This is a genomic window from Actinacidiphila yanglinensis (assembly GCF_900107965.1).
Classification (GTDB): Bacteria; Actinomycetota; Actinomycetes; order Streptomycetales; family Streptomycetaceae; genus Actinacidiphila; species Actinacidiphila yanglinensis.
In genome coordinates this window covers 742497-800167 of record NZ_FNVU01000001.1, presented here as the reverse complement: position 1 = coordinate 800167, position 57671 = coordinate 742497, and the positions used below count along the sequence as shown (strand labels likewise).

The window sequence follows — 57671 nt, the reverse complement described above, 5'->3', positions numbered from 1 at the left end:
TCGTCGGGCGCGGCGGCGTCGATGAGCTCGCGGTACCGCTCGGCCTGGGCTGCGACCCGGGCCCGGGCGAACGCGGTGACGGCGGCCTCGCCCTGCTCGCCGCCGCCCGCAGACCGGGCGATCCAGCCCAGCGCGTCCGCGGCGAGCTGGTCGTATGCCTGGTCGAAGGCGTCCCGGCCGCAGTCGGTGAGCGCGAAGACCTTGGCGGGGCGGCCGCGGCCGCGGCTGCCGTAGACCCGCTGCTGGCGGGGTTCCACGATGTTCTCCGCGACGAGGGCGTCCAGGTGACGGCGCACCGCCGCCTGGGTGAGTCCCAGCCGCTCGGCGAGGTCCGCGGCGGTGGAGGGCCCGTGGCCCAGGATGGAGCTGGCGACCCGGTTACGGGTGCGCCGCTCCCCGGTCGTCTGCTCCTCCGCCGCCTCGCGGGCAGCACCGCCTACGTATTTCACAACGCCATTGTTGCTTAATTCGCCGAGCAGGGGCAAGCTCCACCCTTCACCTGCGCGGTGTGCTACATCACTTAGGGTCACCTCACTCGACGCCGGTGGTCCGCCCGGCCCGGGGGCCGGATGCCGCCGGGGGTCCCGCCCTGCCGCCGGAGCCGCGCGCGCGGCTCCTTAGACTCGTCGCCATGCGAAACGAGCCCGCGGTCGAGGTGACCGGTCTGGTCAAGCGGTACGGCACCAGAACCGCGGTCGACGGCCTCGACCTGACCGTGCCGCGCGGCTCCGTCACCGCCGTCCTCGGCCCCAACGGTGCGGGCAAGACCACCACGGTCGAGGTCTGCGAGGGCTTCCGGCGGCCCGACGCCGGCACCGTCCGCGTCCTCGGCCTCGACCCGGTCACCCAGGGCGGCCTGCTGCGCCCCCGGATCGGCGTGATGCTCCAGTCCGGCGGCATCTACCCGGGCGCCCACGCCGAGGAGATGCTCCGGCACGCCGCGACGCTGTACGCCCACCCCGTGGATCCCGCGCTGCTGATCGAGCGGCTGGGCCTGGAGGCGTGCGGCCGCACCACCTACCGGCGGCTGTCCGGCGGCCAGCAGCAGCGCCTCTCGCTGGCCATGGCCGTGGTCGGCCGCCCCGAACTGGTCTTCCTCGACGAGCCCACCGCCGGCCTGGACCCGCAGGCCCGGCACGCCACCTGGGACCTGGTCCGCGAGCTGCGCTCCGCCGGCGTCGGCGTGGTGCTCACCACCCACTTCATGGACGAGGCCGAGCAACTGGCCGACCAGGTGGTGGTCGTGGACGCCGGCCGCGCAATCGCGCACGGCAGCCCCGAGGAGTTGTGCCGCGGCGGCGCCGAGAACACGCTGCGCTTCAGCGGCCGGCCCGCCCTCGACCTCACCTCGCTGCTCAACGCCCTGCCCGCCGGCTCCCTCGCCGCCGAGCTGTCCCCCGGCTCGTACCGCATCGAGGGCAAGGTCGACCCGCAGCTGCTGGCCACCGTCGCCTCCTGGTGCGCCCAGCACGGCGTCATGCCCGACCATCTCGCGGTGGAGCGGCGCACGTTGGAGGACGTCTTCTTGGAACTGACCGGCAGGGAGCTGCGCGCATGAGCGTCACCACCGACACCGCGCACGCCACGGGCGCCGGCGCCTTCACCCCCGCGCCGGGCCCGGCGCCGCTGCCCCGGATGATCCGGGCGCAGGCGCTGCTGGAGACGAAGATGCTGCTGCGCAACGGCGAGCAGCTGCTGCTCACCGTGGTGATCCCGGCGCTGCTGCTGGTGCTGTTCAGCGCGGTCGACATCGTGGACACCGGCAAGGGCAGGTCCGTGGACTTCCTCGCGCCCGGCATCCTGGCGCTCGCCGTGCTGTCCACCGCCTTCACCGGCCAGGCCATCGCGACCGGCTTCGAGCGGCGCTACGGGGTGCTCAAGCGGCTGGGCGCCTCCCCGCTGCCGCGCTGGGCGCTGATGGCCGCGAAGACCTGCTCGGTGCTGGTCACCGAAGCGCTCCAGGTGGTGCTGCTGGTGGTGATCGCCTACGCGCTCGGCTGGTCGCCGCACGGTGACCCGGCCGCGGTGCTGCTGCTCCTGCTGCTGGGCACGGCGGCCTTCTCCGGGCTCGGGCTGCTGATGGCCGGCACCCTCAAGGCGGAGGCGACCCTCGCGGCGGCGAACCTGGTATTCCTGCTGCTCCTGGTCGGCGGGGGCGTGATCGTGCCGATGGACAAGTTCTCCGGCGGCACGCAGGACGTCCTGAAGCTGCTGCCGATCTCCGCGCTGTCCGACGGGCTGCGCGACGTGCTGCAGAACGGCGCCGGGATGCCGTGGGGCGACCTGGGCATCCTCGCGGTCTGGGCGGTCCTGGGACTGGCGGCGGCGGGCCGCTGGTTCCGCTGGGAGTGACGCCGGGCGACCGCGGTTTCCCCGCCCCCGGGGTACCGGACGCTCAGGTGGACGGGATGCAGTCCACGAAGGTGGCGACGTCGCTGCCCTGACCGGGATCCAGGGCCAGGAAGTCCGCCCGGGGGTGGGAGGCGAGGCGGCACATGTCGTAGCGGACGCACGTCGGGGGCTCGGCGCCGGAGGCGGTGCGGTACTGGTGGGTGCCGACCAGCTGGCAGGAGTCGTAGCGGACGAGCGGGCCGTTGTCCGTGAGGGTGTAGCGGTGGGCCCGCAACGCGTCGGAGAAGGATTTGAACGCGTGCGCGGTGTCGTCGCAGTCGTTGAAGTGCACGGTGCCGCGGTTCCAGGCGCAGTCGATCACCACCACCGCGTTGTCGCGCAGCTCGAAGCGGATGTCCTCGGCGTGGAAGCGCTGCACGCCGTCGAAGTGCGAGGGGCGCGGGAAGCGGAAGAAGGCACTCTCGAAGCCGTAGTCGGGGTGCGGGGTGGGACGGCGGCCGGTGACGATGTAGCTGCCGGAGCGGCAGGTCACGGAGCCGCCGTAGGGGAACTCCAGGAAGTTGCCCCACTCGTAGGTGACGTTCATGTCGGTGAACCAGTAGTTGAGGAACTGGTCCTGCTGCTCGGTGTCGGTGGAGTGCAGCGAGAGCCCCGCGTACAGGAACGCCTTGCGGTAGGCGCCGCCGACCCGGCACGCCTCCCAGCGCATCTCGGAGTTGGTGTTGCTGCCGTCCAGTGCGATGCCGTACTCCCACTCCCCCATCCACTCGCACTCCGAGAAGCGGTAGTTGGCCGCGCCGCCGGTGGAGTAGGAGTAGAAGAACGAGGCGCCCGGGGTGCCGGCGGTGAAGCGCAGCCCCTCGAACGAGATGTTCTGCCAGGTGTCGTTGTTGCGGCAGAGGTAACTGCCCCCGTCGGGGCCGTCGACGGCGGCGGGCGCGAACACGATGTCGCTGATCCGCAGCCCCGCGCCCACGAACCGCAGCCCGTTGACCTGGTGGGACGGCGAGTCGGCGGCGAGCAGCGCACCGGGCCTGGTCACCCGGTACTGGCCCGGCGGCACCATGATCACGGTACGTCCGGTGCCGGCGGCGGCCCGCTTCTCGGCGTAGGCGTAGGCGGCCTCGAACGCGGCGCTGTCGTCGGTGGTCCCGTCGCCCTTGGCCCCGAAGTCGGCCACCACGTCGGCGTACCCCGGGTGGTCCGGGGAGGCGGCGCCGGCCGCGGGGGCCTCCCAGGCGCCGCTCGCCCAGGCCGCCGCGCCGGCTCCGGCCAGCGCCGCGGCGCCCCCGTACAGCATCCGCCGGCGGTTGACGTTCTCGCGGTGCTCTCCGGTCATCCGGGACCCCTCCCCCTGTGGGTGCACCGAGCATGCTAGGGGCGGCCGGTCCGGCTTGCGGGCGTTTTCCCGACATGTACGTCCGGGTGCGTACACCGCGGGCGCCCGCCTGCGCACTATGGGCGCGGCGCCCGCCCGGCACCCCTCGTGAATCCGTGCACAAGGGGTGCGCCTACCATGGCTCCGTGCCGAAGCTGCCCGATATCGCGCGGAACCCGCTCGCCTTCATCGCCGCCCGGTGGACCCCCAGCCCTGTGGCGGTGCGCCGTGCGGCGCTCGCGGCGCTGGTGATGTCCGTGGTGATCGTGATCACCGGCGGCGCGGTCCGGGTGACGGCCTCGGGGCTGGGCTGCCCGACCTGGCCCACCTGCAACGGCGACAGCCTGCTCGGCACCCGCGAGATGGGCATCCACCACACCATCGAGATCAGCAACCGCATGCTGACGTACGTGCTGTGCGCCACCGTCGGCTGGGCGATCATCGCGGTGCGGGCCCAGCAGGAGCCGCCCCGGCGCAGCCTGTACCGGCTGGCCTGGGCCCAGTTCTGGGTGGTCGTCCTCAACGCGGTCTGGGGCGGCCTGACGGTCCTCACCAAGCTCAACCCGTACGTCGTCTCCTTCCACTTCCTGCTGTCCGCGGCCCTGATCACGGTGGCCGTCCTCACCTGGCAGCGCACCCGGGAGGGCGACGCCTCGCCCCGACCGCTCGTCGGCAAGCCCGTACGGCAGCTCGGCCAGCTGCTCACCGCCGCCGCGGCACTCCTCATCGTCATCGGCACCCTCGTCAGCGGCGCCGGGCCGCACCCGGGCGAGTCCAGCGGGTCCTACACGGTGCGGCGCATCCCCGTGGACTGGAGGACGATCGCCCAGCTCCACGCGGACTTCGCCTGGATCGTGGTCGGCCTCACCGTCGCGCTGTGGTTCGTACTGCGCGCCGTGGACGCGCCGGTCGGGCCGCAGCACCGCGTCCGCGAGCTCTTCCTCGTCCTCATGGGCCAGGGGGTGATCGGCTACGTCCAGTACTTCACCCACCTGCCCGCGGCCCTGGTCGACCTGCACATGTTCGGCGCCTGCCTGGTCTGGATCGGGACGCTGCGGGTCCTGCTCTCCTTCCGCGAGCGCCCTCCGGCGGAGCCGGGCGCCACGGTGCCGGCGGCCGCGACCGCTCCCGCGGCCTCCCGCGTCAGCGCCTGACCCAGGACGGCCCGACCTCGGCCGGCCCGACCTCGGGCCGGCCGGCCGACGGGAACAGCCGTCGGGCGTTCTCCGCGGTGACCAGGGACGTCACCCGGTGGCCGTCCCCGGTGGACCACTCCCCGGCGCGCACCCGCCCGTCGACGAGGCGCCCGAGGTCCGCGAGGAACTCCCGGGCCGATGTCACGGCGAGCTCGGGAAGCCCGTCCGCGCCGCTCGCGTAGAGCACCTTCCCGAAGGGCGTGCGGGCGAGCACGCGGGACGGATCGCCGCCCACCCCGACGTACACGTGCGGCAGTTCGGCGGCGAGGTGTGCGGCGGCACGCTCGTGGCAACGGCCGGGCAGCAGGATCACGTCCGTACCGAGCCCGGTGGTGGCGCGCAGGAAGCTCTCGGCGGCACGCGGCCCGTCGCCGCCCGACGGGTGGCGCAGGAGGAGCGGCAGGCCGGTGGCGACCGCGTGCCAGCGCAGGTGGCGGAGCAGCACCGGGTCCTCCGGCCGCGAGCCCACCGCGCGGTCGCCCAGCCAGGTCGCGGCGGCCCGCCGTACCTCGACCGGGCCCGGCGGTCTGGCGTCCCCGACGTCCTCCTCCCTCCCGGCGCACCCGTCGGCACGGAAGGCGCGCCCGCCCGCACAGGAGAACCCGGCCACGCCGAGCGCCGCGCCGTGCACGGCCTCCGCGAGGTTGGCGAGGAAGCCGTCCACGGTCCCGGAGGTGTCGGCGACCTGCTGGGCGAGCGGTTCGAGCCGGACCGTCTCCAGCACCGGCGCCCCCGTGGTGGCCGCGAGCTCCTTCGGCGGGGTGAGATCGCCGGGCTCCCCGGTGTCCATCACGTACGCCGCCACGTCCATGCCGCGCAGCAGCAGCCGGGTGGCCTCGTACGCGCCCAACTCGCGGCGCCTGGCGAGGTAGCGGGCCGGCGGGCAGTGGGGTTCCAGGCCGAGCAGCGGCGGGCACCAGCGGCGCAGCGCGAAGCCGGTGGGGCTGTCGAAGAGGGTGGTGCCGGGGGCGGCGGCGCCCGGCAGCCACGCCTCGAAGGAGCCGAGGCCCAGGTCTCCCGGGTACACCCCGTGGCAGTGCACGTCGATCAGGTCGGCCCCGGCCATCGGTCCATCCCGTCCCGTCCGTCGGTCAGGACCCGGCCAGGCCCTCGTCCCTGCGCGGACGGCCGTCGGGGGCGGCCCGCACAGGGCCTAACGCGGCAGGGCGCCGTCAGGTGTTGGGACGTCCGCCGATCTGCACGCCTGCCATCCGGGACCACTCGTACGGCCCTGTCCGCACCTTCGCGGCCAGCTCGCCGTCGAACGCCTCGTGCACGGTCACGCCCGACTCCGCCACGGCGCGCCGCGCCAGCTCGTACCGCGGCGCGACCAGGTCGCCCCAGGCGCCGTCCTCGCCCACGAGCACGATCCGGGCGCCCCGCTCCCCGAGGTAGGAGATCTGGGCATCCGTGCCGCCGTGCGCCCGCCCGAACGCGTGGATCTGCCGCGCCAGACGCTTGACGCGCCGCTCGGCCCTGGGGTCGTCGTCCACCTTGCTCTCAGCCATACGCCCACCCTACCCACCGGTAACGTGCAGGCAACCAGTGCACCGCGGTTCTCGCGGTACCAGGGGCCCGTGGGGGCACTCCCCCTGGCTTCGCCGGAGGCACCCCCACCCAGCCGCCGGGCCGGGGGAGAACCGCGCGGCAGCCATCCGGCGGCAGGCGGTCCCGGAACCGGCAGGGCAAGGCACCCCGGAGGGTCCGCCCGGGCCGCCCGCAGGGACTAGTGGAGGAAGGGGTCGATCGCGACGGCGACGAAGAGCAGCGTCGCGTAGGTGATCGACCAGTGGAACAGCCGCATCTCCTTGAGCTTCGCGCCCATGACACCGGCCTTGGCGCGGGCGTGCAGCCCGTGCGCCTCCTTCAGCCAGAACGCGCCGAGCAGGGCCGCGACGACCGGGTAGAACCAGGAAGTGTCCCCCAGCGGCCACCACAGCGTGAGCGACGTCAGCACCATGACCCAGCTGTAGAGCACGATCTGCCGGGCCACCACCTGGTTGCCGGCGACCACCGGCAGCATGGGCACGCCGACCCGGGCGTAGTCGTCCTTGACCTTCATGGACAGCGGCCAGTAGTGCGGCGGCGTCCAGAAGAAGAGGACGAGGAAGAGCACGAAGGGCGCCCAGCCGAGCTCGTCGCGTACGGCCGACCATCCGATGAACACCTGGAGGCAGCCCGCGACTCCGCCCCACACGATGTTCTGCGCCGTACGCCGCTTCAGCCACAGCGTGTAGACGAACACGTAGTAGAGGATCGCGGTCAGCGACAGCGCCGCGGACAGCGGGTTGACCAGCACCGCGAACCAGACGGTGGAGATCACCGACAGGGTCACGCCGAAGACCAGGCATTCGCGCGGCGAGACCATCCCGGTGACCAGTGGCCGCTGCTCGGTGCGGTGCATCAACGCGTCGATGTCGCGGTCGATGTACATGTTCAGCGCGTTGGCGCCGCCTGCGGACAGGTAGCCGCCGACCACGGTCGCGACCACCAGCCACAGGCTGGGAACGCCGCCGGCCGCCAGGAACATCACCGGGACGGTCGTGATGAGCAGCAGTTCGATGATGCGCGGCTTGGTCAGCGCGACGAACGCCATGACACGGGCACGCGGCGGCCGGTGCCCGGAGTTCGCCTGTCCCGAGCCCGCCCCGATGACCCCGGCGGGTCGGGATTCGACGGCTGTCACGAACACCCCACGAGAGATGAGTCCAGCAGGTCCCGGCTGCCTGCCGGCCGGCTGAGCGGCGGCGGACCACGGTCCCTGCGCGTACCACGCCACTCTAGACGTAGGGAATACCCCGGCTTTCTGCGGGGGGTCCCCGCGGGCAGGGCGTGTCCCGTTCGGAGTTATCCACACGAGCAGCGACGTGGGCAAAGGCGCGCGCGCCTGCGGCGGTAGGCTCGGCAACGTCGGGTAGGCACCTGTCACCGGCGCTTTTTTCAACATATGTGGAGAGGAGCCCTGACCCAGGGTGAGCAAGCAGCCGACCACCACAGACCTTGAGTGGACCGATCTGGACGAGCGGGCCGTGGACACCGCCCGCGTCCTTGCCATGGATTCCGTGCAGAAGGTCGGCAACGGCCATCCCGGCACGGCAATGAGCCTGGCCCCGGCGGCCTACCTGCTGTTCCAGAAGATCATGCGGCACGACCCGGCCGACTCCGACTGGACCGGCCGCGACCGCTTCGTGCTGTCCGCCGGGCACTCCAGCCTGACCCTCTACACGCAGCTCTACTACGCCGGTTACGGCCTCGAACTGGCCGACCTCGAAGCCCTGCGCACCTGGGGCTCCCAGACCCCCGGCCACCCGGAGTACGGCCACACCAACGGCGTCGAGACCACCACCGGCCCGCTCGGCCAGGGCGTGGCCAACGCGGTGGGCATGGCCATGGCCTCGCGTTACGAGCGCGGCCTGTTCGACCCGGACGCGGCCACCGGCGCCTCGCCGTTCGACCACACCATCTGGGCGATCGCGGGCGACGGCTGCCTCGAGGAGGGCATCTCCGCCGAGGCGTCCTCGCTGGCCGGCCACCAGAAGCTCGGCAACCTGGTGCTGCTGTGGGACGACAACCACATCTCCATCGAGGGCGACACCGAGACGGCCGTCTCCGAGGACACCGTCAAGCGCTACGAGGCGTACGGCTGGCACGTCCAGCGCGTCACGCCGAAGGAGAACGGCGACCTCGACGTGCACGCGCTGCACGCCGCGATGCTCGCCGCCAAGGCCGAGACCGGCCGGCCGTCGTTCATCGCGGTCCGCTCGATCATCGCCTGGCCGGCCCCGCACGCGCAGAACACCGGTGCCGCGCACGGCTCGGCCCTCGGTGAGGACGAGGTGCGGGCCACCAAGGAGCTGCTCGGCTTCGACCCCGACAAGCACTTCGACGTCGCCCCCGAGGTCATCGCGCACACCCGCGCGGTCGGCGACCGGGGCCGCGAGGTGCGGGCGGAGTGGGAGAAGTCCTACGCCGCCTGGCGGACCGCGAACCCGCAGCGCGCCGAGCTGTTCGACCGGATCGACGCCGCCGAGCTGCCGGCCGGCTGGCAGGACAGCCTGCCCGCCTTCGAGGTGGGCAAGTCGCTTGCCACCCGCGCCGCTTCGGGCAAGGTCCTGGAGGCGCTGGGCGCGGTCGTCCCCGAGCTGTGGGGCGGCTCCGCGGACCTCGCCGGCTCCAACAACACGACGATCGACAAGAACTCCTCGTTCCTGCCGGTCGGCAACCCGCTGCCCGGCGCGGACCCGTACGGCCGCACCGTGCACTTCGGCATCCGCGAGCACTCCATGGCCGCGGAGATGAACGGCATCACCCTGCACGGCAACACCCGTGTCTACGGTGGCACGTTCCTCGTCTTCTCCGACTACATGCGCAACGCGGTCCGGCTGTCCGCCCTGATGCACCTGCCGGTGACCTACGTGTGGACGCACGACTCGATCGGCGTCGGCGAGGACGGCCCGACCCACCAGCCGGTGGAGCACCTGGCCTCGCTGCGCGCCATCCCGGGGCTGAACGTGGTGCGCCCCGCCGACGCCCACGAGACGGTGATCGCCTGGCGCGAGATCTTCAAGCGCTGGACGAAGGAGATCGGCAAGGGTGCCCCGCACGGCCTGGCGTTGACCCGTCAGGGCGTGCCCACCTACCCGGCCAACGAGGACGCGGCCCGCGGTGGCTACGTCATGGCGGAGGCCGAGGGCGGCCCGGCGCAGGTCATCCTGATCGGCACCGGCTCCGAGGTGCAGCTCGCGGTGGGCGCGCGCGAGGAGTTGCAGGCCGCGGGCATTCCGACCAGGGTCGTGTCGATGCCGTGTGTCGAGTGGTTCGAGGAGCAGGACGAGGAGTACCGCCAGAGCGTGCTGCCGTCCTCGGTGAAGGCGCGCGTCGCGGTCGAGGCCGGCGTCGGCCTCACCTGGTACCGCTACGTGGGCGACGCCGGGCGGATCGTCAGCCTGGAGCACTACGGTGCCTCGGCCGACGGCAAGGTGGTCTTCCGCGAGTTCGGGTTCACCGCGGAGGCGGTGGCCGCCGCGGCCCGGGAATCTCTCGCCGCCGCAGATCGCTGACGCAGTTACACGACAAATCAGGAGATGCAAATCCCATGACAGACGCACTCAAGCGCCTCTCCGACGAAGGCGTCGCGATCTGGCTGGACGACCTGTCGCGCAAGCGCATCACGTCCGGCAACCTGGCCGAACTCATCGACCAGCAGCACGTGGTCGGGGTCACCACCAACCCGTCGATCTTCCAGAAGGCCATCTCCCAGGGCGACGGGTACGACGGCCAGCTCGAAGACCTCGCGGCGCGCCGGCTGACCGTCGAGGAGGCCCTGCGGATGATCACCACCGCGGACGTCCGCGACGCCGCCGACATCCTGCGTCCGGTCTACGACGCGAGCGGCCACCAGGACGGCCGGGTCTCCATCGAGGTCGACCCGCGGCTGGCGCACAACACGAAGGCGACCATCGCCGAGGCCAAGCAGCTCGCCTGGCTGGTGGACCGCCCGAACACGCTGATCAAGATCCCCGCGACGAAGGCCGGGCTCACCGCGATCACCGAGGTGACCGCCAAGGGCATCAGCGTCAACGTCACCCTGATCTTCTCGCTGGAGCGCTACCGCGAGGTGATGGACGCCTACCTGTCCGGCCTGGAGAAGGCCAAGGCGGCGGGCCTGGACCTCGCCGAGATCCACTCCGTGGCGTCCTTCTTCGTCTCCCGGGTCGACAGCGAGATCGACAAGCGGCTGGAGAAGATCGGCTCCGACCAGGCCAAGGCGCTCAAGGGCAAGGCCGCCGTGGCCAACGCCCGGCTGGCCTACCAGGCGTACGAAGAGGTCTTCGGCACCGACCGCTGGACCGCCCTGGAGCGGTCCGGCGCGAACAAGCAGCGCCCGCTGTGGGCCTCCACCGGTGTAAAGGACCCGGCCTACCCCGACACGCTGTACGTGACGGAGCTGGTCGCGCCGAACATCGTCAACACCATGCCCGAGGCCACCCTGGACGCCGTCGCCGACCACGGCCAGATCACCGGCGACACCGTCCGGCCCGGTTACGCGCAGGCCCAGGCCGACATCGACGCGCTCGCCCCCCTCGGCGTGTCGTACGACGACGTGGTGCAGGTGCTGGAGGACGAGGGCGTCGCGAAGTTCAAGGCGGCCTGGGTCGAGCTCCTGGACTCCACCAAGGCGGAACTCGAGCGCCTCGCCCCCTCGGAGGCGTGAGGTGGCAACCGACGACGAGAACCAGACGGTGCACGACAATCCGCTGCGCGACCCGCTCGACCGGCGGCTGCCGCGCATCGCGGGGCCGTCCGGGCTGGTGATCTTCGGGGTCACCGGTGACCTGTCGCGCAAGAAGCTGATGCCGGCGGTCTACGACCTCGCCAACCGCGGCCTGCTGCCCCCGGGCTTCGCGCTGGTCGGCTTCGCCCGCCGCCAGTGGGAGAACGAGGACTTCGCCCAGGAAGTGCACGACGCGGTCAAGGAGCACGCCCGCACCCCCTTCCGCGAGGAGGTCTGGCAGCAGCTCGCCGAGGGCTGCCGCTTCGTGCAGGGCAACTTCGACGACGACAAGGCGTTCGAGCAGCTCAAGTCCACCATCGAGGACCTCGACAAGGCGCGCGGTACCGGCGGCAACTTCGCCTTCTACCTGTCCGTGCCGCCGAAGTTCTTCCCCGACGTGGTGCAGCAGCTCAAGAAGCACGGCCTGTCGCAGGGCACCGGCGAGTCGTGGCGGCGCGCGGTGATCGAGAAGCCGTTCGGCCACGACCTGGCCAGCGCGCAGGACCTCAACTCGATCGTGCACGACGTCTTCCCGCCCAACGAGGTCTTCCGGATCGACCACTACCTGGGCAAGGAGACCGTCCAGAACATCCTGGCGCTCCGCTTCGCCAACACGATGTACGAGCCGATCTGGAACCGGTCGTACGTCGACCACGTGCAGATCACCATGGCCGAGGACATCGGCATCGGCGGCCGCGCCGGGTACTACGACGGCATCGGCGCCGCGCGCGACGTCATCCAGAACCACCTGCTCCAGCTGCTGGCGCTCACCGCGATGGAGGAGCCCGGCTCCTTCCACCCGAAGGCGCTGACCGCGGAGAAGCTCAAGGTGCTCGGTGCCGTCGTGCTCCCGGACGACCTGGGCAAGTACACGGTGCGCGGCCAGTACGCGCACGCCTGGCAGGGCGGGGAGGAGGTGCTCGGGTACCTGGAGGAGGACGGCATCGACCCCAAGTCCAAGACCGACACCTTCGCCGCGGTGAAGCTGGAGATCAACAACCGGCGCTGGGCGGGCGTGCCGTTCTACCTGCGCACCGGCAAGCGGCTCGGCCGCCGCGTCACCGAGATCGCGGTGGTCTTCAAGCGGGCCCCGTACCTGCCGTTCGAGTCCGGCGCCACCGAGGAGCTCGGCGAGAACGCGCTGGTCATCCGGGTGCAGCCGGACGAGGGCGTGACCGTGCGGTTCGGTTCGAAGGTGCCCGGCACCTCCACCGAGGTACGCGACGTCACGATGGACTTCGCGTACGGCGAGTCGTTCACCGAGTCCAGCCCCGAGGCGTACGAACGGCTCATCCTGGACGTGCTGCTCGGTGACGCGAACCTCTTCCCGCGGCACCAGGAGGTGGAGCTGTCCTGGACCATCCTCGACCCGGTCGAGCAGTACTGGGACAAGCACGGCAAGCCGGCACAGTACGCGTCCGGCACCTGGGGCCCGACCGAGGCGGACGAGATGCTCGCACAAGACGGCAGGAGCTGGCGCAGGCCATGAGGATCGATCTGACGGACACCACGTCCTCGAAGATCAACGCCGGGCTGATCGAGGCCCGGCGTGCGATCGGCACCCCGGCGGTCGGCATGGTGCTGACCCTGGTGATCGTCACCGACGAGGGCAGTGCGTACGACGCGCTGAAGGCCGCCCACGAGGCGTCGAAGGAACACCCGTCGCGGATACTGGTCGTCATCAAGCGGCCCGGGCGCTCGCCGCGGGACCGGGCGATGGCCCGGCTCGACGCCGAGGTCGTGGTGGGCGACGAGGCCGGCACCGGCGAGACCGTGGTGCTGCGCATGCACGGCGAGCTGGCCAACCACGCCGAGTCGGTGGTCCTGCCGCTGCTGCTGCCGGACGCCCCCGCGGTGTGCTGGTGGCCGGACAAGGCCCCGGAGCACGCAGCGGAGGACCCGCTGGGCCGGCTGGCGGCGCGCCGGATCACCGACTCCGCGGCCGCCGAGGACCCGGTGGGGTCGATCGTGCTGCGTGCGAAGACGTACGCGCCCGGTGACACCGACCTGGCCTGGACCCGGATCACCCCGTGGCGTTCCATGCTGGCCGCCGCGCTCGACCAGAAGCACCACAAGATCGAGCGTGCCGCGGTGGAGGGCGAGGCGTACAACCCGAGCGCCGAACTGCTGGCGCTGTGGCTGTCGGACCGGCTCGGCGTTCCGGTGGAGCGCAAGGTCTCCAGCGGTCCCGGGCTGACCGCGGTGCGGCTGTTCACCTCCGAGGGAGACATCTGCCTGGACCGGCCCGAGGGCGGGCTGGCCGAGCTGGCGGTGCCGGGGCAGCCCGACCGCCATGTGGCGCTCAAGCGGCGGGAGACCTCGGAGCTGATCGCCGAGGAGCTGCGCCGGCTCGACCCGGACGACATATACCGCGCCACCGTGAAGTTCGGCCTGAAGCACCTGCTGAACTCCGACGGTTCCAGCGGCTCGGTCGCGAAGAGCGGCAAGGCGGGCGAGCCCGCCGAGGGCGCGTCGAAGGCGGCTCCGGCCAAGAAGGCGGCGTCGAACTCCGGTTCCGGCAAGGCGGCGGCGGAGAAGTGAGTACGCCACAGGTGGTCGTCCACCGGGACAAGGAGCTGATGGCGCGGGCCGCCGCGGCCCGGCTGATCACGAAGGTCGTGGACGCCCAGGCCGCCCGCGGATCGGCCTCCCTGGTGCTCACCGGCGGGCGGAACGGCAACGGGCTGCTGGCCGCGCTCGCCGAGTCCCCGGCGCGTGACGCCGTGGACTGGGCGCGGCTGGACCTGTGGTGGGGCGACGAGCGGTTCCTCCCCGAGGGGGACCCGGAGCGCAACTACACCCAAGCCCGGGAGGCACTGCTGGACTCGGTGCCGGTCGACCCGGCCCGGGTGCACCCGATGGCGCCGTCCGATGGCGCGTACGAGACCGACGTGGAGGCCGCCGCGGCGGCCTACGCGGCGGACCTGGCCGCCGCGGCCGGGCCGGAGGACCACACCCGGGTGCCGTCCTTCGACGTCCTCATGCTGGGCGTCGGCCCGGACACGCATGTGGCCTCGCTCTTCCCGGAGCACCCCGGCACCCGGGAGACCGTCCGCACCGTCATCGGTGTGCACGGCTCGCCCAAGCCGCCGCCGACCCGGATCTCGCTGACCTTCCCGGCGATCCGCTCGGCCCGGGAGGTGTGGCTGCTCGCCGCGGGCGAGGACAAGGCGGGCGCGGTCGCGCTGGCTCTGTCCGCGCCGGGCGAGGTCCAGGCTCCCGCGTCGGGTGCCTACGGCCGGGCCCGCACCCTGTGGCTGCTCGACCGCCCCGCGGCGTCCAAGCTCCCCCCGGAGCTGTATCCGGCGGCCTCGTCGTGACGCCGTAGGCCGAACCGGTGCGGGCCGCGCAGGCGGCGCGGCCGGTCCGGTCGGTTCGACGCGGAGGAGCCCGGGATCATCCGATCCCGGGCTCCTCCGCGTGTGCGGGCTCAGCGGCCGCGCAGCTCGCGGTACTTCGCGACGAGTGCCTTCGTGGACGGGTCCAGGCCCGGCACGTCGGCGCCCTCGGTGAGCGCGGGCTCGACGCGCTTCGCGAGCACCTTGCCGAGCTCGACGCCCCACTGGTCGAAGGAGTCGATGTTCCACACCGCGCCCTGCACGAACACCTTGTGCTCGTAGAGCGCGATGAGCTGGCCGAGGACCGACGGGGTCAGCTCGTTGGCCAGGATGGTGGTGGTGGGGTGGTTGCCGCGGAACGTCTTGTGCGGCACCAGCTCCTCGGGCACCCCCTCGGCGCGGACCTCGTCCGGGGTCTTGCCGAAGGCCAGCGCCTGCGTCTGGGCGAAGAAGTTCGCCATCAGCAGGTCGTGCTGCCCGGCGAGCGGGCCGAGTTCGGCCAGCGGCCGCGCGAAGCCGATGAAGTCGGCGGGCACCAGCTTGGTGCCCTGGTGCAGCAACTGGTAGTAGGCGTGCTGCCCGTTGGTGCCGGGGGTGCCCCAGACCACCGGGCCCGTCTGCCAGCTCACCGGGTTGCCGTCGCGGTCCACGGACTTGCCGTTGGACTCCATGTCGAGTTGCTGGAGGTAGGCGGTGAACCTGCTCAGGTAGTGGCTGTAGGGCAGCACCGCGTGCGCCTGGGCGTCGTGGAAGCCGCCGTACCAGACGCCGAGCAGGCCGAGCAGCAGCGGCACGTTCCGCTCCGGGGGCGCGGTCCTGAAGTGCTCGTCGACCAGGTGGAAGCCGGCCAGCATGCTCCGGAACGACTCGGCTCCGATCGCGATCATCAGCGACAGGCCGATCGCGGAGTCGAAGGAGTAGCGGCCGCCGACCCAGTCCCAGAACTCGAACATGTTCGTGGTGTCGATGCCGAACTCGGCGACCTTCTCCGCGTTCGTGGACAGCGCGACGAAGTGCTTGGCCACGGCCTCGTCACCGGCGCCGAGTTCACCCAGCAGCCACTGCCGGGCGGAGGTGGCGTTGGTGATCGTCTCGATGGTGGTGAAGGTCTTGGAGGCGATGATGAACAGCGTCTCCGCGGCGTCCAGGTCGCGCACCGACTCGTGCAGGTCGGCGCCGTCCACGTTGGACACGAAGCGGAGGGTCAGGTCGCGGTCGGCGTAGGAGCGCAGCACCTCGTAGGCCATCGCGGGGCCCAGGTCGGAGCCGCCGATACCGATGTTGACGATGTTCCTGATCCGCTTGCCGGTGTGGCCGGTCCACTCGCCCGAGCGGATCCGGTCGGCGAAGACCGTCATCTTGTAGAGCACGGCGTGCACGCCGGGTACGACGTTCTGCCCGTCGACGGAGATCGTCGCGGACTGCGGGGCGCGCAGGGCGGTGTGCAGCACCGCGCGGTTCTCGGTGACGTTGATCCGCTCGCCGCCGAACATCGCGTCCCGCAGCTCGAACACCTTGGTGGCTGTTGCGAGTTCGCGCAGCAGGTCCAGGGTCTCGTCGGTGACGAGCTGCTTGGAGTAGTCCAGGTGGAGGTCTCCGACCTGGAGGGTGTAGCGGCTGCCCCGGTCGGGGTCGCGGTCGAAAAGGTCCCGCAGATGGGTGCCGGACAGCTCCTCGCGGTGCTTGGCGAGCGCGTGCCACTCGGGGCGCTGGTCGAGCCGGGGGGTGCCCTGCGCGTTTCGTTCGGACATCAGTCCACTTCTCCTCGTCCTCGCTGCGACACCCAAAATAATTGATGGCGCGGCAGAACGAGATCCGGCACCCGGGCGCGCCGCGTACCAGCCGTCGCACCGTCACCGGAGCGGCGCCGAAACGCCGTCCGCCGCTGGTGGGGACGGCGCCCCGGCAACTGCCCGGACCGGCCGGACCGGACGGGGCCCGGCCGGATCCCATGGGGCCGGATCAGAAGCCGCCGCGGTGGATACGGCCCGCGTAGCGCTCCTCCAGCACAGTGTTGCGCTCGTGCCCGCCGGGAAGGTTCGCCGAGATGTAGACCGGCGCGTCGTGGCCCTCGGCGTTCAGCAGGCCGACGGCCTCGGCGACGGTCATCTGCACCAGCAGCGCGGAGGTGATGGTGGACACGCCGCACAGGGCGCCGCCGTTCGGCAGCGGCAGCAACGCGTCGCCCGCCGGCGCGCAGTTGTCGAGCACGGCGTCGGCGACGTCGGCCAGCCGCTTGCCGCTGGGGTGCAGGGCCGGCACGGCGCGGGTGTGGGTCAGCGAGGTCAGCGCGATGAGGTGGTGGCCGGCCTCCTTGACGTGCAGCGCCATGTCGACGATGGAGTTGTTGACGCCGGAGTTGGAGACGATCACGAACACGTCCTGCGGGCGCGGCTCGGCCAGGTCGTACAGCCGGCGGGCCAGGCCCGGGGAGCGCTCCAGCAGCGGGTCGGCGAGCACCGAGCGGTCCTCGCCGCCGCGCAGCACCAGGTCGGTGAGGCCGATCCGGTTGGTGGGGATCAGGCCGCCGGCCCGGCCGACGATCTCCAGGACGGTGGCCTGCGAGTGCCCGGTGCCGAAGCCGTGGATGACGCCGTCGGCGGCCACGCAGTCGGCCAGGAGCCGGCCGGCGGCCGCCACGGACTCCTTGTTCGCGCCGATCGCCCGCTCCACCGCGGCGCGGCCCTCGTCGGCGAACGTCGCGGCGCTGATCTGTCCCTCGGCCATGCCCGGGTCCCCTTTGCGGAAGTCCAGAAGTGCGAAAAGTGCGGAACGGCGCTGCTGATCCTCGCCGCATTGCGTTCGGTTGAATCAACCAACCGCCCAGCGTAATGATGAAACATTGAGCCACCATGGCCCGTCAAGACGCCCGGGCGACGGACCCGGTGGATGCCGGCCGTTCCGGCGTTCACGGCAGGGCGGGCGGGTCGACCGGGTCGCCGGGAGGCAGCGGGCCGCGCCGGTCGAGCAGCCCGCAGGCGAGCGCGGCGGCGCCCGTGGACCCGTCGGCGACCGGGAAGACCCGCAGTCCGAAGCGCTTGATCCGCGCCGTCACCCGGTCCAGCAGCGGCCCGCCCGGTCCGAGCAGCCCGCCGGTCGCCACCAAGGGCTCGCCCGGGCGCGGGGCCAGCGAGCGCACCGCGTCGGCGAGCAGCCCGGCCGCCTCGTCCAGCAGGCCCAGCGCCACCGCGTCGCCCTCCCGCGCCGCCTCCACCACCAGCGGGCTGAGCGCGGCCAGCCGGGACGGCGCCTGCTCGTACGCCCGCGTCACGAGGGTCTCCGCGAGCCGGAACCGGACCACCGCGTCCGTCGCGGGCCCGAAAACCGGTCCGGCCTGCGGCCCCTCCGCGACCTCCGCCTCCCCGCCGCTCCCCTCATCGGCGCCCGCCCCGGTCGGCCCCAGATAGTGCGCCATCACCCGCGGCACCAGCGCCGTCCAGGGGCCGCGGCTGTCCAGCGCCTCCAGGACCGCCCGCGCCGCCCGGTTGCCGAGCCAGAACCCGCTGCCCTCGTCGCCGAGCAGCCAGCCGTGCCCGTCCGAGACGGCGGCGCGGCGGCCCTCGACCAGGCGGGCGGCGATGGCGCCGGTGCCGGCGATGAGCACGAGGCCGTCGGAGGGGGCGCCCGGCGCCGCTGGAAGGGCCACGTCGGTGTCGCCGCCTACGCCGACCGGCACCCCGGTGATGCCGTGCACGGCGAGCGCGTCGCGGAGGCAGGACAGCGCCAGTTCGAGCCCGCGCTCGGGGCCGATGCCGGGAGCCGCGCCCGCGAAGCCCCCGTACGCCGCGCCGACCCGGTCGCGTACGTCCGGGTCGGCGGCGACCGCCTGCGCGACGGCCCCGCCGATCGCCGCCGCAAGGTGGTCGGTCAGGTCCGCCCGGCCGACGTTCAGCGCGTTGCCGGGGCCGCCGCTGCCCCGCCCGAGCACGCGGCCCCCGGGCCGGCCCGCCGTCAGGCACGCCCGGCTCCGGGTCCCGCCCGCGTCGATGCCCAGGACCAGCGGCGGCCGGTCCCGGCCGCCGCCCTCGTCGCCGGTGCCGCCCGTGCCGCCCGTGCCGCCCGTGCCGCTGCCGAACCCGGCCCGTTGGCTGTAGATTTCACTCATCGACACGCATCGTGGTTGATGGATTCACCACCGCACAACCCCCGACGGGACGAGTCGTCATGATCACCGCTCTGATCCGCACCGAACTCCCCCGGATGTCCGGGTCGCTGCGCAAGGTGGGCGAGCTGGTGCTCGCCGACCCGGTCACGGCCACCCACGGATCCGCCGCAGAGCTGGGGCGCCGTACCGGGACCTCGCAGGCGACGGTGACGCGGTTCTGCCGGGCGCTGGGGCTGGAGTCCTACCAGCAGCTGCTGATCGAGCTGGCACAGGAGCAGGGCCGCGCCGAGGCCGCACCGCGCAGCGCGGCGCTCGGCCCCAGGATCGGGCCGGACGACGACCTGGAGCAGGTGATCGGCGTGGTCGCGGAGGCCGATCTGCGGGCGCTGCGGCACACCGCCGAACTCCTGGACCGCGAGGCGCTGGAGCACGCCGCGCAGGCCCTCGCGCGGGCCCGCAGGATCGACGTCTACGGCGTCGGCGGCTCGGGGATCGTCGCCCACGAGACGCAGGCCCGGCTCTTCGGCATCGGCTGCGCCGCCCACGCCTGGACCGAGGTGCACGCCGCGGAGACCTCAGCGGCCCTGCTGACGCCTTCCGACGCGGTGGTGGCAGTCTCCCACTCGGGTGCGACGCGCGAGGTCCTGGAGCCCCTGCGCCGGGCCGCGGAGCGCGGCGCGACGACCGTGGCGGTCACCGGTGACCCGCGCTCGCCCATCGCGCAGGCCGCGGACGTCCGGCTGACGTCGTTCTCGGGCGAGACCAGCTTCCGGCGCGGCAACTTCGGTACCCGCCACTCGGTACTGCTGATCGTGGACTGCCTCTACGCCCGCGTCGCGCAGCTCACCTACGAGCGGGCGACGGCCTCGATCGCGCTCACCGCGCACATCGCGGCCTCGCACACGACGAAAAAGGCCCCCAGCCGCCGGGCGGGCTCAGCTTCCTGAGCCTGCCCGGCGGTTGGGGGCCCGGGCGGTGCGGCCGGGACCTAGTGCCGGGACCGGAAAGGTTCTCCGATTCGCGGCGCCCGGCACGGCACTAGATCTCGCCCCGGAGCTTGGCCAGCGCCTCGGCGAGGATCGCCTCGCCGTCGGCGGCCGACCGGCGCTCGCGTACGTACGCCAGGTGGGTCTTGTACGGCTCGGTGCGCGGCGGTGCCGGCGGGTTCTCCTCGTCCTGCCCGGCCGGGAAGCCGCAGCGGGGGCAGTCCCAGGTCTCCGGGATCTGCGCGTCGCTGGCGAAACTCGGCTGGGTCTCGTGCCCGTTGGAGCACCAGAAGGAGATGCGCAGGCGCGGAGCGGACTCGCCGCGCTCGGCCTCTCCCATCGGCCCCGCTCCGACCCGACTACCACGGATCGCGTTGCCACTTGCCACGGTCGTAACTCCCTGCGTGATGGTGCTGCGAGGTCGCCCATTTGACGGAGACCGGTTCGCCCCCGCGCCTGGCGGGAAAGGGCACGGTATCCCAAGACGCGGTTCCATCATAAGTCGTGGATAAGTCGTCTTCGCGACACGGCGTCAATTCGCCCGCAATCGGCGGTAGTCGGACGCGGCGCGCGCAGCGCCGCCGCGAGTGGTCCGCCGGGACCGGTGCCGCGCCCGCTAGTTGTTCACCTTCATCACGATGCCGAGGGTGACGATGCACGCGAACCACAGCAGCCCGATCACGACCGTGATCCGGTCGAGGTTGCGCTCGGCCACCGACGAACCGCCGACGGTGGACTGCATGCCGCCGCCGAACATGTCGGAGAGACCGCCGCCCTTCCCCTTGTGCATGAGCACGAGCAGCAGGAGCAGCAGGCTGAAGATGATGAGGGCGATGGAGAACCCGATGACCACGGCTGGACCAACTCTCTCGACTACATGACGGCACTACATGGTTACGGCGCGGAGCCGGGGTCGGTGCTTCCACACCACCCCGGCCCCGACAGGGTACTTCACCGGCCCCCCGAGTTCACCGGTGCTGTCACTGGTCCCGTCACTGGTCCCGGAACCGGACGATCTTGACGAACTCCTCCGGATCCAGGGCGGCGCCGCCCACCAGGGCGCCGTCGACGTCCGGCTGGGCCATGATCGCGGCCACGTTGCCGGACTTGACCGAGCCGCCGTACTGGATGCGGACGGCGTCGGCGAGCCCCTGGTCGTACAGCTCCGCGAGGCGGGCGCGGATCGCCCCGCAGACCTCCTGCGCGTCCTCGGGGGTGGCGACCTCGCCGGTGCCGATCGCCCACACCGGCTCGTAGGCGATCACGATGCGCGCGGCCTGGTCCGCCGCGACGCCCTTGAGGGCCCCGTCGAGCTGGGCGAGGGTGTGCGCGACCTGGTTGCCGGCCTTGCGGACGTCCAGGCCCTCGCCGACGCACAGGATCGGAGTGAGGCCGTGCTTGAAGGCGGCCTTCACCTTGCCGTTGACGATCTCCTCGTCCTCGCCGTGGTACTGGCGGCGCTCGGAGTGCCCGATCACCACGTAGTCGCACTTCAGCTTGGACAGCATCGGCCCGGAGATCTCGCCGGTGTACGCACCGTGGTCGTAGGCCGACACGTCCTGGGCGCCGTACTTGATCCGCAGCCGGTCACCGTCCACCAGGGTCTGCACGGAGCGCAGGTCGGTGAAGGGCACCAGAACGGCGACCTCGACCGCGTCGTGGTCCTTGTCGGTGAGGCCGAAGGCGAGCTTCTGGACGTGCGCGATGGCCTCGAGGTGGTTGAGGTTCATCTTCCAGTTGCCCGCCATCAGCGGGGTGCGGGTGCTCTGCTCACTCATCGGTTCAGTTCTCCAAAGCAGAAAGGCCGGGCAGCGTCTTGCCCTCCAGGTACTCCAGGCTGGCGCCGCCGCCGGTGGAGATATGGCCGAAAGCATCCTCGTCGAATCCCAGGATGCGGACGGCCGCCGCCGAGTCGCCGCCGCCGACCACGCTGAAGGCGGACCCGTCGGACAGGGCCTGCGCGACGGCGCGGGTGCCGTCGGCGAAGTCGGGGTGCTCGAAGACGCCCATCGGGCCGTTCCAGAAGATGGTGGCGGCGTCTGCGAGCTTCGCGGCGAACAGCTTGCGCGACTCCGGGCCGATGTCCAGGCCGATCAGGTCGGCGGGGATGGCGTCCACGGGCGCGGTGACCGGCTGCGCGGGCGCCTTCGTCCTCAGGTCGGGGAACTCCGTCGCGCCGACCACGTCGACCGGCAGTACGAACTCCACGCCCTTGGCGGCGGCGCGCTCCAGGTACTCGGTGACGATCGGGAGCTGGTCCTCCTGCAGCAGGCTCTTGCCGACCTCGTGGCCCTGGGCCTTGAGGAAGGTGAAGACCATGCCGCCGCCGACGAGGATGCGGTCGGCCTTCTCCAGCAGGTGGTCGATGACGCCGAGCTTGTCGGAGACCTTCGAGCCGCCGAGCACCACCGCGTAGGGGCGCGAGACGTCCTCGGTGAGCTTCTTCAGCACGCCGACCTCGGTGGCGATCAGCCCGCCGGCCGCGTGCGGCAGCCGCGCCGGCAGGTCGTACACCGAGGCATGCTTGCGGTGCACCGCGCCGAAGCCGTCGCCGACGTAGGCGTCGGCGAGGGCGGCGAGCCGGTCGGCGAACGCGCCGCGCTCGGCGTCGTCCTTGCTCGTCTCGCCGGGGAAGAAGCGCAGGTTCTCCAGCAGGACCACGTCGCCGCCGCGCGCGGCGGCCAGCGCCTTCTCGGTCTGCTCGCCGACCGTGTCGGTGCCGAACAGCACCCGACGGTCGAGGAGTTCGGTCAGCCGGGTCATCACCGGCGCGAGGGAGAACGTGGGGTCCGGCTCGCCCTTGGGGCGGCCGAGGTGCGAGGCGACGATCACCGTGGCGCCGGCGTCGGCGAGCTTGGCGATGGTCGGGACGGCGGCGCGGATCCGGCCGTCGTCGGTGATGGTCGTACCGTCCAGCGGCACGTTGAGGTCGGCGCGGACGAACACCCGCTTGCCCTCGACCTGCCCCTCGGCGATCAGGTCGTCGATCGTCTTCATGTGTCGGGTCTCCTGTGACTAGGGTCCGGCACCCCGCGCAAGCCGACAGGGCCCGGGCGAGCGCGTCGTCGCGCTCGTCCGGGCCCTGTCGCTCACATCGCGGTGCGGTGGCTGACGGAAACGGCTACGCGGCCGCGGTTCCGGCCGTCCTCAGAGCCGGCCGCCGACGAAGACCGCGAGGTCCACCAGGCGGTTGGAGTAGCCCCACTCGTTGTCGTACCAGCCGATGACCTTGACGGTCTTGCCCTGCACCATGGTCAGCTTCGAGTCGAAGGTGCACGACGCCGGGGTGTTGACGATGTCCGAGGACACGATCGGGTCCTCGGTGTACTCCAGCAGACCCTTGAGCTGGCCCTCGGACGCCTTCTGGAAGGCGGCGTTGACCTCGTCCTTGGTGACCTCGCGCTCCAGGTCGACGACCAGGTCGGTGACCGAGCCGGTCGGGACCGGGACGCGCATGGCCATGCCGTCCAGCTTGCCGGCCAGCTCCGGGATGACCAGCGCGGTGGCCTTCGCGGCACCCGTGGTGGTCGGGATGATGTTCTCCGCGGCGGCGCGGGCGCGACGCAGGTCCTTGTGCGGGAAGTCCAGGATGCGCTGGTCGTTGGTGTACGCGTGCACCGTCGTCATCAGGCCCTTGACGATGCCGAAGTTCTCCAGCAGCACCTTCGCCAGCGGCGCCACGCAGTTCGTGGTGCAGGAGGCGTTGGAGATGATGTTGTGCTGCGCCGGGTCGTACGCGTCCTGGTTGACGCCCATGACGATGGTGATGTCCTCGTCGGTGGCGGGCGCCGAGATGATGACCTTCTTGGCGCCGCCGGCCAGGTGTTTGCCCGCGTCGGCGGCCTTGGTGAAGATGCCGGTCGACTCGATCACGATGTCGACGCCCAGCTCGCCCCACTTGATGGCGGCGGGGTCGCGCTCGGCCAGCACCTTGATGCTGTGGCCGTCCACGGTGATCGTGTCGGCGGTGTGGGTGACCTCGGCCTTGAGGCGCCCCAGGATGGTGTCGTACTTCAGCAGGTGTGCCGTGGTCGCGGTGTCACCCAGGTCGTTGACGGCCACGATCTCGATGTCCGCACCCTGTTCCAGGATGGCGCGGAAGAAGTTACGCCCGATGCGGCCGAAGCCGTTGATGCCTACCCGGATCGTCACGAACCGATCTCCTCGCTCAGTCGCCGGAGTCCCTCTCCGGCTGCGAAATATGGGATGTCCCCGACCAACACCGACCCTACCGTGTCCCCCACCCCCCCCGTGCCCGGGCACCCTTCCCGGCGGAGCGGTGCCCTCACGGCTGGGGGTGCCCTTCCCGTGCCGGGTGCCTTGCGGCTGGGGGGTGCCCCACTTCCCGTGTCGGGTTGCCCTGGCGGGCAGAGGGGTGCCCTTCCTGTGCCGGGTGCCCTTGCGGCTGGGGGTGCCCCTCAGGGGTGCGGGGAGGGGGCACCTCCGCGGGAAGCGGCAACCACCAGGGGCGCGGGGAACTGCGCGCTCAGCCGGCGCGGCGCAGCCGGGGACCCGCAGGCCCAGCCCCCGCGGCGACGTCCCCGGACCACCGGCCGGTGGCCGGTTGCTCGCGCAGTTCCCCGCGCCCCTGCAAAGCACCGTCCGTCCGCAGGGCAACCCGGCCCCGGGGAAGGGGCACCCTCTGCCCGTCAGGGCAACCCGACACGGGGAGTGGGCACCCTCAGCGGCAAGGCACCCCGCACGGGGGCACCGTGGGAGCCGTCAGCCGACCATTTCCTCGGTGAGGTTGGCCTCGGTCCCGGGCATCCCCAGATCCGACGCCCGCTTGTCCGCCATCGCCAGCAACCTCCGGATCCGCCCGGCCACCGCATCCTTCGTCAACGGCGGCTCCGCGAGGGACCCGAGCTCCTCCAGGGACGCCTGCTTGTGGTCCATCCGCAACCGCCCCGCGGCAGCGAGATGCTCGGGCACGTCATCCCCGAGGATCTCCAGCGCCCGCTGCACCCGGGCCCCCGCCGCGACCGCCGCGCGAGCGGACCTCCGCAGGTTGGCGTCGTCGAAGTTGGCCAGCCGGTTCGCGGTCGCGCGGACCTCGCGCCGCATCCGCCGCTCCTCCCACGCGAGCACGGAGTCGTGCGCCCCGAGCCGGGTGAGCAGCGCGCCGATCGCGTCGCCGTCACGCACCACCACGCGGTCCACGTTCCGCACCTCCCGCGCCTTCGCCGGGATCTGGAGCCGGCGGGCGGCGCCGACCAGCGCGAGGGCGGCCTCGGGCCCGGGGCAGGTCACCTCCAGCGAGGAGGAGCGCCCGGGCTCGGTCAGCGAACCGTGCGCGAGGAACGCGCCGCGCCACGCCGCCTCCGCGTCGCAGGTCGCACCGGAGACCACCTGCGGCGGCAGCCCCCGGATCGGGCGGCCGCGGCCGTCGACCAGGCCGGTCTGCCGGGCCAGCTGGTCACCGCCGGCCACCACCCGCACCACGTACCGGCTGCCGCGGCGCAGCCCGCCCGGGGCCATCACCACCAGGTCCGACGCGTGCCCGAAGATCTCCAGGATGTCCTTGCGCAGCCTGCGCGCCGCGATCCCGGTGTCGAGTTCCGCCTCGATCACGATCCGCCCGCTCACCAGGTGCAGGCCGCCCGCGAACCGCAGGATCGACGAGACCTCCGCCTTGCGGCAGCAGGTCCGGGTGACGGGGAGCCGGGAGATCTCGTCCTTCACCGCTGCCGTCATCGCCATGGGCCGATCCTTCCACGCATACGAAAAATCCGGTCATACGCGGCCGCCAACGACTCGGGGTCGTGCCGCGGCCCATCAGGGGCGGCGACCCGGGCCAGTTCGACCGTTGCGCCCAACCGCTGGGCGGCCTGTTCCAGGCTGTCCCGGTCGGGTACGGCGGCTTCGTCGGCGAGAACCACGTCGATGGTGAGTTTAGGGGCGTGTCGGCCCAAAACCTCCAAGTGACGCTGCGGAGAAAAACCTTCGGTCTCTCCGGGCTGCGGCGCGAGGTTGAGTGTGAGCACCCGCCGGGCCCTGGTCTGGGCCACCGCCTCGGCCAACTCCGGTACCAGCAGGTGCGGGATGACCGAGGAGAACCAGGAACCGGGGCCGAGCACCACCCAGTCCGCGTCCATGACCGCCTGAACGGCCTCGGGCACCGCCGGCGGGTCGGCCGGCACCAGGTGCACCTCCTGCACCTCACCGGGCGTCAACGCGACGGTGGCCTGCCCGCGTACGGTCGAGACCTCGCCGGGCAGCTTCGGGTCGTGGCCGCGCACGATGGCCTCCAACTCCAGCGGCACCGCCGACATCGGCAGCACCCGGCCGTGCGCGCCCAGCAGCCGCCCGACCCACTCCAGGGCGGCGACCTCGTCCTTCAACTGCTCCCACAGCGCGACGATCAGCAGGTTGCCGACCGCGTGCCCGTGCAGGTCGCCGCCGCTGACGAAGCGGTGCTGCAGCACCCGCGACCAGGTCTGCCCCCACTCGTCGTCCCCGCACAGCGCGGCCAGCGCCTTGCGCAGGTCGCCCGGCGGCAGCACGCCCATCTCGGCACGCAGCCGCCCGCTGGAGCCGCCGTCGTCGGCGACCGTGACCACCGCGGTCAGATCGCCGGTGATCCGGCGCAGCGCGGCCAGGGAGGCGGACAGGCCGTGGCCGCCGCCCAGGGCGACCACCTTCGGCGGTACCCCGGACCGGCGGCCCAGGGCGGCGTCCTTGCCGCCGCGGCGCCGCCGCCTACCCGTCATGATCACTCGCGCCCCATGTCCCTGTGTACCGTCACCGTTTCCACTCCGTCCGCCGCCAGCCGCGCCGCGAGCCGTTCCGACATCGCCACGCTGCGGTGCTTGCCGCCGGTGCACCCGACGGCGATGGTCACATAGCGCTTGCCCTCGCGGCGGTAGCCCGCCGCGATGATGTGCAGCAGCTCGGCGTACCGGTCGAGGAACTCCTTCGCGCCGGGCTGGTTGAACACGTACGTGGCCACCTCGTCGTTGAGCCCGGTGAAGGGGCGCAGCTCCGGTACCCAGTGCGGATTGGGCAGGAAGCGGCAGTCCACCACCAGGTCGGCGTCGACGGGCAGCCCGTACTTGTAGCCGAACGACATGACGGTGGCCCGAAGTTCCGGCTCCTCGTCACCGGCGAACTGCGCGTCCAGTTTGGCCCGCAGTTCGTGCACGTTCAGGCTGGAGGTGTCGATCACCAGATCGGAGTCGCCGCGCAGCTCGCGCAGCAGGTCGCGCTCGGCGGCGATGCCGTCCACGATCCGGCCGGCGCCCTGCAGCGGGTGCGGGCGGCGCACGGACTCGAAGCGGCGCACCAGCGCGTCGTCGGACGCCTCCAGGAAGATCACCCGGCGCTTGACGCTCTTGGTGGCGAGGTCGGCGAGCGACTCGCGCAGGTTGTCGAAGAACTGCCGGCCGCGGACGTCGACGACCACCGCGATCCGCGCCACGTTCCCCTGCGAGCGGGCGCCGAGGTCGACCATGGTGGGGATGAGGGCGGGCGGCAGGTTGTCCACCACGAACCAGCCCAGGTCCTCCAGGCACTTCGCCGCGGTGCTGCGGCCTGCTCCCGACATGCCGGAGATGATCACGAGCTCGGGGATCGCCGAGGTCGCCTCGCCCGCCGTGCCGCCGCTCACGTCGGCGCCGTCCTTCTCGTCCTTGCCGTTCGTGTCGCCGTTGCCATCGTTGCCGTCGTTCTTGTGCTCGTCGGTGCGCGCGCTGTTCGTGTCGGCCCCGTCGTCCGGTGTCCCGGTCATGGGCTCGTCCCGGTCGCTCATCTGCTGTTCCCCCGATGGTCGGACGGGGCCGCCGTAGGGCCGGCGGGCTTCCCGTCACTGTCTTCGATGATCTCTCCGGTCGCCGTGTTCACCGCGGGTCCGCCCGGTGCCGCGGCGGCCAGGGTCGCGACGACGGTCTCCGCGGTGCGGCGGCCGATCCCCGGCACCTCGCAGATCTCCGCCACGGTCGCCGCGCGCAGCCGCTTCAGCGAGCCGAAGTGCTTGAGCAGCGCCTGCCGGCGGGTGGCGCCCAGCCCGGGGACGGTGTCCAGGGCGCCGGCCTTCATGGACTTGGAGCGCTTGGTGCGCTGGTAGGCGATGGCGAAGCGGTGCGCCTCGTCACGCACCCGCTGGAGCAGGTACAGACCCTCGCTGGTCCGGGGCAGGATGACCGGGTCGTCGTCGCCCGGCAGCCACACCTCTTCCAGCCGCTTGGCGAGGCCGCAGACGGCCACGTCGTCTATGCCGAGCTCGGCCAGCGCCCGGCTCGCCGCGGCGACCTGCGGCTGCCCGCCGTCGACCACGACGAGCTGCGGGGGGTAGGCGAACTTGCGGGGACGGCCGGTCTCCGGGTCGATCGGCCCGCCGGCGGCCTCGTCGTGCTCCCCGGAGCCGTTCTGCCGCCCGAACTCCTCGGAGCCGTGCTCCGCATGCTCCCCTTGCTCCTCCTGCTCCCCGGGGCCGTGCTGGTCCTGCTCCTCCCACTCGCTGGTGCGCTGCTTCTCCTGGAGATAGCGGCGGAACCGGCGGGTGATCACCTCGTGCATGGACCGCACGTCGTCCTGCCCGGTGAACGACTTGATCTGGAAGCGGCGGTACTCGCTCTTGCGGGCCAGCCCGTCCTCGAAGACCACCATCGACGCCACCACGTCGTCACCCTGGAGGTGGCTGATGTCGTAGCACTCGATCCGCAGCGGCGCCGTGTCGAGGTCGAGGGCGGTGGCGATCTCCTCCAGGGCGCGGGAGCGGGTGGTCAGGTCCGAGGCGCGCTTGGTCTTGTGCAGAGCCAGGGCCTGCTGCGCGTTGCGCTGCACCGTGGCCATCAGGTCCTTCTTGTCGCCGCGCTGCGGCACCCGCAGGCTGACGTGCGAGCCGCGCCGCTCGGCGAGCCACTGCGCCACCGGCTCCACCGGCTCCGGCAGCGCCGGGACCAGCACTTCCTTGGGCACCCCGCCGCTGCCGCCGGACTGCTCGGCGTCACCGCTCTCGTCGCCGTACAACTGCTGGAGGGCGTGCTCGACCAGGCCGGCGGTGTCGACCGCCTCGACCTTGTCGGTGACCCAGCCGCGCTGCCCGCGCACCCGGCCGCCGCGGACGTGGAAGATCTGCACGGCCGCCTCGAGTTCGTCCTCCGCGACCGCGATCAGGTCGGCGTCGGTGGCGTCGGCGAGCACCACCGCGTTCTTCTCCATGGCGCGGCGCAGCGCCTCGATGTCGTCGCGCAGCCGGGCCGCCTGCTCGTACTCCATGGCGTCGGCCGCGTCCTTCATCCGCTGCTCCAGCCGGCGCAGGTAGGTGCCGGTGTGGCCGGCCATGAAGTCGCTGAACTCCTCGGCGAGTTCGCGGTGGTCCTCGGGGCTGATCCGGCCGACGCAGGGCGCGGAGCACTTGCCGATGTAGCCGAGCAGGCACGGCCGGCCGATCTGCGCGGAGCGCTTGAACACCCCCGCGGAGCAGGTGCGGACCGGGAAGACCCGCAGCAGCAGGTCGACGGTCTCGCGGATCGCCCACGCGTGGGCGTACGGCCCGAAGTAGCGCACACCCCTGCGCTTGGGACCGCGCATCACCTGGACCCGCGGGAAGTCCTCGTTCATCGTCACTGCGAGCGAGGGATAGCTCTTGTCGTCGCGGTACTTGACGTTGAACCGCGGGTCGAACTCCTTGATCCAGGAGTACTCCAGCTGGAGCGCCTCGACCTCGGTGGAGACCACCGTCCACTCCACGGACGCGGCGGTGGTCACCATCGTCGCGGTGCGGTGGTGCAGGTTGGTGATGTCCTGGAAGTACGACGAGAGCCGCTGCCGCAGGCTCTTCGCCTTGCCGACGTAGATCACCCGGCGGTGATCGTCCCGGAACTTGTAGACCCCTGGGGAGTCGGGGATCTGGCCCGGCTTCGGTCGGTAGCTGCTGGGGTCTGCCATGCCTTCCACCCTACTGGCGGGCCGCGACATTCCAGGGCAGATGACGGTCAGGTCGCGGGGCCCGCCGTCAGCTTGCCACCGGCCGCCTTGATGTCCACCGCGGGCAGCGCCTTGCTGGCCGGACCCTGGACGACGGCCCCGGTCTCGGCGTTGAACTGGCTGCCGTGGCAGGGGCAGGACGCGGTGGTGCCGTCCACGGTGTCCAGCACGCAGCCCTGGTGGGTGCACACCGCGCTGAACGCCTTGAAGGAGCCCTGCGTCGGCTGCGAGACGAGCACCTTGTCGTCCCGGTAGAGCTTGGCGCCACCGACCGGGACCGCCGAGGCGGCGCCGAGGTCCACCGGCTTGGTCGGGCCGTCCGCGGAGCCGTTCTTCTTGGCGCCGCACGCGCTGAGGCCGGCGTCGGCGGCGACGACGGCGCCGGCCAGTGCCGCACCGCGCAGGACGGTCCGGCGGGCGGCGGGCAGTTCGGGGGACATGGGCGCTCCAGGTGCGGGACGTACGGTACGTGGCCGGTCTTGCGGTCGTCCGTACCTTACGTCCCGCACCTGGACGCCCCTGCGGCGGAGTGCCCCGGCGGCGCCTGTCCCCGCCCCGGGCGCCGCCGGAGTGCCCTCGGGGGGCGCCCCGGACCGCTCGCCGCTGCTACGCCTTGGCCGCTCGCTTGCGCGGGGCCGGGGTGCGCTTCTTCGCCGGTGCACGCTTCCTGGGCGCGGGCACGGCCGCGTCGCTGACCGCGTCCGGGCTGAGGATGTCCCGCAGGAACTTGCCGGTGTGGCTGGCCGGCACGCCCGCGATCTGCTCGGGGGTGCCCTCGGCGACGACCAGTCCCCCGCCGTTGCCCCCCTCCGGGCCCATGTCCACGACCCAGTCGGCGGTCTTGATCACATCGAGGTTGTGCTCGATGACGATCACGGTGTTCCCCTTGTCGACCAGCCCGGACAGCACCTTGATCAGCTTGCTGATGTCCTCGAAGTGCAGGCCGGTGGTGGGCTCGTCCAGCACGTAGACGGTGCTGCCGGTGGCCCGCCGCTGCAGCTCGGAGGCGAGCTTCACCCGCTGGGCCTCACCGCCGGAGAGCGTCGGCGCGGGCTGGCCGAGCCGGACGTACCCCAGGCCCACTTCGTTGAGCGTGCGCAGGTGGCGGGCGATGGCGGGGACGGCCTCGAAGAAGTCCAGCGCCTCCTCGATCGGCATGTCCAGCACCTCGGCGATGGACTTGCCCTTGTAGTGCACCTCCAGGGTCTCCCGGTTGTACCGCGCACCGTGGCAGACCTCGCAGGGGACGTACACGTCCGGCAGGAAGTTCATCTCGATCTTGATGGTGCCGTCGCCCGAGCAGTTCTCGCAGCGGCCGCCCTTGACGTTGAAGGAGAAGCGGCCGGGCAGGTAGCCGCGGACCTTCGCCTCCATCGTCTCGGCGAACAGCTTGCGGACGTTGTCGAAGACGCCGGTGTACGTGGCCGGGTTGGACCGCGGGGTGCGGCCGATCGGCGACTGGTCGACGTGCACCACCTTGTCCACCAGGTCGTCGCCGTCCACCCGGGTGTGGCGGCCGGGGACGCTGCGGGCGCCGTTCAGCTCGCGGGCGAGGTGGGTGTACAGGATGTCGTTGACCAGGGTGGACTTGCCGGATCCGGAGACACCGGTGACCGCGGTGAGCACGCCCAGCGGGAAGGACACGTCGATGTCCTGGAGGTTGTGCTCGCGGGCGCCGTGCACGGTCAGCCGGCGCGCCCTGTCGATCGGGCGGCGCTCGGTCGGGGTGGGGATGGCCCGCTTGCCGGAGAGGTACTGACCGGTCAGCGACTCGTCGTTGACCAGCAGGTCCTTCAGCGAGCCGGAGTGCACGACCTTGCCGCCGTGCTCGCCGGCGCCGGGGCCGATGTCCACCACCCAGTCGGCGGTCTTGATGGTGTCCTCGTCGTGCTCCACGACGATCAGGGTGTTGCCCAGGTCGCGCAGCCGCACCAGGGTCTCGATCAGCCGGTGGTTGTCGCGCTGGTGCAGGCCGATGGAGGGCTCGTCCAGCACGTAGAGCACGCCGACCAGGCCGGAGCCGATCTGGGTGGCCAGCCGGATCCGCTGCGCCTCGCCGCCGGACAGGGTGCCCGCGGCGCGGTTGAGCGAGAGGTAGTCCAGGCCGACGTCGACCAGGAACCGCAGCCGCTCGTTGACCTCCTTCAGGACACGCTCGGCGATCTTCTTGTCGCGGTCGGCGAGCTTCATGCCGGCCAGGAACTCCGCGCAGTCGCTGATCGACATCGCGGCGATGTCGGCGATCGAGCGGTCCTGCACGGTGACGGCGAGCACGATCGGCTTGAGCCGCTTGCCCTGGCAGGTGGGGCAGGGCACCGCCCGCATGTAGCCCTCGAAGCGCTCGCGGCTGGAGTCGCTCTCCGACTCGTTGTGCCGACGGCGGACGTAGGGGATCACGCCTTCGAAGTGCGTGGTGTACGCGCGCTCGCGGCCGAACCGGGTCTTGTAGGCGACCCGGACCTCGGACTTGTGCCCGTGCAGCAGCGCCTTCTTGGCGCGGGCGGGCAGGCCCGCGTACGGGATGTCGGTACGGAAACCGACCTCCTTGGCGACGCTCTGCACCAGCTTGTCGAAGTAGCCCTTGGACATGCCGCCGGACCAGGGGGCGAGTGCGCCCTCGTCGAGGGACTTCTGCTCGTCCGGGACGATCAGCTCGGGGTCGATCTCCATCCGGGAGCCGATGCCGGTGCAGTCCGGGCAGGCGCCGAAGGGCGAGTTGAAGGAGAAGGAGCGCGGCTCCAGCTCCTCGAAGGACAGGTCGTCGTACGGGCAGTACAGGTGCTCGGAGAACATCCGCTCGCGCTGCGGGTCGTCCTCCGGGAGGTCGACGAAGTCGAGGATGACCATGCCGCCGGACAGGCCGAGCGCGGTCTCCACCGAGTCCGTGAGGCGGCGCTTGGCGCTGCTCTTCACGGTGAGGCGGTCCACCACCACCTCGACGGTGTGCTTCTCCTGCTTCTTCAGCTTGGGCGGGTCGGTGAGCTGGATGGTCGCGCCGTCCACCCTGGCCCGGCTGTAGCCCTTGGTCTGGAGGTCGGAGAACAGCTCGACGAACTCGCCCTTGCGCTCGCGCACCAGCGGGGAGAGCACCTGGAAGCGGACCCCCTCCTCCAGCTCCAGCACCCGGTCCACGATGGCCTGCGGGGACTGGCGGGCGATCGGCCGGCCGCATTCCGGGCAGTGCGGCTTGCCGATCCGGGCGAAGAGCAGCCGCAGGTAGTCGTAGACCTCGGTGATGGTGCCCACGGTGGAGCGCGGGTTGCGCGAGGTGGACTTCTGGTCGATGGAGACCGCCGGCGACAGACCCTCGATGAAGTCCACGTCGGGCTTGTCCATCTGCCCGAGGAACTGCCTGGCGTAGGACGAGAGCGACTCGACGTACCTGCGCTGGCCCTCCGCGAAGATCGTGTCGAAGGCGAGCGAGGACTTCCCGGAACCGGACAGGCCGGTGAACACGATGAGCGAGTCCCGGGGCAGGTCCAGCGAGACGTTCCGGAGATTGTGCTCGCGAGCGCCACGGACGGTGAGTCGGTCGGCCACGCCAGTGCGCCTTTCCGTAGATGGGGGGACGGTGAACGGTCAGCACCCCCAGTCAGCCTAAACGGGGTGCGGTCGACATTTCTTCCTGATGGACCTCTTGCCGCCGCCTGCCTCAGCCGCCGCGACACTCACGACCCTATAGCACGCACATTCGATTTACGGCGCGCGCCGGCCTCTTTCACCCGATCGTGTGGCCGGCTCGCCGCTAGGCTTACGCCATGGCGTACACGGGAGAAGTCACGGTCGGCGGCACGCCCGACGTGCACGAGCTGACGGACCTGATCATCACGAAGGTCGCGGTCGGCTCCATGAACAACAATGCGTACCTGCTGCGCAGCCGGGCCACCGGCGAGCAGCTGCTCATCGACGCGGCGAGCGAGCCGGGAACCCTGCTGGAGGTCGTCGGTGGCGATGGTCTCACCTCCGTGGTCACCACCCACCAGCACGGCGACCACTGGCAGGCGCTCCAGGACGTCGTGACGGCCACCGGCGCGGCCACGTACGCCGGGCGCGAGGACGCCCCGGGCATCCCCGTGCCGACCGGCACTCTGCTCGACGACGGCGACTCCATCCCGCTCGGGCCCCTGCGGCTCACCGTCCGCCACCTCGTCGGCCACACCCCCGGCAGCATCGCCGTCCTCTACGACGACCCGCACGGCCACCCGCACGTGTTCACCGGCGACTGCCTCTTCCCCGGCGGTGTCGGCAACACCCACGACGACCCGGCCGCCTTCACCAGCCTCCTCGACGGCGTGACGGCCAAGCTCTTCGACGCCCTCCCCGACGAGACCTGGGTCTACCCCGGCCACGGCGGCGACACGACCATCGGCGCCGAACGCCCCCACCTCGCCGAATGGCGCGCCCGCGGCTGGTAGCCACTCCCCCGAACCGTCAACGGCCCCGATCGCCCTCCCGGCGCCGGGGCCGTTTCGCGCCAGGATCACCGTGCCGCTCGCGCAGGCACCCGCCGGAGCGACACGAAGATCGCCCAGCGGTGCAGGAACGTGTGCATCGGAACGGTGCCGTCGGAGAGCAGGGCTTCCTCCCACGCGGTGTGGAACTCCCGCTCGAAGCGGACAGCCTCGGCCGGGTCCAGGCGCCGCACGGCCGCGCGGAGAGGTGCCTCGGACATGGGCGGCATCGGGAACAGGGGCTCGTCGCCGCGTGCGTGCCCGATCGGCTCTGTGCTCATCGCTGTGCCTCCGTGGGTGCGGGGCCGCTTCAGAGGCTGGCGAACCGGCCGAGGTCGCGAGACCCCGACCACGACCCAGGAGGGAGTTGTCGTTCTCGCGCTCCTGCCGTGCACACCCGCGCCGCCTCCCCGGAGGGGGTCAGCGCTGGTTGCGCATGCGCATGCCGACTTCGCCCTCGTCCGTCTCCCACCAGGGGCGGGTCATCGTGGGCGGCTCGGCCGCGACCGGCGGGGGTGCCGAGGAGGCGGTTCCCGGGGCGGGGACGGTGGGAGCGGCGGTGCGGGGCGTGGCGGGGGCGGACAGGGCGGCCTCGCGGTCGAGAGCGGCGTCCAGGGCGGCGGTCTTCTCGCGTTCGGCGCGCCACCACTCCATGAAGACGAGCAGCAGGAAGGGCAGGCCGACGACCTCGGCCAGGGTGAGCATGAGGCCGCCGCCGAGCATCTGGTCGCCCTTGACGGACGGGCCCCAGGTGCGGGGGTGGGCGCGGTACCAGTCGCCCGCGACGAGGGTGCCGCTGGTCATCACCACGATGCCGGGCACGGAGTCGAAGAGGCCGTCGAGGAACACCAGGATCGCCCGCACCGGGTGGCTGCACCAGCGCGGCAGGAGTTCCTGCCGGCTGAGCATGGGCAGCACGAACAGGCAGCCGGTGAGCAGCAGTTGCAGGTGCATCAGCTGCCGGACGGAGCCGTCGGCGAGCGCGTGCGGGAAGTACGGCGTGAAGTAGATGGTCAGTTCGGAGACGAGCACCAGCACCGAGCTGATCAGCGGGTAGGTGAGCACGCGCACCGGCCGGGAGGAGAACGCGCGGCGCAGCCGGCTGCCGGGCGCGGCGAGGCCGATCGGGTCGCCGAGCGCCAGGCCGAGCGGGGCGAACAGGTCCAGCAGGATGTTCTGCACGGCCGCGGGCCAGAAGAGCACCCGGTCGTAGACGGCCAGCGCGGACATGGTGGCGAACACCAGGGTGCCGAGGCCGAAGACGTAGAACGCGGCGACGCGCCACAGCGGCCAGCGCTCGCCGGATGCCAGCTTGCGCCGTACGCCGTACCCGTAGGCCGCGCCGAGCAGGAGGACGGCGGCCAGGGCGACGCCGTCGAGCTGCCAGGTGCCGAGGAAGCGGCTCCCGGTCAGTTCGGGCAGTGCCTGGAAGCCGGGGGCGGCTGCCGTGGTCGCCACATCTGTGCCTTTCGCGCGGGTCCTGGGCCGTCGGAGCCACGCTAGACCCCGGCCCGGGCCGCCCACGCGCAGGGGGGCGGCACGAGCCGGGGCGTCTTCGGTCGCCCGGGGGCGAGGGGAGGCGCGTCAGACGTCTATCCGGCGGCGCCGCGCGGCGGCTTCGGCGTCGGATTCCGCCTGGTCGGGGGCGTCCTGCGCGCTTCCGTCCGCGGCGGCCGCGGCGCCGCCGCGGGAGGCGATCAGGCTCGTCGCGGTCGTCACCGCGAGCACCACCACGATCACCCCGAGGGAGACGGGGATGGAGATCTCGGGGACGTGCACCCCGGCTTCGTGCAGCGCGTGCAGCACCAGCTTGACGCCGATGAACCCGAGGATCACCGACAGCCCGTAGGACAGGTGCACCAGCCGCTTCAGCAGGCCGCCGATCAGGAAGTAGAGCTGCCGCAGTCCCATCAGCGCGAAGGCGTTGGCGGTGAAGACGATGTACGGGTCCTGGGTGAGGCCGAAGATCGCGGGGATCGAGTCGAGCGCGAAGAGCACGTCGGTGGTGCCGATGGCGAGCATCACCACGAGCATCGGGGTCATCAGCCGCTTGCCGTTCTCCACCACGAACAGCCGGGTGCCGTGGTAGCGGTCGGTGGACGGCACCCGCTTCTCGACCGCCTTGAGCAGCCGGTTCTCCCGGAACTCCTCGTCGGTGTGCGGTCCGGCCATCGCCTCTCTGACCAGCTTCCACGCGGTCCAGATCAGGAAGGCGCCGAAGATGAAGAACACCCAGGAGAAGCTGGCGATGATGGTGGCGCCGGCCGCGATGAACACCGTGCGCAGGACGAGCGCGATGATCACGCCGATCAGCAGCACGCGCTGCTGGTACTGCGAGGGGACCGCGAACTTCGCCATGATCAGCACGAAGACGAAGAGGTTGTCGACGCTGAGCGACTTCTCGGTGATGTAACCGGCGAAGAACTCCCCGGCGGGCTGGCCGCCCGAGAACAGCAGCAGGCCGAGGCCGAACAGCCCGGCGAGGGCGACCCAGACAGCGGTCCAGATCCCCGCCTCGCGCAGCGAGACGTCGTGCGGGTTGCGGCCGATCAGGAAGTCGGCACCGATGAGGGCGCACAGTCCGGCGATCGTGAGCGCCCAGAGGGCGAGGGACACGTCCACGGGTCCTCCGGCGAAATCAGTCGGTCAAGCAACCGTACATGAATCACCAAGAGACGGTAAAGCATTGCCCAAAGCTGCTGCTCAGCGCCGTACCAGGTGCTCCGCGCCATCGTCACACGGGCGAGCGCTCACATCCCGTAGGCCGGGCGGGCCGCCGCCAGCCGCCGCAGCACCTGTGCCACGATCTGGCTGCCCGGCGGCACCAGCGCGGGCTCGTAGGTCCACGCGTGACCCACCCACGGGTCGGCGAGGTGGTCGCTGGGCAGCGGGGTGAGCCGCAGCAGCGACCGCCACAGCGGGTCGAGCACGGGACCGTACGCCGAGGCGTCGTCGCGGTCGGCGACCAGCAGCAGATGGACCCCCGCGGCGGGCCCCTCGTCGGCGAGGTACCGGATCTGGTTGACGGCGCGGTCGTCGAAGCCGAACGGGAACTCGTTGACGATCAGCAGCTGTTCCGCCCGGTCGAAGCCGGGCGGCAGGGAGTCGGCGGCGCCGCCCCGGATGGCCATGTGCACCAGGTCGACCCGCTCGGTGAGGCGGGCCAGCACCTCGTTGACCCCGGCCGCGCCGGCCGCGGGCGGCGGCAGTGCCAGCGCGCCCCCGGAGTACAGCGGCGCGAGCACGGTGGCCGCCGAACCCGCCGGGTCCAGCGCGTGCATCACCAGGCCGCCCACCGGGTGGCAGGCGAGCAGCCGCACGGCGATCGCGACGGCGACGTCCATCGCCGCGCCCCGGTCCTCCTCGCTGTCGACCCACAGGCCGCGGGCCAGCGGCAGCCGGACGAGCAGCGGGATGCGCAGTTCCGGCGCCTCGGGCAGTGTGAGGCCGCCGAGCCGGACCGCCAGCGGCGGCTGCTCGGGCACCTCGTACGCGTGCCAGGTCGGGTTCTCCCAGCCGGCGAACGCGGGCGGCAGCGCGGGCTCGACGACCTCGGACTCGGCGGTGAGCTGGGCGAGATCGCGGTCGAGCACGGCCCGGGCCTGGTCGACCAGCGCGACCTGCTTGAGCATCGCCTCGTCGCGGGCGACCTCGGCCGCCGGACCGCCGCGGGTACGCGGATCGGCGAGCAGCGCGTCCATCTCCTGGTCGTAGCGGGACTGGGCGAAGTCCTCGGCGCTGCGGTACGCGGCGACGGTGCGGGCCAGGTCCTCGAACATGCCCCAGATCTGGTTGTGCAGCCGCTCCTCCATGGTCCAGCCGCCGGCGTCCCCGGCGACCGGGACAGGCGGCGCCGCGGCGGACTGCGGGGATGGCGGGGCGGATGGTGTCGGCGGGGTCGCAGGCGCCGCTCCCGTCGCGGCGCGGCGGCGCGGGTGGCGGTAGTCGACCCGGCCGGGCGGGGCCGAGGGGGCGTCCGGCGCGGCATCCGTGCCGCTTGCGCTGCCGGCCGGCGGCGTGGCCACGGCGGGCGGGGCGAGCCCGGCGGACGGCGAGGTCGCGGCGGGAGCGGTGGACGCGAGGGGCGCGTCCACCGAACGGGACTGCTCGCGCACCACCGCCTCGTGGATCTCGCCGGCGACCTCGCGGGCCTCGGGCACGCCCTGGTCGAGCAGCAGCGCGGGCAGCCCTCCGTCGTACCCCTGGCCGACCGCGCGGACCTTCCACGCGCCGTGCCGCCGGTACAGCTCGATGGCGAGCAGCGCGGTCTCCGCGCCGAGGCCGGTGACGGTGTACCCGGCTATGGCGGCGCCGTCGGGCGTGGTCACGGCCAGGTGCGGGGCGGGCGCGGCTCCGAAGTTCGCGGGGGCGCCGGTACGGCCGGCCGGCAGCGCGAGCAGGACGTGCACCCGGTGCACCGGCTCCGGCATGGCACCCAGGTCCACGGCGAGGCGGTGCTCGGCGGCGGCCTGCTTCGGCACCTCGACGCCGGGCAGCTGCGGGGCCCCGGGGTGGGCCAGCCACTCCCGGCCCGGCGCCGGCCCGGACTGCCGGTCGGCGCCGGCCTGCCCGGCCACCCGGCCCTGCTCGTCGCCCAAGGTGACCGCGGCCACCACCGGGGTACCCGCCGACACCCGGATCTCCAGCCGGTTGCCGGGCAGCGGATGGTTCTGCCCCCGGACCAGTTCGGCCGTCATGCCAGCCGCCCCCTGCTTTTCCGTTGCTCCGCTTGTCCGTCTGTGCGCCGCGGCCCGGTCCGCCCGGGCCGCGGCCCCACCCCTACAGGGCGGGCAGTATGGCCGGGATCAGGTCCTGGAACGTCCGGCCGTTGGCCGGGGTGCCGATCGCGGTCATCGACCAGCCGCCGGTACCGCGCTGCACCTTCGCCATGATCTGCGCGGTGTACGGGCCGCCACCGGTGAGGGTGTAGCGGGCGAGCTCCTGGCCGTTGGTCTCGTCCACCAGCCGGCAGAACGCGTTCTGCACCTCGGCGAAGGTCTGGCCGGTGAAGGAGTTGACGGTGAAGACGATCTGGTCGACGTGCACCGGGACGCGCTGGAGGTCGACGATGATCGACTCGTCGTCGCCGCCCTGCCCCGCACCGCCGACGAGGTTGTCGCCGGTGTGCCGGACCGAGCCGTCGTCGCTGGTCAGGTGGCGGAAGAACACCACGTCGACGGGCTGGTTGTCGGCGAAGAGCACCGCGGAGGCGTCGAGGTCGATCTCACGGGTGCGGCTGCCGAACAGGCCCCGGCGCGGTGCGGCCTGCCAGCCCAGCCCCATCCTGACCGCGGTCAGCGTTCCCCCGTCAGCCTTGCTCAGGCTGATCTTCTGGCCCTTGGTCATGTTGACCGTCACGCGCTGTCCCCTCTCACCCGCTGTGGTCCCGCTGCTTCGTGCGCGGCTCCGGCACGGAACGTCGTGCCCGCACCATAACAAGACGCCGCCGCACGGTATCCCGGTTCGTCACGGCGGGATTCCGATTCCTGGCCGCGGGATTCCGACGGAGCGTCAGCGGCGGGCCGTCCGCTACGCGATCCCCGCCTCGCGCATCTGCCGCAGCTCCTTCTTCAGGTCCCCCAGCTCGTCCCTGAGCCGGGCGGCGACCTCGAACTTCAACTCGCCGGCCGCGGTGTGCATCTGCTGGGTGAGCTCGGCGATGAGGTCGGCCAGCTCCTCGGCGGGCAGCGCCGCCGTCGCGCGCTTCTCGCCGCCCTTCCCGGCCAGGCCCGGCACCGGCGCCTTGCCGCGCGAGCGCTGCCGCCCGGAGCCCAGCAGCTCCTGCGTGTCGGCCTCCTCGCGGGCGAAGGAGTCCAGGATGCCGGCGATCTTCTTGCGCAGCGGCTGCGGGTCGATGCCCCGCTCGGTGTTGTACGCGATCTGCTTCTCCCGGCGCCGGTTGGTCTCGTCGATGGCCTTCTCCATCGCCGGGGTGATGCGGTCGGCGTACATGTGCACCTGGCCGGAGACGTTACGGGCGGCGCGGCCGATGGTCTGGATCAGGGAGGTGCCCGAGCGCAGGAAGCCCTCCTTGTCCGCGTCGAGGATCGCCACCAGCGACACCTCGGGCAGGTCCAGGCCCTCACGCAGCAGGTTGATGCCCACCAGGACGTCGAACTCGCCCGAGCGCAGCTCCTGCAGCAGCTCCACCCGGCGCAGGGTGTCGATGTCGCTGTGCAGGTAGCGCACCTGGATGCCGAGCTCCAGCAGGTAGTCGGTGAGGTCCTCGGCCATCTTCTTGGTCAGGGTGGTGACCAGGACCCGCTCGTCCTTCTCGGCGCGCACCCGGATCTCGTGCACCAGGTCGTCGATCTGGCCCTCCGTGGGCTTGACCACGACCTCGGGGTCGATCAGCCCGGTCGGCCGGATGATCTGCTCGACCACCCCGTCCCCGCGGGAGAGTTCGTACGGCCCGGGGGTCGCCGACAGGTACACCTTCTGGCCGACCCGGGTCAGGAACTCCTCCCACTTCAGCGGCCGGTTGTCCATCGCGGAGGGCAGCCGGAAGCCGTGGTCGACCAGGGTGCGCTTGCGGGACGCGTCGCCCTCGTACATCGCGCCGATCTGCGGCACGGTGTTGTGCGACTCGTCGATGACCAGCAGGAAGTCCTCGGGGAAGTAGTCGATGAGGGTGTTGGGGGCGGAGCCGGGGCCGCGGCCGTCGATGTGCCGCGAGTAGTTCTCGATGCCGGAGCAGGTGCCGATCTGCCGCATCATCTCGATGTCGTAGGTGGTCCGCATCCGCAGCCGCTGGGCCTCCAGCAGCTTGCCCTGTTTCTCCAGCAGAGCGAGCTGGTCCTCCAGCTCGTGCTCGATCCCGGCGATGGCCCGCTCCATGCGCTCGGGTCCCGCCACGTAGTGCGTCGCGGGGAAGACGTAGACCTGCTCGTCCTCGGTGATCACTTCACCGGTGAGCGGGTGCAGGGTGTACAGCGCCTCGATCTCGTCGCCGAACATCTCGATGCGGACGGCCAGCTGCTCGTAGACCGGGAAGATCTCGACGGTGTCGCCGCGGACCCGGAAGGTGCCGCGGGTGAACGCCAGGTCGTTGCGCGTGTACTGGATGTCGACGAACTTGCGCAGCAGCCGGTCGCGGTCGATCACGTCGCCGACCTTGAGCCGGACCATCCGGTCGATGTACTCCTGCGGGGTGCCCAGGCCGTAGATGCAGGAGACGGAGGCGACCACGATGACGTCCCTGCGGGTGAGCAGCGAGTTCGTCGCGGAGTGGCGCAGCCGCTCCACCTCCTCGTTGATCGAGGAGTCCTTCTCGATGTAGGTGTCCGTCTGCGGGACGTACGCCTCCGGCTGGTAGTAGTCGTAGTACGACACGAAGTACTCGACCGCGTTGTTCGGCAGCAGCTCGCGGAACTCGTTGGCCAGCTGGGCGGCCAGTGTCTTGTTCGGGGCCATCACCAGCGTGGGGCGCTGGAGCCGCTCGATCATCCACGCGGTGGTCGCCGACTTGCCCGTGCCGGTGGCGCCGAGGAGCACGACGTCCTGCTCGCCGGCACGGATCCGGCGCTCGAGGTCGTCGATCGCCGCCGGCTGGTCGCCGCTGGGCTGGTAGGGACTGACGACCTCGAAAGGCGCCACAGTGCGTTCGATGTCTGAAACGGGCCGCATGACACCACCGTACGGCTCCCCTGTGACAATCACGGTCCGCTCCACCCGCGGCGACCGTCCAGACCGCTTCTGACCTGCGACTTTACGGTGACGGGGGGCGTTGTCGGACCCGGGGGCTAGCGTGGGGGCATGGACGAGGTGGCCTGGGTGGTGCGGGAGACGGCGGTGGGCCCGCTGATGGCGGCGTGCAGCGGCCAGGGGCTGGTGCTGGTGGCGTTCCGGGCCGGTCCGGAAACGGTGGCGCGGGAGGTGAAGGCGCTGGAGCGGCGGCTCGGCTGCGTGGCGGTGGAGGACGCGGAGCGGCTGGCGCCGGTGACGCGGCAGTGGGACGCCTACTTCGCCGGAGAGCTGAAGGAGTTCGACCTGCCGCTGGACTGGTCGCTGACCACCGGCTTCAACCGCCGGGTACTGCGCGAGCTGGCCACGGGCGTGCCGTACGGCTCGGTAGTGGGGTACCAGGACCTCGCGGACCGGGTGGGCGAGCCGGGCGCGGCCCGGGCGGTGGGCACGGCGATGGGGTCGAACCCGCTGCCGGTGGTGGTGCCCTGTCACCGGGTGATCGAGAGCAGCGGCGGCATAGGCGGCTTCGGCGGCGGCCTGGAGATCAAGCGGACGCTGCTGGCGCTGGAAGGAGTGCTGCCCGCGCCGCTGTTCTGACCGGCCCTGGGGCAGGCCGGAACGGGGGCGCGGGCCGCGGACCCGTCACGCCGGTGGCGCCGGCTACTCCTCGGAGCTGCGCGGGTCGGGGATCTGCGGCTGGCCGGCGGCGCGGGGCAGTTCGGCCGGGGCGTCGGGCTCGGCGAGAGCGGCCGGCTCGGTCTCCGCGGCCACCTCGGGCGCGGGTGCCGGTGCCGCGGCGGGTGCCGCGGCGCCCGCCGGGTCCTGCTCCGCCGCGCCCGACCCGCCCGCCGCCCGGTCGAAGAACCGCAGCATCTCCACCGGGAACGGCATGACGAGCGTGGAGTTCTTCTCCGCGGCCACCTCCACCACGGTCTGCAGCAGCCGCAGTTGCAGGGCCGACGGGTTGGCGTCCATGGTCCTGGCCGCCTCCGACAGCTTCTGCGACGCCTGGAACTCGCCGTCGGCGGTGATGATGCGGGCCCGCCGCTCCCGGTCGGCCTCGGCCTGCCGGGCCATGGACCGCTTCATGGACTCCGGCAGCGCCACGTCCTTGATCTCGACCCGGTCGATGTGCACGCCCCAGCCGGTGGCGGGCGTCGACAGCATGAGCTCCAGTCCCTCGTGCAGCCGCTCCCGCCCGGACAGCAGGTCGTCCAGGTCACTCTTGCCGATGATGGAGCGCAGCGAGGTCTGGGCGACCTGGAGCATGGCGAACTGGTAGTTCTGCACGTCCACGGTGGCCCGGATCGGGTCGATCACGCGGAAGTACAGCACCGCGTCGACGCGTACCGAGACGTTGTCGCGGGTGATGCCGTCCTGCGCGGGCACCGGCATGGTGACGACCTGCATGTTGACCTTCGTCATCCGGTCCACGAAGGGGACCAGCATGCGCGGGCCGGGCTCCTTGGGCAGCGCGTTGACCCGGCCGAACCGGTAGATCACCCCGCGTTCGTACTGCTTGACCACCCTGAGGCTGCTCATCAGGCCGATCGCACCGACGACGGCGAGGATGATCACAAGGACGACGACGACTTCCATCTCCCGGGCCCCTCTCGACAGGGCAGTAGGTCAGTTCGCGTCGAAGCGGGCAGCGGCGAGGTAGTCGGGGCGCGGGTCGAGCGCGGCGGCAAGACGGAAGTGTCGCTGGGCCTCGGTAGAGCGATTGGCGCGTTCCAGCGTACGGGCGAGCGCGAAGTGCGCGAAGGCGTTGTCGGGTTCCCGTTCGAGAACGATCTGGAACTCGAGCTCGGCCGGGCGCAGTTGGGCCGCGGCGAAGAACGCGCGGGCGCGCAGCAGGCGGGCCGCGGTGTTCTCCGGGTGGGCGGAGACCAGCGGGTCGAGCAGCTTGACGGCGCCGCGCGGGTCGCGGGCACCCAGCAGTTGCTCCGCGGCGCGGTAGTCGATGACAAAGGTTTCCGGGGACCGCTCGGGCAAGGCCGCCTCCCTGGAATCGGGCACACGTGACGAGTGATCGTCTGGACAGACATACCCAACACAACCGGCGGCAACCGCATTCCCGCGGCGCCGCCGGCCCCCCGCTGCCGGATGCGCTATTCCATGGTGGGTGCCGCCGCGCGGTCGCACAGCTGCCGCCAGACCTGCCGCACCTGCGGTTCGAGGGCGTCCAGCGGGCCGTCGTTGTCGATCACCAGGTCCGCGATCGCGAGCCGCTCCTCGCGGGTGGCCTGCGCGGCCATCCGCGAGCGGGCCTCCGCCTCGGCCATGCCGCGCCGGCGTACCAACCGGTCGACTTGGGTCGCGGGCGAGGCGTCCACGACGACGATCAGCTCGTAGCGCGGCGCGAGGCCGTTCTCGGTGAGCAGGGGGACGTCGTGCACGACGATCGCGTCCGGGCCCGCGGCCTGCTGGAGTTCGGCGGAGCGGCGCGCGACGAGCGGGTGCACGATCGCGTTGAGCGCCCTGCGGCGGTCCTCGTCGGCGAAGACGATCGCGCCGAGCCGCGGGCGGTCCAGGGTGCCGTCCTGCGCGAGCACGTCCGGGCCGAACTCCTCGACCACGGCGGCGAGTCCGGGCGTACCCGGTTCCACCACCTCCCGCGCGATCCGGTCGGAGTCGATCACGGTCGCCCCGTACGACCCGAGCAGCCGCGTTACCTCGCTCTTCCCGGCGCCGATTCCACCAGTGAGTCCCACGATCAGCATGGCTGGAGCCTACGGGACCCCCCGGGGTGCCCCGTCCTGCCGGTTCAGGGACCACCTGGCGGTGGCCTGCTGAGCGCGCAGTTCCCCGCGCCCCTGGGTATGTGCGGCTCCCTCCGCGAAAAGAGGGCAACCACCAAGGGGCGCGGGGAACTGCGCGAACAACCACAGCCGGACCGCAAGGTCCCGCAACTCACAGGACGGGGCACCCTGGAGGGTCAGGGCCGCAACCCACCACCGGCAGGTGGTCCCTCAACCGGCGGACAGGGGCACCCCGGAGGGTCAGGGGCACCCCACCCCGAAGGAATCAGCGGCCGTCGTCTTCCTGGTCGGCCAGGAAACGTTCGAACTCGGCGGCGAGATCATCCGCGGAGGGGAGGTCGACGGGCTCGGCGATCAGGCTCTCGCGGCTCTGGGAGCCGGCCACCGCGTCGTACTGGCTCTCCAACCCGCGGACGACGGAGACGAGTTCGCCGTCGCCCTCGGCGACCTGGCGGTCGATCTCGACCCGCACGGTGTGGGCCTCGCGGCGCAGGGCGTGCGCGATGTCGGGGAGCACCAGCCCGGTCGCGGCGGTGACGGTCTCCAGCACGGCGAGCGCCGCGTCGGGGTAGGGCGAACGCGCGAGGTAGTGCGGCACGTGGGCGGCGACGCCGAGCACGTCACGGCCGGCCTCGGCGAGCCGCAGCTCGATCAGGGAGGCGGCGCTGCCGGGGACTTGGGCCTCCTCGAACCATGCGCGGTGCCCGGGCATGAGGTCGACCCGGTTGCCGTGCGGGGTCAGGCCGACCGGGCGGGTGTGCGGGACGCCCATGGGGATGCCGTGGAAGTTGATGGCGAGTCGGACGCCGAGGCGCTCGATCACCTGGAGGACGGCCGCGCTGAAGCGCTCCCATTCCACGTCCGGCTCCGAGCCGGTGAGCAGCAGGAACGGGGTGCCGGTGGTGTCACGCACCAGGTAGAGATCGATGCCGGGCGACTCGTACGCCGACCAGTGGTCGCGCTCGAAGGTCATCAGGGGGCGGCGGGCACGGTAGTCCACGAGCCGGTCGGCGTCGAAGCGCACGATGAGCTGGTTGTCGAGCCGGTCCAGCAGGTGCTGGGAGATCTGCTGGCCGGTCTCACCGGCGTCCATGTAGCCCTCGAAGTAGTACAGCAGGACGGGTCCGGTGTCGCCGACCGCTTCGTCGACGGCTTCCGCGCCGCCCGGCACGTACTCGTACAGCCCTTGCGGATCTGCCACGGTGATCGTCCTCCCTTGCTCCTCGTCAGCCACAACGAACCGTATCCGCCCGCCATTCCCGTCGCGGCGGGCGAACCGCTTTCCGGCCGTGATCCGCGCCGGGCCTCTGGCGCGCCGCCGTACCGGCACGGGCGCGACACGCCGGGGCCGTCGTCGTTCACGGGAGCAACCGTCGTTCATCGGACTGAAGGACGCGACGGCGCGCGCCCCTACCAACGGCGGTGGGCCCGCACCCCTGGGAAGGGGTGCGGGCCCACCGGATGCCCTGGGCGCCGGAGCGCCCGAAGCGGTGCGTCAGCTCTGGCCGCCCGCGAGCTTCTCGCGCAGTGCGGCGAGCGCCTCGTCGGACGCCAGGGCGCCGCTGTTGTCCTCGGACTCCGAGGAGTACGAGCCACCGCCGCCACCGGCGCCCGCAGCCGCCGCCGGGGAGGCGGAGCCGGCCTCGGCCGCCGCCTGCTCGTCGGCCTCGCGGGACTTGATGACCTGCGCCTGGTGCTGCTCGAAGCGGGTCTGGGCCGTGGCGTACTGGCCCTCCCACTCCTCGCGCTGCTTGTCGTACCCCTCGAGCCAGTCGTTGGTCTCGGGGTCGAAGCCCTCGGGGTAGATGTAGTTGCCCTGGTCGTCGTAGGACGCGGCCATGCCGTACAGGGTCGGGTCGAACTCGACCGAGGCCGGGTCGGCACCGAAGGACTCGTTGGCCTGCTTGAGGGACAGCGAGATCCGGCGGCGCTCCAGGTCGATGTCGATGACCTTGACGAAGATCTCGTCGTTGACCTGGACGACCTGCTCGGGGATCTCCACGTGGCGCTCGGCCAGCTCGGAGATGTGCACCAGGCCCTCGATGCCCTCGTCCACGCGCACGAACGCACCGAACGGAACGAGCTTGGTGACCTTGCCGGGCACGACCTGCCCGATCTGGTGGGTCCGGGCGAACTGCTGCCACGGGTCTTCCTGGGTCGCCTTCAGCGACAGGGAGACGCGCTCGCGGTCCATGTCGACGTCCAGGACCTCGACCGTGACCTCCTGGCCGACCTCGACGACCTCGGAGGGGTGGTCGATGTGCTTCCAGGACAGCTCGGAGACGTGCACCAGGCCGTCGACCCCGCCGAGGTCGACGAACGCACCGAAGTTGACGATCGAGGAGACGACGCCGGAGCGCACCTGACCCTTCTGCAGGGTGGTGAGGAAGGTCTGGCGGACCTCGCTCTGGGTCTGCTCCAGCCAGGCGCGGCGGGACAGGACCACGTTGTTGCGGTTCTTGTCCAGCTCGATGATCTTCGCCTCGAGCTCCTTGCCGACGTACGGCTGGAGGTCGCGCACCCGGCGCATCTCGACCAGCGACGCGGGCAGGAAGCCGCGCAGGCCGATGTCGAGGATGAGGCCGCCCTTGACGACCTCGATGACGGTACCGGTGACGATGCCGTCCTCTTCCTTGATCTTCTCGATGGTGCCCCACGCGCGTTCGTACTGCGCGCGCTTCTTCGAGAGGATCAGGCGGCCTTCCTTGTCCTCCTTCTGAAGGACCAGCGCCTCGATCTCGTCGCCCACGGCAACGACCTCGTTGGGGTCGACGTCGTGCTTGATCGACAGCTCGCGGGAAGGGATGACGCCTTCGGTCTTGTAACCGATGTCGAGCAGGACCTCGTCCCGGTCGACCTTCACGATGACGCCGTCGACGATGTCGCCGTCGTTGAAGTACTTGATCGTCTCGTCGATCGCGGCGAGGAAGGCTTCCTCGTTGCCAATGTCGTTGACCGCCACCTGCGGGGTGGTACGAGGGGCCTCGGTGCTGCTCGTCATTAGGGAAAGGACTCCGGTACGGACAGTAAGTCGTAGGTACTGCTACGCCGGGAGCCGTTTTCTTCCTGCCGCCCTCACCCACTCGTGAGGGCCCGAAGCCGCTAGGCCGAGGGTTCTGCAACAGTTCGAGCGTGGCCTGCTCCGTCTGAGGCGCGCAGGCTCGCAGCGCAACTTGTAGCATACGGGGGCAGCCGGGCACGGTCAATGCGCGAAGAGGCACAGCAGGCGCATAACCGACCGAACCGGCATAAACATCACCACCCGCTGTTCACCTCAGAGAGTACGACGACAGCCGCGATGATCCAAGGACCCGAACCCGAAGCCACCCGCCGCACCGCGGGGACCACCGAGAGCAGCCGGGCCAACCGCCGGTGGTGGGACCGCAACGCCGACGACTACCAGCGCGACCACGGCGACTTCCTCGGCGACGACCGGTTCGTGTGGGGGCCGGAGGGGCTGGACGAGGCGGACGCCGGACTGCTCGGCCCGGCCGCCGACCTGAAGGGCCGGGACGTCCTGGAGATCGGCGCCGGCGCCGCCCAGTGCTCGCGCTGGCTCGCCGCCCGGGGCGCCCGCCCGGTCGCCCTGGACCTCTCCCACCGCCAGCTCCAGCACGCCCGGCGCATCGACCTGGAACCGCGGCAGCACGGGCCGGCCACCCCCGCGCTGGTCCAGGCCGACGCCGGGGTGCTGCCCTTCGCCGACGACTCCTTCGACCTGGCCTGCTCCGCGTACGGGGCGCTGCCCTTCGTCGCGGACACCGCGCGCGTGCACCGCGAGGTGGCGCGGGTGCTGCGACCCGGCGGCAGGTGGGTGTTCTCCGTGACGCACCCGGTGCGCTGGGCCTTCCCCGACGAACCCGGCCCCGAGGGGCTGACCGCCGTCTCCTCCTACTTCGACCGCACCCCCTACGTCGAGCAGGACGACCGGGGGCTGGCGGTGTACGTCGAGCACCACCGCACGCTGGGCGACCGGGTGCGGGAGATCGCCGCGGCCGGACTGCGGCTGGTGGACGTGGTGGAGCCGGAGTGGCCGCAGTGGAACGACCAGGAGTGGGGCGGCTGGTCCCCGCTGCGCGGCCGGCTGCTGCCGGGCACGGCGATCTTCGTGTGCCTCGCGCCGTGATCCGGCCGCGGCCCGAGGGCCTGGCCCTGCCGGTCGCGCCGGTGGTTCCCGCGCTGCTGGCCGCGCTGCGCGAGGGCGGGCGGGCGGTGCTCGCCGCGCCGCCCGGCACCGGGAAGACCACCCTCGTACCGCTGCTGCTGGCGGCCGAGTTCGACGGGCGGGTCCTGGTGGCCGAGCCGCGGCGGATGGCCGCGCGCGCCGCCGCGCGGCGGATGGCGTGGCTGCTCGGCGAGGAGGTCGGCGGCACCGTCGGCTTCACCGTGCGCGGCGAGCGGCGGGTGTCGGCGTCCACCGCGGTGGAGGTGGTCACCACCGGAGTGCTGCTCCAGCGGTTGCAGCGCGACCCCGAACTGCGCGGCGTCGGCACGGTGATGCTCGACGAGTGCCACGAACGGCACCTCGACGCCGACACCGCGACGGCCTTCCTGCTGGACGTACGCTCCGTGCTGCGGCCGGAGTTGCGGCTGGTGGCGGCCTCCGCGACGACCGACACCGCGGCCTGGGCGGCACTGCTGGACGGCCCCGTGGTGGAGGCCGAGGGAGTGCTGCACCCGGTGGCGGTGCGCTGGACGCCGCCGCTGCGGCCGGTGCGGCCACCGCACGGCATGAGGGTCGACCCGGCGCTCCTGGAGCACGTGGCGGCGACCGTCCGGCGGGCGCTGGGCGAGCAGGAGGGCGACGTGCTGTGCTTCCTGCCGGGCGCAGGCGAGATCGCCCGGGTGGCCGGGATGCTCGGCGGGCTCGGGGTGGACGTCCTCCAGGTGCACGGGAGGGCACCGGCCGCCGTCCAGGACGCCGCGCTCGCGGCCGGGGAGCGCCGCCGGGTCCTGCTCGCCACGTCCGTGGCCGAGTCCAGCCTGACCGTGCCGGGCGTGCGCGTCGTGGTCGACTGCGGGCTGGCCCGCGAGCCCCGCATGGACCACGCCCGCGGCCTCGGCGCGCTGACCACCGTGCGGGTCTCCCGGGCCGCGGCCGAGCAGCGGGCCGGCCGCGCGGGCCGGGAGGCGCCCGGCACCGTCTACCGCTGCTGGGCCGAGGCCGAGCACGCCCGGCTGCCGCGGCAGCCCGCACCCGAGATCGCGCTCGCCGACCTGACCGCGTTCGCCCTGCAGGCCGCCTGCTGGGGCGAGCCCGACACCACCGGACTCGCCCTCCTCGACGCTCCCCCGCCCGGCGCCCTGGCTGCCGCCCGCACCACCCTGCACGAGCTCGGCGCCACCGACCCGGACGGCCGTGCCACCGACCGCGGCCGGCACCTCGCGCTGCTCGGCCTGCACCCGCGGCTGGCCCGCGCCCTGCTCGACGCGGCCCCCGCGGCCGGCGCCGCGCGCGCCGCGGAGGTCACCGCCCTGCTGTCGGAGGAACTGCCCGGCTCCTACGGCTCCGACCTGACCGCCGCCTGGCACCGGGCCAGGCGCGGCGGCGACCCGTACGGCGGCCGCTGGCGCGCCGAGGCACGCCGGTTGGAGGGCGCGCTGCGCGGCACCGACCACGGCGGGGGAACCCGCGGGGGCCGCGGCCGGCTCACCGATGACGCGGTGGCCGGGCTCGTCGCTGCCCTGGCCTTCCCCGAACGGGTGGCCCGGCGGCGCGGACCGGGCGCCTACCTCATGGTCGGCGGCACCGCCGCGGAGGTCTCCGGCACGGTCGGCGAGGCCGAGTGGATCGCGGTCGCCGTCGCCGACCGGGGCGCGGGACGGGCCAGCGCCCGGGTGCGGGTGGCGGCCGTCGTCGACGAGGACATCGCCCGCGAGGCGGCCGGCCACGCCCTGGAGAGCTACCAGGAGGTGCGCTGGCGGGACGGCGACGTGGTCGCGCGCACGGTGGAACGCCTGGGCGCCGTCGAGTTGGGCACCGCGCCGCTGCGTCGCCCCGACCCGGCGGCCCTGGGTGACGCGCTGCTGGAGGGCCTGCGCGCCGAGGGCACCGGGCTGCTGCGCTGGTCACGGGAGGCGGGAGAGCTGCGGCAGCGGATGGCGTTCGCCCACCGCGTGCTGGGCGGCGCCTGGCCGGACGTCGCCGAGGAGGCGCTGCTCGCGCGGGCCCCCGAATGGCTCGGCCCCGAACTGGCCTCCGCCCGGCGCCGCGCCGACCTCCAACGCATCGACGCCGGCGCCGCGTTGAACCGCCTGCTGCCGTGGGCCACCGGTGAGGCGGCCCGCTTCGCCGAGCTGGTGCCGGAGCGGATCGAGGTCCCGACCGGGTCCCGGATCCGCGTCGACTACAGCGGCGAGCAGCCCGTACTCGCCGTCAAGCTCCAGGAGTTGTTCGGGCTGCGGGAGACCCCGCGCGTGGCGGGCGTGCCCGTCGTGGTGCACCTGCTCTCCCCCGCCGGGCGCCCGGCCGCCGTGACGGCCGACCTCGCGTCCTTCTGGCGCGAGGGCTACCGGGCGGTCCGGGCCGAGCTGCGCGGGCGCTACCCGCGGCACCCGTGGCCGGAGGACCCGTCCACCGCGCGGCCCACCCGCGCGGTGCGGCCGCGCAAGTAGCGGGACTTCGCGGACGGGCGGGCCGCCGCCAAGGCGGGCCCGCCCGCTCCGTCAGGAGGAGGAGAGGCCCGCGCCCGTGGCCGCGCCCGCCGTGTCGGTCGGGTCGGGGGTCGGCGTCGTCGTACCGCTGGTGTCGCAGGGGTCGGGCGTCGGCGAGGTGGTGCCCGAGTCCGTGGGCGTCGGCGTGGCGGTCCCGGAGTCCGTGGGCGTCGGCGTCGTGGAGTCCGTCGGGCAGCCGGGAGTGGTCGGGTCGTCGCTGGGCGGCGTGGTGGGCGGGGTCGTCGTCGGGTCCCCGGACGGCGGGGTCGTCGGCTGGCCGCCGGTGGGGCTGGAGGTCGGGCTGGAGGAACCGCCGGGCGACGTCGGCCCGACGCTCCCGCTGACGCTCTTCGTCGGGGACGGCGTCGGCGAAGCGGTCCCCGAGGGCGTCGGGTTCGGGCTCGCCGGGGTCACCGCCGGCGGCTTGATCCCGGGCCCGACGCTGCCGGAACGGTCCGGCACCGAGACCGCGCCGCCCTGCCGGAAGTGCTCGTACCAGGACATGACGAGGTTCAGGTAGTCCTGCGAGTGGTTGTAGCCCAGGATCGCCCGGTCCATGTCGGCGGGCACCGCCAGGTCCCGCCCGTCCGCGCACAGGTAGTGCGCCGCCGCGAGCGCGGCGTCGTAGACGTTGTTCGGGTCCTTCACCCCGTCGCCGTTGCCGTCCGCGCCCCACGTGCGCCACGTGGACGGGATGAACTGCATCGGGCCGACCGCCCGGTCGTGCACCGGGTCGCCGTCGTACTGGCCGTTGTCGGTGTCGCTGATGTTCGCGAAGCCGTTCCCGTTGAGCACCGGGCCGAGGATCGGCTTGTACGTGGTGCCGTTCGCGTCGACCGCGCCGCCACGTGCCTGGCCGGACTCCACCTGGCCTATCGCGGCGAGCAGTTGCCACGGCAGGTGGCAGCCCGGGTCGGTCTGCCCGACCGACGACTGCGCCCGCTCGTACGCCGCGAGCACCGTCGTCGGCAGGCTCGCACCGCCACCGGGAACCGTCACGCTGGTGTCGCTGCCGGTGCCGGGGGTCGGCGCGAGCGGACCCGCCGGGCTGTTGAGCGGGGGGAGCGCCGTGACGTACGGGGAGTCGCCGTCGATGGAACTGTCCGGCGGCGCGGCCGACTGGGCCTGCTGCTGGTCCTGCGTCGCCGCGTGGGCCACCGGCAGGAAACCGGGCGCCTGCGAGGCACCCAACGCGGCCATCGCCGCGGCTGCCACCGCGGTCCCCGCCACTCCCCTGCGGACCTTCCTGCTGCTGCCGTATCGCCGCGCTGACATATCGGCGCCCCTCCCGAAAACGACGTGCGGGCCCGTTCCTGCGCCGCAACTCGGATGACCCTACGGCAACTTCAGCCCCCCGACTACAGCCCCTCGACGATCCACAGGGTACGAACCCGCCCGATTAACCCCTCGTTCGCCCCGTATTCAGAGCGCCCCACGGAAGCACGGCCGCCCGCCCCTGGCCGGCGGCCCTCTTCTCACGGAAGGAGCCGCACCTACCAGGGGCGCGTGGGGGCACCACCCAGCCGCCAGGCTGGGGGAGAACTGCGCGGGCAACCACCCACCGACAGGTGGTCCCTCAACCGGCAGAACGGGGAACCCCGGGGGTCAGGGGCCCCCTAGTGCGCCGCGGACTCCCAGTCCGTCCCCACCCCCACGGACACATCCAGCGGCGCGCGCAGCGGATACGCGTGCGACATCTCGTGCCGCACCAACTCCTCGACCTGCTCCCGCTCCCCCGGAGCCACCTCCAGCACGATCTCGTCGTGCACCTGCAGCAGCATCCGGGAACGGAGCCCCTGCTCGACGAGGGCCTCGTCGACCCGCAGCATCGCGATCTTCACGATGTCCGCGGCCGACCCCTGGATCGGCGCGTTGAGCGCCATCCGCTCGGCCATCTCCCGGCGCTGCCGGTTGTCACTGGTGAGGTCGGGCAGGTAGCGGCGCCGCCCGAGCAGCGTCTCGGTGTACCCGGTGCCGCGGGCCTCCTCCACCGCACGCCGCAGATAGTCGCGCACCCCGCCGAAGCGCTCGAAGTACGTCTCCATCAACGCCCGCGCCTCGGCCGCCTCGATCCCGAGCTGCTGGGACAGCCCGAACGCCGACAGGCCGTACGCCAGGCCGTAGGACATCGCCTTGATCTTGCGGCGCATCTCCGCGTCGACCTCGTCCCGCTGCACGGAGAACACGTGCGAGCCCACCGTGGTGTGCAGGTCCTCACCGGAGGTGAACGCGGCGATCAGGCCGTCGTCCTCCGACAGGTGCGCCATCACCCGCAGTTCGATCTGGCTGTAGTCCGCGGTGAGCAGCGATTCGTACCCCTCGCCGACGACGAAGCCCCGGCGGATCGCCCGGCCCTCGTCGGTCCGCACCGGCACGTTCTGCAGGTTGGGGTCGGTGGACGACAGCCGGCCGGTGGCCGCGACGATCTGGCTGAAGGTGGTGTGGATACGGCCCTCGGGCGCGATCGTCTTGACCAGGCCCTCCACGGTGACCCGCAGCTTCGCCTGCTCGCGGTGCCGCAGCATGATCACCGGCAGCTCGTGGTCGGTCTGCGCGGCCAGCCACGCCAGCGCGTCGGCGTCCGTGGTGTAACCGGTCTTCGTCTTCTTCGTCCTGGGCAGGCCCAGCTCGCCGAAGAGCACCTCCTGGAGCTGCTTGGGCGAACCGAGGTTGAACTCGTGGCCCACCGAGGCGTGCGCCTCCTCCACCGCGTGCCGCACCGCACCGGCGAACTGCTCCTCCAGCCCCTCCAGATGCGCCCGGTCCGCGGCGATCCCGGCCCGCTCCATCTTCGCCAGCAGCGCCGAGGTCGGCAGCTCCACGTCGTGCAGCAGTTCCGCCGCGCCCACCTCCGGCAGCCGCTGCCCGAACACGTCGCCCAGATCCAGCACGGTGCGCGCCTGCACCATCAGCGCCGCCGCGGCGGCCGCCTCCCCGTCGTCCTCCTCGCCGAAGGCCAACTGGCCGCTGTCCGCCGCGGCCGGGGCCAGCTCACGGCCCAGGTACTCCACCGACAGCACGTCGAGCGCGAACGACCGGCGGCCCGGCTTGATCAGGTACGCCGCCAGCGCCGTGTCCATCGACACCCCCGACAGCCGCCAGCCGTGCTCCGCGAAGACCCGCATCGCGTTCTTCGCGTGGTGCACCACCTTGGCGCGCTCCGGGTCGGCCAGCCACGCCGCGAACGCCTTCTCGTCGGCCTCGTCCAGCTGCGTCGGGTCGAACCACGCCGCATCCTCGGCGTCGGCCAGCGCAACCTGGGTGACGCTGCCGGAACCCAGCGCCCAGGTGTCCACACTCGCCAGCCCCACCGGGCCCGCGCCCCGCGCCTCCAGCCAGCCCGGCAGCTCACCCGCCGACAGCACCGTGCCCTCCACGGCCACACCCTCGGCGATCTCCGCCTCCTCCGCCGCCGCCCCCGGGTCGGCCGCGAACAGCCGCTCCCGGAAGTTCGGGTTGCGGAACTCCAGCGCGTCCAGCACCTGGCCCAACGCCTCGCGGTCGTACGGCTCCCGCCCCAACTGCTCGGCGCGCGCGGGCAACGCCACGTCCCGCACCATCTCGGTCAGCCGCCGGTTCAGCTTCACCGCGTCCAGGTGCGCGCGCAGGTTGTCCCCCGCCTTGCCCTTCACCTCGTCGACCCGCTCGCACAACTCCTCGAACGAGCCGAACTGGGTGATCCACTTCGCCGCGGTCTTCTCCCCCACCCCCGGGATCCCCGGCAGGTTGTCCGACGGGTCGCCGCGCAGCGCCGCGAAGTCCGGGTACTGCCTGGGTGTCAGGCCGTACCTCTCCTCGACCTTCGCCGGGGTGTACCGCGTCAGCTCCGAGACGCCCTTCGTCGGATACAGCACCGTGACGTGCTCCGACACCAGCTGGAACGAGTCCCGGTCGCCGGTGACGATCAGCACCTCGTACCCCAGCGCCTCCGCCTGCGTGGCCAGCGTCGCGATCACGTCGTCGGCCTCGAAGCCCTCGACCGCGAACCGCGGCACGACCATCGCGTCCAGCAGCTCCCCGATCAGCGCCAGCTGCGACCCGAACTCGTCCGGCGTCTTCGACCGCGTCGCCTTGTACTCCGGGAACTCCTCCGACCGCCAGGTCTTGCGCGACACGTCGAACGCCACCGCGAGATGCGTGGGCGCTTCGTCGCGCAACGTGTTCGCCAGCATCGACGTGAACCCGTACACCGCGTTCGTCGGCTGGCCCGTGACCGTGTTGAAGTTCTCCACGGGCAGCGCGTAGAACGCCCGGTATGCCAGCGAATGCCCGTCGAGCAGCATCAGCCTGGGTCGGTCGGTCGTCTTCTTCGATCCGGATACTTTCTCAGCCACCCGACGATCCTCCCACGGGCCACCGACATTCCCTTTTCCCGCCGCCGGCTCTCCTCCGGGGGCTTGGACCCGGTATCGACAGTCGATCATGCTCAGCCCTTCGTTCCTCAGGGCCTCCGCGTTCCCCCGGAGCTTCGCCCGGGAGGAGCCCCCACCTTTCGACACCGGCGCCCCCTTCGGCCCGCCGGCCACCACGGGTGGGGCGGGGGCGTGTTCGTGCCCACAGAGGTGGGCCGGAGGCGCGAGAAGGGTGGCAGGATCAGGGACATGGCGAAGAAGCCCCCCACTGGTGACCCCGTTCAGGACGCGCCGGATGTCAGCGCGCCGAAGCATGCCGCCGCGGGGCTGCCCGCGGTCGCGCAGAGCATGAAGATCGCCGAAGCGCAGATGGGCGCGCGCAGGACCGCGTTGACCCTGCTGAGGGTGAACCAGAAGAACGGCTTCGACTGCCCCGGGTGCGCCTGGCCCGAGGGGGAGCACCGGCACACCTTCGAGTTCTGCGAGAACGGCGCCAAGGCCGTCGCCGAGGAAGCCACGCTGCGCCGCGTCACCCCCGACTTCTTCGCCGCGCATCCCGTCGCCGACCTCGCCCGGCGCAGCGGCTACTGGCTCGGCCAGCAGGGCCGGATCACCCAGCCGATGTACCTGCCCGAAGGCGCCGAACGGTACGAAGCCGTCCCCTGGCAGCGCGCGTTCGAGATCATCGCCGACGAACTCAACGCCCTCCGCAGCCCCGACGAGGCCGTCTTCTACACCTCCGGCCGCACCAGCAACGAAGCCGCCTTCCTCCTCCAGCTCTTCGCCCGCGCCTTCGGCACCAACAACCTGCCCGACTGCTCCAACATGTGCCACGAGTCGTCCGGTTCCGCCCTCACCGAGACCCTCGGCGTCGGCAAGGGCAGCGTCCTGCTCGAGGACCTCCACCGCGCCGACCTGATCATCGTCGCCGGCCAGAACCCCGGCACCAACCACCCGCGGATGCTCTCCGCCCTGGAGAAGGCCAAGCACGGCGGCGCCCGCATCGTCACCGTCAACCCGCTCGCCGAAGCCGGCACCGAACGCTTCAAGAACCCCCAGACCCCGGCCGGCCTGGCCGGCCGCGGCACCGCGCTGTCCGACCTGCACCTGCCGATACGGCTCGGCGGCGACCAGGCCCTCTTCCGCGCCCTGGGCCGCCTCCTCCTCGAAGCGGACGCCGTCGACCACGACTTCGTCACCACCCACACCCACGGCTTCCAGGAGTACGCGGCCGCCGCCCGCGCCACCGACTGGGCCGAGGTCGAGCAGGCCACCGGCCTCACCCGCGCCGAGATCGAGGAACTCCACGCCCTCGTCCTGGATGCCAAGAGCGTCGTCGTCTGCTGGGCCATGGGCCTCACCCAGCACAAGCACTCCGTCCCCACCATCCGCGAGGTCGTCAACTTCCTGCTGCTCGGCGGCAACATCGGCCGCCCCGGCGCAGGCGTCTGCCCCGTCCGCGGCCATTCCAACGTCCAGGGCGACCGCACCATGGGCATATTCGAACGGCCCGCACCCGCCTTCCTCGACGCCCTGGAACGGGAGTTCGGCTTCCCGCCCCCGCGCCACCACGGCTACGACGTGGTCCGCGCCATCCGCGCCCTGCGCGACGGCAGGGCCAAGGTCTTCCTCGCCATGGGCGGCAACTTCGTCGCCGCCTCCCCCGACACCGACGTCACCGAAGCCGCCATCCGCACGGCCCGGTTGACCGTCCACGTCTCCACGAAGCTCAACCGGTCCCACACCGTCACCGGCGCCCGCGCGCTGATCCTGCCCACCCTCGGCCGCACCGAGAAGGACCGGCAGGGCGGCCGCGCCCAGTTCGTCACCGTCGAGGACTCCATGGGCATGGTGCACGCCTCCCGCGGCAACCTCGACCCCGCCTCACCCCACCTGCTCTCCGAACCCGCCATCGTCAGCCGCCTCGCCCGCGCCGTCCTCGGCCCCCGACACGGCATACCCTGGGCCGACTTCGAGGCCGACTACGACCAGGTACGCGAGCGCATAGCCCGGGTCGTCCCCGGCTTCACCGACTTCAACGCCCGCGTCCGGCGCCCCGGCGGCTTCACCCTCCCGCACGCGCCCCGCGACAGCCGCACCTTCCCCACCGCCACCGGGAAGGCCAACTTCACCGCCGCGGCCCTGGAATACCCCAAGGTCCCGGCAGGACGGCTGCTGCTCCAGACGCTGCGCTCGCACGACCAGTACAA

Annotated in this window: 46 protein-coding genes (2 of these 46 cut by a window edge); 14 read left to right on the top strand and 32 right to left on the bottom strand. The window is 72.2% G+C overall.

Translation table 11 applies throughout. The features are described from left to right. Positions 1-449: the 5' portion of a helix-turn-helix transcriptional regulator gene (locus C4U44_RS03315; RefSeq protein ID WP_235031759.1), read on the bottom strand. The gene continues 436 nt to the left of window position 1, outside the view; 449 of the gene's 885 nt are visible here — the first part of the coding sequence; the start codon lies at positions 447-449; the stop codon falls past the left edge of the window. A gap of 182 nt (positions 450-631) precedes the next feature. Here C4U44_RS03315 and C4U44_RS03310 point away from each other — a divergent pair, with 182 nt between their 5' ends. Both C4U44_RS03310 and C4U44_RS03305 read left to right on the top strand, forming a co-directional pair. Further along, positions 632-1558 carry an ABC transporter ATP-binding protein gene (locus C4U44_RS03310; protein WP_103884017.1) on the top strand — a complete coding sequence of 309 codons (927 nt, stop codon included), beginning with the start codon at positions 632-634 and terminating at the stop codon, positions 1556-1558. Continuing rightward, positions 1555-2352 (top strand): ABC transporter permease, encoded by a 798-nt coding sequence (locus C4U44_RS03305; RefSeq protein ID WP_103884016.1) that lies wholly within the window; start codon positions 1555-1557, stop codon positions 2350-2352. The genes C4U44_RS03310 and C4U44_RS03305 overlap by 4 nt, the downstream gene beginning before the upstream one ends. A 43-nt stretch (positions 2353-2395) precedes the next feature. Here C4U44_RS03305 and C4U44_RS03300 read toward each other — a convergent pair whose 3' ends face one another. After that, a complete protein-coding gene (locus C4U44_RS03300; RefSeq protein WP_235031758.1) occupies positions 2396-3691 on the bottom strand; it encodes a glycoside hydrolase family 55 protein in 1296 nt (431 codons plus the stop codon). Between the two features lie 185 nt (positions 3692-3876). Between C4U44_RS03300 and C4U44_RS03295 the strand changes: the two genes are divergently transcribed. Beyond that, a complete protein-coding gene (locus tag C4U44_RS03295) occupies positions 3877-4884 on the top strand; it encodes a COX15/CtaA family protein (RefSeq protein ID WP_235031757.1) in 1008 nt (335 codons plus the stop codon). On the opposite strand, the gene C4U44_RS03290 is transcribed toward C4U44_RS03295, so the two are convergent. The 3 genes from C4U44_RS03290 to C4U44_RS03280 form a co-directional block, all read right to left on the bottom strand. Continuing rightward, positions 4874-5992 (bottom strand): amidohydrolase, encoded by a 1119-nt coding sequence (locus C4U44_RS03290; protein WP_103884014.1) that lies wholly within the window; start codon positions 5990-5992, stop codon positions 4874-4876. The two genes, C4U44_RS03295 and C4U44_RS03290, sit on opposite strands and share 11 nt — an antisense overlap. A gap of 106 nt (positions 5993-6098) precedes the next feature. Then, complete coding sequence (locus C4U44_RS03285; RefSeq protein ID WP_103884013.1) at positions 6099-6434, bottom strand: hypothetical protein; 336 nt, start codon at positions 6432-6434, stop codon at positions 6099-6101. A 218-nt stretch (positions 6435-6652) separates the two neighbouring features. Beyond that, complete coding sequence (locus C4U44_RS03280) at positions 6653-7612, bottom strand: heme o synthase (protein WP_103884187.1); 960 nt, start codon at positions 7610-7612, stop codon at positions 6653-6655. Between the two features lie 286 nt (positions 7613-7898). Between C4U44_RS03280 and tkt the strand changes: the two genes are divergently transcribed. From tkt to pgl, 5 genes are read left to right on the top strand one after another with little or no spacing between them, the layout of a single operon-like run. Next, a complete protein-coding gene (tkt, locus tag C4U44_RS03275; RefSeq protein ID WP_103884012.1) occupies positions 7899-9986 on the top strand; it encodes a transketolase in 2088 nt (695 codons plus the stop codon). A 35-nt stretch (positions 9987-10021) separates the two neighbouring features. Continuing rightward, entirely contained in the window at positions 10022-11140 is a 1119-nt protein-coding gene (gene tal / locus C4U44_RS03270; protein WP_103884011.1) for a transaldolase, read from the top strand. Between the two features lies 1 nt (position 11141). Continuing rightward, a complete protein-coding gene (zwf, locus tag C4U44_RS03265; protein WP_235031756.1) occupies positions 11142-12689 on the top strand; it encodes a glucose-6-phosphate dehydrogenase in 1548 nt (515 codons plus the stop codon). Next, positions 12686-13741, top strand: a complete 1056-nt coding sequence (opcA, locus tag C4U44_RS03260) for a glucose-6-phosphate dehydrogenase assembly protein OpcA (RefSeq protein WP_103884010.1) — start codon at positions 12686-12688, stop codon at positions 13739-13741. Before zwf ends, opcA begins: the two co-directional genes overlap by 4 nt. Before the next feature lie 38 nt (positions 13742-13779). Beyond that, complete coding sequence (gene pgl / locus C4U44_RS03255) at positions 13780-14520, top strand: 6-phosphogluconolactonase (RefSeq protein WP_235031793.1); 741 nt, start codon at positions 13780-13782, stop codon at positions 14518-14520. Between the two features lie 110 nt (positions 14521-14630). Here the strand turns inward: pgl and pgi are convergent, their stop codons facing one another. The 3 genes from pgi to C4U44_RS03240 all read right to left on the bottom strand — a co-directional run bounded on the left by pgi (position 14631) and on the right by C4U44_RS03240 (position 18643). Beyond that, positions 14631-16289 carry a glucose-6-phosphate isomerase gene (pgi, locus tag C4U44_RS03250; protein ID WP_103884008.1) on the bottom strand — a complete coding sequence of 553 codons (1659 nt, stop codon included), beginning with the start codon at positions 16287-16289 and terminating at the stop codon, positions 14631-14633. Between the two features lie 211 nt (positions 16290-16500). Then, the gene (locus tag C4U44_RS03245; protein ID WP_103884007.1) at positions 16501-17265 is read right to left on the bottom strand and encodes a sugar isomerase domain-containing protein; all 765 of its coding nucleotides are present in this window, start codon (positions 17263-17265) and stop codon (positions 16501-16503) included. Between the two features lie 181 nt (positions 17266-17446). After that, on the bottom strand, positions 17447-18643 hold the full coding sequence (locus C4U44_RS03240; protein ID WP_103884006.1) for an N-acetylglucosamine kinase: 1197 nt from the start codon (positions 18641-18643) through the stop codon (positions 17447-17449). A gap of 59 nt (positions 18644-18702) precedes the next feature. On the opposite strand from C4U44_RS03240, the gene C4U44_RS03235 reads away from it, so the two are divergent. Then, a complete protein-coding gene (locus C4U44_RS03235) occupies positions 18703-19590 on the top strand; it encodes a MurR/RpiR family transcriptional regulator (RefSeq protein WP_103884005.1) in 888 nt (295 codons plus the stop codon). Between the two features lie 91 nt (positions 19591-19681). On the opposite strand, the gene C4U44_RS03230 is transcribed toward C4U44_RS03235, so the two are convergent. The 11 genes from C4U44_RS03230 to uvrA all read right to left on the bottom strand — a co-directional run bounded on the left by C4U44_RS03230 (position 19682) and on the right by uvrA (position 33096). Beyond that, complete coding sequence (locus tag C4U44_RS03230) at positions 19682-20017, bottom strand: RNA polymerase-binding protein RbpA (protein ID WP_073497103.1); 336 nt, start codon at positions 20015-20017, stop codon at positions 19682-19684. Positions 20018-20245: 228 nt separating this feature from the next. Further along, positions 20246-20476, bottom strand: a complete 231-nt coding sequence (gene secG, locus C4U44_RS03225; RefSeq protein ID WP_200823134.1) for a preprotein translocase subunit SecG — start codon at positions 20474-20476, stop codon at positions 20246-20248. Positions 20477-20621: 145 nt separating this feature from the next. Next, a complete protein-coding gene (gene tpiA, locus C4U44_RS03220; RefSeq protein ID WP_103884003.1) occupies positions 20622-21407 on the bottom strand; it encodes a triose-phosphate isomerase in 786 nt (261 codons plus the stop codon). Between the two features lie 4 nt (positions 21408-21411). Next, positions 21412-22626 carry a phosphoglycerate kinase gene (locus C4U44_RS03215; protein ID WP_103884002.1) on the bottom strand — a complete coding sequence of 405 codons (1215 nt, stop codon included), beginning with the start codon at positions 22624-22626 and terminating at the stop codon, positions 21412-21414. 150 nt (positions 22627-22776) lie between these two features. Further along, the gene (gene gap, locus C4U44_RS03210; protein ID WP_103884001.1) at positions 22777-23781 is read right to left on the bottom strand and encodes a type I glyceraldehyde-3-phosphate dehydrogenase; all 1005 of its coding nucleotides are present in this window, start codon (positions 23779-23781) and stop codon (positions 22777-22779) included. 570 nt (positions 23782-24351) lie between these two features. Then, positions 24352-25329, bottom strand: a complete 978-nt coding sequence (whiA, locus tag C4U44_RS03205) for a DNA-binding protein WhiA (protein WP_103884000.1) — start codon at positions 25327-25329, stop codon at positions 24352-24354. Next, positions 25320-26339, bottom strand: a complete 1020-nt coding sequence (locus C4U44_RS03200) for a gluconeogenesis factor YvcK family protein (RefSeq protein WP_103884184.1) — start codon at positions 26337-26339, stop codon at positions 25320-25322. Before C4U44_RS03200 ends, whiA begins: the two co-directional genes overlap by 10 nt. Before the next feature lie 2 nt (positions 26340-26341). Further along, positions 26342-27355 carry an RNase adapter RapZ gene (rapZ, locus tag C4U44_RS03195; protein ID WP_407642772.1) on the bottom strand — a complete coding sequence of 338 codons (1014 nt, stop codon included), beginning with the start codon at positions 27353-27355 and terminating at the stop codon, positions 26342-26344. A gap of 17 nt (positions 27356-27372) precedes the next feature. Further along, positions 27373-29517 carry an excinuclease ABC subunit UvrC gene (gene uvrC / locus C4U44_RS03190; RefSeq protein ID WP_103883999.1) on the bottom strand — a complete coding sequence of 715 codons (2145 nt, stop codon included), beginning with the start codon at positions 29515-29517 and terminating at the stop codon, positions 27373-27375. 47 nt (positions 29518-29564) lie between these two features. Continuing rightward, entirely contained in the window at positions 29565-29996 is a 432-nt protein-coding gene (locus C4U44_RS03185; protein WP_103883998.1) for a Rieske (2Fe-2S) protein, read from the bottom strand. 166 nt (positions 29997-30162) lie between these two features. Next, positions 30163-33096 (bottom strand): excinuclease ABC subunit UvrA, encoded by a 2934-nt coding sequence (uvrA, locus tag C4U44_RS03180; RefSeq protein ID WP_103883997.1) that lies wholly within the window; start codon positions 33094-33096, stop codon positions 30163-30165. A gap of 218 nt (positions 33097-33314) precedes the next feature. On the opposite strand from uvrA, the gene C4U44_RS03175 reads away from it, so the two are divergent. Then, on the top strand, positions 33315-33971 hold the full coding sequence (locus tag C4U44_RS03175) for an MBL fold metallo-hydrolase (protein WP_103883996.1): 657 nt from the start codon (positions 33315-33317) through the stop codon (positions 33969-33971). A 65-nt stretch (positions 33972-34036) separates the two neighbouring features. On the opposite strand, the gene C4U44_RS03170 is transcribed toward C4U44_RS03175, so the two are convergent. The 6 genes from C4U44_RS03170 to uvrB all read right to left on the bottom strand — a co-directional run bounded on the left by C4U44_RS03170 (position 34037) and on the right by uvrB (position 41633). Beyond that, the gene (locus C4U44_RS03170; protein WP_103883995.1) at positions 34037-34288 is read right to left on the bottom strand and encodes a hypothetical protein; all 252 of its coding nucleotides are present in this window, start codon (positions 34286-34288) and stop codon (positions 34037-34039) included. A 139-nt stretch (positions 34289-34427) separates the two neighbouring features. Further along, a complete protein-coding gene (locus tag C4U44_RS03165; protein WP_103883994.1) occupies positions 34428-35465 on the bottom strand; it encodes a cytochrome c oxidase assembly protein in 1038 nt (345 codons plus the stop codon). A gap of 126 nt (positions 35466-35591) precedes the next feature. Continuing rightward, the gene (locus C4U44_RS03160; RefSeq protein ID WP_103883993.1) at positions 35592-36629 is read right to left on the bottom strand and encodes a TerC family protein; all 1038 of its coding nucleotides are present in this window, start codon (positions 36627-36629) and stop codon (positions 35592-35594) included. 128 nt (positions 36630-36757) lie between these two features. Beyond that, a complete protein-coding gene (locus C4U44_RS03155; RefSeq protein WP_103883992.1) occupies positions 36758-38704 on the bottom strand; it encodes a TerD family protein in 1947 nt (648 codons plus the stop codon). An 82-nt stretch (positions 38705-38786) separates the two neighbouring features. Next, entirely contained in the window at positions 38787-39365 is a 579-nt protein-coding gene (locus C4U44_RS03150) for a TerD family protein (protein WP_103883991.1), read from the bottom strand. 171 nt (positions 39366-39536) lie between these two features. Next, positions 39537-41633, bottom strand: a complete 2097-nt coding sequence (gene uvrB, locus C4U44_RS03145; protein WP_103883990.1) for an excinuclease ABC subunit UvrB — start codon at positions 41631-41633, stop codon at positions 39537-39539. 129 nt (positions 41634-41762) lie between these two features. Between uvrB and C4U44_RS03140 the strand changes: the two genes are divergently transcribed. Then, entirely contained in the window at positions 41763-42290 is a 528-nt protein-coding gene (locus C4U44_RS03140) for a methylated-DNA--[protein]-cysteine S-methyltransferase (RefSeq protein WP_103883989.1), read from the top strand. Positions 42291-42353: 63 nt separating this feature from the next. Here the strand turns inward: C4U44_RS03140 and C4U44_RS03135 are convergent, their stop codons facing one another. The 5 genes from C4U44_RS03135 to rpsA all read right to left on the bottom strand — a co-directional run bounded on the left by C4U44_RS03135 (position 42354) and on the right by rpsA (position 47456). Beyond that, on the bottom strand, positions 42354-43292 hold the full coding sequence (locus tag C4U44_RS03135; RefSeq protein WP_103883988.1) for a slipin family protein: 939 nt from the start codon (positions 43290-43292) through the stop codon (positions 42354-42356). A gap of 30 nt (positions 43293-43322) precedes the next feature. Beyond that, positions 43323-43688: a tetratricopeptide repeat protein gene (locus C4U44_RS03130; protein WP_103883987.1), complete on the bottom strand. Its 366-nt coding sequence runs from the start codon at positions 43686-43688 to the stop codon at positions 43323-43325. A gap of 116 nt (positions 43689-43804) precedes the next feature. Then, on the bottom strand, positions 43805-44416 hold the full coding sequence (gene coaE / locus C4U44_RS03125; RefSeq protein WP_103883986.1) for a dephospho-CoA kinase: 612 nt from the start codon (positions 44414-44416) through the stop codon (positions 43805-43807). A 304-nt stretch (positions 44417-44720) separates the two neighbouring features. Next, positions 44721-45656 carry a PAC2 family protein gene (locus C4U44_RS03120; protein WP_103883985.1) on the bottom strand — a complete coding sequence of 312 codons (936 nt, stop codon included), beginning with the start codon at positions 45654-45656 and terminating at the stop codon, positions 44721-44723. A gap of 294 nt (positions 45657-45950) precedes the next feature. Further along, entirely contained in the window at positions 45951-47456 is a 1506-nt protein-coding gene (gene rpsA, locus C4U44_RS03115) for a 30S ribosomal protein S1 (protein WP_103883984.1), read from the bottom strand. Positions 47457-47753: 297 nt separating this feature from the next. On the opposite strand from rpsA, the gene C4U44_RS03110 reads away from it, so the two are divergent. Both C4U44_RS03110 and hrpB read left to right on the top strand, forming a co-directional pair. Further along, a complete protein-coding gene (locus C4U44_RS03110) occupies positions 47754-48581 on the top strand; it encodes a class I SAM-dependent methyltransferase (protein WP_103883983.1) in 828 nt (275 codons plus the stop codon). Further along, positions 48566-51070 carry an ATP-dependent helicase HrpB gene (hrpB, locus tag C4U44_RS03105; protein ID WP_235031754.1) on the top strand — a complete coding sequence of 835 codons (2505 nt, stop codon included), beginning with the start codon at positions 48566-48568 and terminating at the stop codon, positions 51068-51070. The genes C4U44_RS03110 and hrpB overlap by 16 nt, the downstream gene beginning before the upstream one ends. Positions 51071-51121: 51 nt before the next feature. Here hrpB and C4U44_RS03100 read toward each other — a convergent pair whose 3' ends face one another. Beyond that, positions 51122-52384: a lytic transglycosylase domain-containing protein gene (locus C4U44_RS03100; protein WP_103883981.1), complete on the bottom strand. Its 1263-nt coding sequence runs from the start codon at positions 52382-52384 to the stop codon at positions 51122-51124. Between the two features lie 341 nt (positions 52385-52725). Continuing rightward, positions 52726-55392, bottom strand: a complete 2667-nt coding sequence (gene polA, locus C4U44_RS03095; RefSeq protein WP_407642771.1) for a DNA polymerase I — start codon at positions 55390-55392, stop codon at positions 52726-52728. Between the two features lie 318 nt (positions 55393-55710). Here polA and C4U44_RS03090 point away from each other — a divergent pair, with 318 nt between their 5' ends. Next, positions 55711-57671, top strand: partial view of an FdhF/YdeP family oxidoreductase gene (locus tag C4U44_RS03090; RefSeq protein WP_103883979.1) — the 5' portion only. 325 nt of this gene lie beyond the right edge of the window; only the first 1961 of its 2286 coding nucleotides appear in the window; the start codon lies at positions 55711-55713; the stop codon falls past the right edge of the window.

What these genes read in the sequence shown, in the direction of transcription:
- C4U44_RS03310 (WP_103884017.1), top strand. Translation starts at nt 632, where the DNA reads ATGCGAAACGAGCCCGCGGTCGAGGTGACCGGTCTGGTCAAGCGGTAC.
- C4U44_RS03305 (WP_103884016.1), top strand. Translation starts at nt 1,555, where the DNA reads ATGAGCGTCACCACCGACACCGCGCACGCCACGGGCGCCGGCGCCTTC.
- C4U44_RS03300 (WP_235031758.1), bottom strand. Translation starts at nt 3,691, where the DNA reads ATGACCGGAGAGCACCGCGAGAACGTCAACCGCCGGCGGATGCTGTAC.
- C4U44_RS03290 (WP_103884014.1), bottom strand. Translation starts at nt 5,992, where the DNA reads ATGGCCGGGGCCGACCTGATCGACGTGCACTGCCACGGGGTGTACCCG.
- C4U44_RS03285 (WP_103884013.1), bottom strand. Translation starts at nt 6,434, where the DNA reads ATGGCTGAGAGCAAGGTGGACGACGACCCCAGGGCCGAGCGGCGCGTC.
- tal (WP_103884011.1), top strand. Translation starts at nt 10,022, where the DNA reads ATGACAGACGCACTCAAGCGCCTCTCCGACGAAGGCGTCGCGATCTGG.
- opcA (WP_103884010.1), top strand. Translation starts at nt 12,686, where the DNA reads ATGAGGATCGATCTGACGGACACCACGTCCTCGAAGATCAACGCCGGG.
- pgl (WP_235031793.1), top strand. Translation starts at nt 13,780, where the DNA reads ATGGCGCGGGCCGCCGCGGCCCGGCTGATCACGAAGGTCGTGGACGCC.
- pgi (WP_103884008.1), bottom strand. Translation starts at nt 16,289, where the DNA reads ATGTCCGAACGAAACGCGCAGGGCACCCCCCGGCTCGACCAGCGCCCC.
- C4U44_RS03245 (WP_103884007.1), bottom strand. Translation starts at nt 17,265, where the DNA reads ATGGCCGAGGGACAGATCAGCGCCGCGACGTTCGCCGACGAGGGCCGC.
- C4U44_RS03240 (WP_103884006.1), bottom strand. Translation starts at nt 18,643, where the DNA reads ATGAGTGAAATCTACAGCCAACGGGCCGGGTTCGGCAGCGGCACGGGC.
- C4U44_RS03235 (WP_103884005.1), top strand. Translation starts at nt 18,703, where the DNA reads ATGATCACCGCTCTGATCCGCACCGAACTCCCCCGGATGTCCGGGTCG.
- tpiA (WP_103884003.1), bottom strand. Translation starts at nt 21,407, where the DNA reads ATGAGTGAGCAGAGCACCCGCACCCCGCTGATGGCGGGCAACTGGAAG.
- C4U44_RS03215 (WP_103884002.1), bottom strand. Translation starts at nt 22,626, where the DNA reads ATGAAGACGATCGACGACCTGATCGCCGAGGGGCAGGTCGAGGGCAAG.
- whiA (WP_103884000.1), bottom strand. Translation starts at nt 25,329, where the DNA reads ATGGCGATGACGGCAGCGGTGAAGGACGAGATCTCCCGGCTCCCCGTC.
- C4U44_RS03200 (WP_103884184.1), bottom strand. Translation starts at nt 26,339, where the DNA reads ATGACGGGTAGGCGGCGGCGCCGCGGCGGCAAGGACGCCGCCCTGGGC.
- rapZ (WP_407642772.1), bottom strand. Translation starts at nt 27,355, where the DNA reads ATGACCGGGACACCGGACGACGGGGCCGACACGAACAGCGCGCGCACC.
- uvrC (WP_103883999.1), bottom strand. Translation starts at nt 29,517, where the DNA reads ATGGCAGACCCCAGCAGCTACCGACCGAAGCCGGGCCAGATCCCCGAC.
- C4U44_RS03185 (WP_103883998.1), bottom strand. Translation starts at nt 29,996, where the DNA reads ATGTCCCCCGAACTGCCCGCCGCCCGCCGGACCGTCCTGCGCGGTGCG.
- C4U44_RS03175 (WP_103883996.1), top strand. Translation starts at nt 33,315, where the DNA reads ATGGCGTACACGGGAGAAGTCACGGTCGGCGGCACGCCCGACGTGCAC.
- C4U44_RS03170 (WP_103883995.1), bottom strand. Translation starts at nt 34,288, where the DNA reads ATGAGCACAGAGCCGATCGGGCACGCACGCGGCGACGAGCCCCTGTTC.
- C4U44_RS03155 (WP_103883992.1), bottom strand. Translation starts at nt 38,704, where the DNA reads ATGACGGCCGAACTGGTCCGGGGGCAGAACCATCCGCTGCCCGGCAAC.
- uvrB (WP_103883990.1), bottom strand. Translation starts at nt 41,633, where the DNA reads ATGCGGCCCGTTTCAGACATCGAACGCACTGTGGCGCCTTTCGAGGTC.
- C4U44_RS03140 (WP_103883989.1), top strand. Translation starts at nt 41,763, where the DNA reads ATGGACGAGGTGGCCTGGGTGGTGCGGGAGACGGCGGTGGGCCCGCTG.
- C4U44_RS03135 (WP_103883988.1), bottom strand. Translation starts at nt 43,292, where the DNA reads ATGGAAGTCGTCGTCGTCCTTGTGATCATCCTCGCCGTCGTCGGTGCG.
- coaE (WP_103883986.1), bottom strand. Translation starts at nt 44,416, where the DNA reads ATGCTGATCGTGGGACTCACTGGTGGAATCGGCGCCGGGAAGAGCGAG.
- rpsA (WP_103883984.1), bottom strand. Translation starts at nt 47,456, where the DNA reads ATGACGAGCAGCACCGAGGCCCCTCGTACCACCCCGCAGGTGGCGGTC.
- C4U44_RS03110 (WP_103883983.1), top strand. Translation starts at nt 47,754, where the DNA reads ATGATCCAAGGACCCGAACCCGAAGCCACCCGCCGCACCGCGGGGACC.
- C4U44_RS03100 (WP_103883981.1), bottom strand. Translation starts at nt 52,384, where the DNA reads ATGTCAGCGCGGCGATACGGCAGCAGCAGGAAGGTCCGCAGGGGAGTG.
- polA (WP_407642771.1), bottom strand. Translation starts at nt 55,392, where the DNA reads ATGCTGCTCGACGGGCATTCGCTGGCATACCGGGCGTTCTACGCGCTG.